The sequence below is a fragment of the Phyllobacterium chamaecytisi genome (assembly GCF_020164455.1).
Classification (GTDB): Bacteria; Pseudomonadota; Alphaproteobacteria; order Rhizobiales; family Rhizobiaceae; genus Phyllobacterium; species Phyllobacterium chamaecytisi.
The window spans coordinates 1-57,671 of record NZ_JAIQWW010000007.1 but is presented as its reverse complement, the minus strand read 5'-3'; the positions used below and the strand labels follow the sequence as shown (position 1 = coordinate 57,671).

Sequence of the window (57,671 nt, the reverse complement as noted above, 5' to 3'; positions counted from 1 at the left end):
ACCCGCATAATTTCGTTGGTGCCTTCCAGTATCTGGTGAACGCGCAGATCACGAACGAGCTTCTCGATGCCATAGTCGTGCAGATAACCGTAACCGCCATGGATCTGCAGCGCGTCATTGGCGACATCGAAGCCCACATCTGTAACGAAGCGCTTGGCCATGGCTGACCATTTCGAGGCGTCATGGGCCTTCCGGTCGAGCTTCGATGCAGCCGTGTAGAGCAGCATTCGTGCCGCAGAAAGATCGGTCTCCATATCAGCGAGCTTGAACTGCAACGCCTGGAACTGGTTAATCGCCCTGCCAAAGGCCTTACGCTCGGAGGCGTAGGTTACGGCTTTGTCCAGCGCCGACTGCGCACCGCCGAGAGAGCAGGCCGCAATATTGAGACGTCCGCCATCAAGACCACCCATGGCAATCTTGAAGCCGTCGCCTTCCTCGCTAAGACGGTTTGACACAGGAACCCGGCAATTGTCGAATATGACCTGCCTTGTCGATTGAGCGTTCCACCCCATCTTGAACTCATTTGCACCGAACGAAAGACCGGGGGCGTCTTTCGCAACTACAAGCGCTGAAATGCCTTTCGGCCCGTCCTCGCCGGTCCGTACCATTGTCACGTAAACGTCGGAGTCGCCAGCGCCTGAGATAAACTGCTTGGCACCGTTGAGCACATACTCATCGCCGTCACGCACCGCGCGCGTCTTCAGTGCTGCAGCATCGGAACCAGAATTGGGTTCGGTCAGGCAATAGCTGGCCAACCACTCCATAGACGTCAATTTCGGTACAAAACGCAGACGTTGCTCCTCGTTGCCAAAGAGATCAATCATCCATGTCCCCATATTGTGGATGGATATGAACGCCGAGAATGCAGGGCAAGCCGCCGATAGGGCTTCGAAAATCAAAACGGCATCGAGCCGCTTCAGCCCTGAACCGCCCACATCTTCGCGCACGTAGATACCGCCCATTCCAAGCGGACCGGTTTCACGAATCACATCTGCGGGAAAATGCTTGTCGCGATCCCAGGCGAGCGCATTGGGCGCCACACGATCAGCGGCAAACGCACGAGCCATGTCCTGGATTGCCAGTTGGTCCTCGTTCAGCTCGAACTGAGCGGTAGCCGAATCGACCAGCGTGTCCATTGTAACCTCCCTGTATTCTTGTTCCGTCCACTCTATCCCAAGCACCAAGTGGCGCAACGTCTTCGGTGGGGCTAGGAAGAGAAAGACATATCCGCTACTCAAAGCCCATGACGCACGCAATCATGTTGCAGGGAACTGGCTCTGATGTCGGGAAATCGGTCCTCGTGGCCGGACTTTGCCGGCTAGCGCGCAATCGCGGCTTGAAGGTGCGCCCCTTCAAGCCGCAGAACATGTCCAACAATGCAGCGGTCAGCGACGATGGCGGTGAGATCGGCCGGGCGCAATGGCTGCAGGCACTGGCTTGCGGTGTGCCTTCATCGGTGCATATGAACCCCGTGCTGCTGAAGCCACAATCGGAAACCGGCAGTCAGATCATCGTGCAAGGCAAGGTCTGGGGGCAGGCCAAAGGCCGCGACTATCAGAAATTCAAGTCACAGCTGCTCGATGCGGTCATGGCGTCGTGGGATGTCGTGCGGGACGGTGCGGATCTGGTTATAGTCGAGGGTGCGGGATCGCCTGCGGAAATCAATCTGCGAGCTGGCGATATCGCCAATATGGGCTTTGCCACCCGTGCCAAAGTGCCTGTCGTGCTCGTCGGCGATATTGACCGGGGTGGCGTGATCGCCTCGATTGTCGGGACCCATGCCATTCTGGAGCGGCAAGATCGTGACATGATCATTGGGTATATCATAAACAAGTTTCGCGGCGATATTTCGTTGTTCGATGATGGACTCAAATCCATAACGCAATTTACCGGCTGGCCGTCATTCGGCGTCGTGCCATGGTTGAAGGACGCTTCGCGGTTACCCGCCGAGGATTCAGTCGTGCTGGAACGATTGGTCAAAGGCGAGGGGCGTGCACTCAAAGTTGTCGTCCCTATCCTCGACCGGATTGCTAACTTTGATGATCTCGATCCGCTGATGGCAGAGCCGCTGGTGGACGTGGTCATGGTAAGAAGTGGCGAACGGCTGCCTGCGGATGCCGGACTTGTGATCATTCCCGGTTCCAAATCCACGATTGGCGATCTCTTGCGCTTCAAGGAAAATGGCTGGGACCGGGATCTCGATATGCACAGGCGGCGCGGCGGTCATATCATTGGCATCTGCGGCGGATATCAAATGCTCGGTCGCACTGTCCGCGATCCCGATGGAATTGAAGGAAATGTCACGGAAGTAGAAGGTCTCGGTCATCTCGATATCGATACGGTCATGGAACCGGAAAAGACGGTGCGCAACGTAGAGGCACATTCGCTGCAGTTCGATTTGCCATTGAAGGGCTACGAGATTCACCTTGGTAGAACAACGGGACCGGACTGCGAGCGGCCAACAGTGCGTATCAATGGCACAGCCGATGGTGCCACCTCCAGGGACGGCAAAGTTTTTGGCAGCTATTTGCACGGGCTATTCGTAGACGACGGTTTCAGGGCGGCATTCTTACAATCCATGGGTATTGCTGCGGACGCGCTCGATTATCATGCCGGGGTAGACCAGGCTCTCGATTCCATAGCCGGCCAACTGTCTGACGTGCTTGATATCGACCGGCTGCTCGCGCTCAAATCACAGCGATGACGCGGCAGCAGCGGTTGGTGTTGCAGTTTCGTTTGACATTCGTGGCGCTTGGTGAATAACGTCACGGCATGATTGGTTCCCGATATCGGCCAAAGGCCAAGGGATCAAAAGGGAATGTGACGGCCGTACCCATCAGGGCGACCTAACCGCAGCCGACCCCGCGACTGTAGAGCGGCGAGGGTCAATGTCATCGCCAAAAGCGAAAGCTGATGGCAGCCACTGGGAAACCGGGAAGGCGGCATTGATCTTACGACCCGCGAGCCAGGAGACCTGCCAGTCATAGGGCAATAGTGCCCAAAACCGAAGGGGATTGTCCCTTCTGGCCCTGCACGGAGGTTGTTATGGCTGCTACTCGTACTTCGACTACGATTTCTCTCCCGCTCGCATCGCGTCTGACCACGGCGGTGTTTTCGCTTATGCTCGGCGTGTTCATCATTTACGGTGTCGGTCTTTCGCATTCCGAAACGCTGCATGATACCGCGCACGACACCCGCCATTCATATGGATTTCCCTGCCATTGAGCCTTTCACTAGCTGAATAGACGGTTCAGCTATCTGCTCTTACGCATTGAAAAATTACAATTTGTTTGGTCCGGGGCCTTTTTCAGGTACCCGGCGTCTCGCTTTAGGGATGGGGAGTGAATTCCATGTTAGTTAAATATCTTCTGGCTACCATCGTAGCCGGTCTGTTTGCCGGTATTCTTTTGACACCGGCGATGTATGTGCGGAATGTTCCGCTTATTCTGCATGCCGAGGAATATGAAAACGCCGGCGGTCATGAACATAGCCATGACGCTGCAGCGGCGGCGACTGAGGCTGCACCCGCTGCCGTAGCCCCGCACGAACATGAAGAAGAGGCAAGCCCTGCGCTTCCATTCGGCCGCTTTGGCAATACGCTGCTGATCAATCTCGTTGCCGGTGCTGGCTTTGCCCTCATCACAGGGGCTGCCGCGCTTTTTCTGGGTCGCAGGATCACGCTGCAAAATGGTATTTATTGGGGTCTTGCAGGCTTCTTTATTTTCAATCTTGCGCCTGCATTCAGCCTCGCTCCCGAATTGCCGGCGATGCCGGCCGCCGACCTTGCCACGAGGCAGGCATGGTGGCTGATTACAGTTCTGCTGACAGCAGGCGGCGTTTATCTCATCGTGCTTCGCGACGAGATCTGGGCAAAGGTGCTGGGCATTGCGCTGATCGTGGCTCCGCACGTTTATGGTGCGCCTGAAGCCGATGATCTGACCTCAAGCGTACCGCCGACATTGGCTTCCGAATTTGCCGTGTCGACACTGGCAACCAACCTGTTCTTCTGGGTGGTGCTCGGAACCGCGCTTGGTTGGGCCATTCAACACTACGCGCAATCGGAGCTGGATGCCTGATGCAACTGGAACGCAGAGCAACCTTTGTTTTGGGCGGCGCGCGTTCCGGTAAATCCTCTTTTGCAGAGGGGTTGATCGAAGCGTCTGGTATGGATGCGGTCTATCTTGCTACTGGCAGAGCATGGGACGATGAAATGTCAGAGAGAATAGCGCAGCACAAGCAACGGCGCGGCGGCTCCTGGACAACCATTGAAGAACCACTTGATCTGGTCGGTGTGCTGCAAAGAGAGTGCACCGGCAACCGTGCTGTTCTTGTCGATTGTCTGACCTTGTGGCTCACCAACCTGATGATGTCTGAGAAAGATATCGAAACAGAGACAGCGCGGCTTGTTGCGGTGCTGCCCACATTCAAAGGTGCCGTGGTGCTCGTCTCCAATGAGGTCGGCCTCGGCATCGTGCCGGAAAACCGCATGGCGCGCGACTTTCGCGACCATGCAGGCCGGCTCCATCAAGCCGTGGCTGCTACTGCGGCTCAGGTCTATTTCGTGGCAGCAGGACTGCCGCTCAAAATGAAGGGATAACACCATGCAGGGTCAAAAGATTCCGGCAACCGTCATCACCGGCTTTCTCGGTTCTGGAAAAACGACGATGATCCGCAACCTCCTTGAAAATGCCAACGGCAAGCGCATTGCGTTGATCATCAACGAATTTGGCGATCTTGGCGTTGACGGCAACCTGCTCAAAGGTTGTGGGATCGAGGCGTGCCGCGACGAGGATATGATCGAACTGAACAATGGCTGCATCTGCTGCACCGTTGCCGATGATTTCATTCCGACCATGACCAAGCTTTTGGATCGGCCGGATCGCTTCGATCACATCGTCATCGAGACCTCGGGGTTGGCCCTGCCGCAGCCACTGGTTGCCGCGTTCAATTGGCCGGAGATCAAGACACAAGTGACTGTCGATGGTGTGGTGACTGTCATTGACGCAGCCGCGGTTTCGGAGGGACGTTTTGCCGACGATCATGACAAGGTCGACGCGCAACGCGAACAGGATGAATCGCTTGATCATGACAGTCCGCTGGAAGAGCTGTTCGAAGACCAGATCCGTGCTGCCGATCTAATCATCCTCAACAAGTCCGATCTTATCAGCGATGCCGAGCTGACGAGTGTTCGCAGCCATGTGCAGAGCCGCTCCTCGCGCTCGCTGAATATGGTTTCGGCAAGCTACGGCAAGCTTAGCAATGAATTGCTGCTCGGCCTTGGTGTCGGCACCGAGGAAGACATCGCCAATCGCCAGTCGCATCACGAGATGGAGCATGCGGCAGGCGAAGCGCACGATCATGATGAGTTCGAGAGCTTCGTCGTCGGACTTGGTCCAGTGGTGGAGCCGAAATCATTTGTCGAAAAGCTCAAAGCAGTGATTGCCGATCATGACGTCTTGCGGCTCAAAGGCTTCGTCGATGTTCCCGGCAAGCCGATGCGTCTGGTAATTCAGGCCGTCGGTTCACGTATCGAATATTACTTCGATCGCAGTTGGAACCCCGGCGAAGAGCGTCAGACGCGGCTCGTCGTGATTGGTTTGCACGATATCGATACGGCGGCCATCTCAACGGCAATGAACGCTGCCGCGGCCTGATAGGAAACTGAATGCATCTCCTGCTTGCCCAGAAAGGCACGATCGCTGAAGGCGCCGAGGCCATAGACCTTGGCCAGACGCCGGGAGATGTGTTGTTTCTTTCCGCTGCCGATACGGAACTGGCAAGCCTTAGCTCTGCCCGGCGACAAAACGACGTCGTATCGTTACGTCTTGCCAATATGATGGCCCTGGCGCATCCCATGTCCGTTGATGCTTATGTCGAGCGCACAGCGCGTCACGCAAAGCTTATTGTTGTGCGGATTATCGGCGGCGAAAGCTATTGGCCTTACGGGCTGGAAGCGTTGCATGCTTGCGCGATCAATCACAAGGTACAGCTTGCGGTGCTGCCAGGTGACGATAAGCCGGACCCGGGGCTGGACCGGTTTTCCACGATTTCACGACAGGATCGCGATGCGCTCTGGCACTATCTGCTGGAGGGTGGCGCGCAGAACGCCCTACGTTTCCTCGATTATTGTGGATCACTGATCGACGGCAAGGATAAGCCGCAGGAAGCAGCGCCGCTTTTGAAAGCCGGGTTGTGGTGGCCGGGCAGCGCCGCGCCATCGCTGGAAGAATTGCGTGGACAATGGCAGGATAATGCATCGGTCGTTGCCATCTGTTTTTACCGCGCACTGGTGCAGAGCGGGCAGACACAGCCGGTCGAAGCTTTGATCGATGCGCTGAAAGCCAAGGGGCTCAACCCTTTACCGGTGTTCGTTTCCAGCCTGAAAGATCCGGTGTCTGTGGCGACGCTAGAGAGCATTTTCGCCGAGGCGCCGCCTTCTGTCGTGCTCAATTCGACTGGCTTTGCCGTTTCCGCGCCGGGCAGCGCACGCAAAGCTACCGTGCTCGAACACGACGGCGCCGTGGTGCTGCAGGTCATCTTTTCCGGATCAAGCATCGAACAATGGCGCGGCTCCGATCAGGGATTGTCAGCCCGCGACCTAGCAATGAATGTGGCACTACCGGAGGTCGACGGACGTGTCCTTTCGCGCGCCGTGTCATTCAAATCCGCACGGCACTATGACGAGAGCACCCAAGCCAATATCGTAACGCACGAGCCATTGGCCAATCGCGTTGAGTTCGTTGTGGCGCTGGCAGCCAACTGGGCGCGGCTTCGTGCTGCGAAGACTGCTTCGCGCCGTGTTGCGCTGATCATGGCCAACTATCCTAATCGCGACGGCCGGCTTGGCAATGGTGTGGGTTTGGATACGCCTGCGGGTACCTGGCATATCCTGCATGCGATGCGCGAGCAGGGCTATCCGGTTGCCAGCGTACCAACCGACGGCGACGCGCTGATCAATCATATGATGGCGGGCCCGACCAACGCAGCCCTCGATGGACGGGAAATCCGCGAAACCATTTCCTTGAATCAATACAGAAGCTTCTTCGAAAAGCTTCCGCAATCGATTCAAGACGTTGTTACCTCGCGCTGGGGGCAGCCGGAGGCCGATCCGTACTTCATGGAGCATGCCGAGACGTTCGCCCTGCCGTTGGCGCGCTTCGGCAAAACGCTCGTCGGCATTCAGCCGGCGCGCGGCTATAACATCGATCCGAAAGAAACCTACCATTCGCCTGACCTTGTGCCGCCGCATGGCTATCTCGCGTTCTACGCCTATCTGCGCGAGGTCTATGGCGCACACGCCATTGTGCATGTCGGCAAGCACGGCAATCTCGAATGGCTGCCGGGTAAATCTCTAGCGCTGTCGGAAAACTGCTGCCCGGAAGCAGTGCTTGGCCCGATCCCGCATATTTATCCCTTCATCGTCAATGATCCGGGTGAGGGGACCCAGGCCAAGCGCCGCTCTTCGGCCGTCATCATCGATCATCTGACGCCGCCGCTCACCCGCGCCGAGAGCTATGGTCCGCTCAAAGACCTCGAAGCGCTGGTGGACGAATATTACGAGGCATCCGGCGTCGATCCGCGCCGTCTTGTGCGTCTTAAGGCGCAAATCCTCGATCTGGTGCGCGATATCGGGCTCGATAGCGATGCCGGCATTCACGATCATGACCCGGACGATCTCGCTCTGCAGAAACTCGATGCGTATCTTTGCGATTTGAAGGAAATGCAAATCCGCGATGGCCTGCATGTTTTTGGACGATCGCCGGAAGGGCGTCTGCTGACCGATCTCGTGGTTGCGCTGGCGCGCGTGCCACGCGGAGCCAGCCATGGCGCCGATCAGAGCCTGCAGCGGGCGATTGCGCTCGATCTTGGGCTGGAGGGCTTCGACCCGCTGGATTGTGAGATGGCCAAGCCATGGGACGGGCCTCGCCCCGATATCTTGCAAGCTATTTCGGATGAGCCTTGGCGCATCGCCGGCGATACCGTCGAACGTGTCGAGCTGCTGGCCGCCAAATTGGTGGCCGGAGAGGTGGACTGCCCTCCGGATTGGGTAGCGACAATTGCCGTACTTGACGGCATCCGCACCAACTTGCGTTCTGCTGTTACCGCTTGCGGCGATGCCGAGATGAATGCGTTGCTGGCGGCGCTGAACGGACGTTTCGTTGCGCCGGGGCCGTCGGGAGCACCAACTCGCGGGCGCCCGGATGTCTTGCCGACAGGGCGAAACTTCTTTTCTGTCGATACCCGCGCCGTACCAACGCCTGCCGCATGGGAACTCGGACAAAAATCCGCCGAGCTTCTGATCCGACGCTACACGCAGGATCATGGCGAATGGCCGACCTCATTCGGCCTTACGGCCTGGGGCACGTCGAATATGCGCACCGGCGGCGACGATATTGCGCAAGCGCTGGCACTGATCGGTGTCAAGCCGGTGTGGGATATGGCCTCGCGCCGGGTTACCGGTTACGAAATCATCCCGACCGCCATGCTTGGTCGCCCACGCGTCGATGTAACCTTGAGAATTTCGGGGTTCTTCCGTGATGCATTTCCAGACCAGATAGCGCTGTTCGACACGGCAGTGCGGGCAGTGGGCGCTTTGGATGAAGATGCCGAGGATAATCCTATCGCCGCACGCATGCGCAGCGAGCAGGCGCGGCTCATTGGAGAAGGCACAGAAGAAAAGCTGGCCAGACAACGCGCCGGTTTTCGCGTATTCGGCTCCAAGCCGGGTGCCTATGGTGCTGGCCTGCAAGCACTCATGGACGAAAACGACTGGACAAAGCGCGACGATCTGGCCGAAGCTTGGCTCGTCTGGGGCGGCTATGCCTATGGTGCGGGCGTCGAGGGCAATGCTGAGCGGGGCTTGCTCGAAGAACGGCTGCGGGACGTCAACGCCGTCGTGCAAAATCAGGACAACCGCGAGCACGATCTGCTCGATTCCGACGATTACTACCAGTTCGAAGGCGGTATGTCGGCGGCGGTGGAACTTGTCTCGGGCGAGCGCCCTGCCATCTACCACAATGACCATTCACGTCCGGAAAAACCCGTTATCCGCACGCTTGAAGAAGAAATCGCCCGTACGGTTCGTGGCCGCGTGACCAACCCGAAATGGATTACTGGCGTGATGCGCCATGGCTATAAGGGCGCATTCGAGATGGCGGCGACCGTGGATTATCTTTTTGCCTTCGCGGCTACCACCGGCGCTGTCGGCAACCACCATTTTGAAGCCGTCTATCAGGCATTTCTGGTAGACGAAGACGTGCGGAATTTTCTGGCCGAGAAGAACCCGCATGCCTTGCGTGATATTGCGGAAAAGTTGGAACAGGCGGTCACGCGCGACTTCTGGAGGCCGCGTTCCAACTCGGCGCGCTACGATTTAAGCAAACTTGCCGCTTGATAATTTGATTCGGAAGGGAAAGCCAAATGGCTGAAAAGTCACAAAAATTGCAGAATTTGACCGAAGCGGAAATCAATGAGCGGCACGCCGACAAGATGCGCAAGAAGAAAGCGGTGCGCGACAAAATTCTGGCAACAAAGACCGACGAAAAAGGTCTGGTGATCGTCAATACGGGTAAAGGAAAAGGCAAATCCACGGCCGGCTTCGGCGTTGTGTTCCGGGCGCTCGGCCATGGCATGAAGATCGGCGTCGTCCAGTTCGTCAAGGGATCATGGGATACGGGCGAACGTTGGGTTCTGGAGAAATTCCCCGAGCAGGTGACGATTTCCGCCATGGGCGAGGGATTTACGTGGGAAACGCAGGATCGTGCCCGCGATATCGCCATGGCGCGCGATGCGTGGGAACAGGCCAAGATGATGATCCTCGACGACGAAACCGAGTTGGTGCTCTGCGACGAACTGAACATTGCCCTGCGTTATGACTATCTACCGGTCGATGAAATCATCGAAGTTCTGAAGCAGAAGCCGCATATGAAACATGTGATCATCACTGGCCGTAACGCCAAGGATGAGCTCATCGAGTTTGCGGATCTTGTCACCGAGATGGAAATGATCAAGCATCCGTTCCGATCGGGCATCAAGGCTCAAAAGGGCATCGAATTTTAATTTTGTAGATGCTGGCCTGAGGCGTTTTCGCTACTTGAATTCGGCTGTCTGTACTGCAATCAATCAGTAGAGACAATTTGGGGGTAAAATGAGCGAAAGCATTTTTGATCGGATTGCGACATTTCTGGGTACGAAAAGTGCGGTGCAGAAGGTTGCCGATGACCCGGTGTTGACAGCAGAACTTTTGCTGCTGCTGCACATAGCATTGGCGGATGGAAAGACTGATAAAGCCGAATATGGCGCGATTCTGCGTGTCGCTTCGAATGATTTCGGAATTTCGCCTGAGGAGTTCGGAGAAGTCGCTGAATACCTCAAGGACTTCGGTTACGAGACCACAAGTACCCAAGCCGCGCTGGCCTTTGCGGACGTGTCGTTTGAACGTAAGGTTCAGTTGCTGCGCCATCTTTTGGCGATTGCGAATGCCGACGATGAATTGGATGCCAAGGAAGCCAATCTGATCCGCAAGACGGCCGATCTTTTGGGCGTGACACCGGAAGAATTGCACAAGAAGCACGTATGATTTCGTCAATCTATGCGCTGGGGGTGGGGTGCGAACGGGGATGTGCGCCCGACGAGCTCTTCGACCTCGTCAACAAGGTCTTGCAAAACGCGGCCATTGAGCCATCGAATCTAAGCGGCATACATTCGATAGACTTGCGACGTGGCGAGCCAGCAATTGTAGATGTGGCGTGGAAATTCAACCGCCCCGTTGGCTACTTCAGTGCTTCCATTCTGGAAGAACAGACACCGAGTTTGCTGAACCCGTCCGATCGCGTTTTTGCACTGATGGGATGTCACGGCGTGGCTGAAGCCGCCGCGCTTGCAGGTGTTGGACCGACAGGCGTATTGGTCGTTGGAAAAACAAAATCGGCTCATGCCACAGCAGCATTGGCTGTAACAAAGAGATAAAAAATGACGGTCCATTTTATTGGAGCAGGCCCCGGGGCCCCCGACCTTATTACTGTCCGCGGATTAAAACTGATTCAATCGTGTCCAGTCTGTTTGTATGCAGGATCATTGGTTCCAGTGGAGATGGTCGCGGAAGTGCCCGAAAACGCGCGCGTGGTCGATACATCGTCGCTCACGCTCGATGAGATCATTGCGGAGTTCGAGAAGGCCCACGCGGAAGGCAAGGATGTGGCGCGGGTTCATTCCGGCGATCCGTCGATATACGGTGCGGTGGCAGAGCAGATGCGGCGCCTCGATGCATTGGGTATCCACTATGATGTGACGCCCGGCGTCCCGGCATTTGCAGCGGCTGCTGCCGCCCTGAAGAAAGAGCTTACCGTTCCGGAAGTATGCCAGACGATCATCCTGACGCGTACTTCGATAAAATCATCCTCTATGCCGGAAGGCGAAGATCTGGCAACTCTTGGGAAATCGGGTGCGACGCTGGTTATCCACCTTTCGATCCGCAATCTGGCTCGTATCGAAACGGAACTTACCCCGCTTTATGGCGTTGATTGTCCTGTCATTGTTGCCTATCGCGTGGGCTGGCCGGACGAACAATTTATTCACGGAACCCTTGCCGATATTGCCGGCAAGGTAAAGATGTCAGGCTTGACTCGTTCAGCGATGGTTTTTGTTGGGCGCGGTCTAGCGGCAGATACTTTTCGGGATTCGGCTCTTTATCACAAGGGCCACACGCACTCGCTGCGTAGGCGTTCAGACTGAGCCAAAAAGTTTATCAACAAATAGAATGACGCTTTCGATATCGGCCACACTATGGGTGCTGGGGCGATGGGGACGATCAATCATGATCACAGGAATGCCGAGATCGCGCGCCGCTTTGATCTTGGTGTAGGACGCGGTCCCGCCGGAATTGCGGCAAACGATATGCGTGAGGCGTTTCGTCGTCAGGAAAGCAGTCTCGTCATCAACTTTGCCAGGCTTCGACAATTCCAGTTCGAAATCCACGAGATCAAGCGGCGCTTCAGGTGGATCTATCATTCGCACGACAAAATGCACGTCGCCGCGACGGGAAAATGGTGCGATGTGTTGTCGTCCAAGCGCGAGCAGCACACGTGCCTTTGCGGGGATGAGAGAAACCGCGTCTTCAAGTGAAGCCACAATCGACCAGCTATCGCCAGGTTTGGTGTGCCAAGCGGGGCGCTCCAGCCGAACGAAAGGCGTTTTCGTTGAAGCTGCTGCAAGGATGGCATTGTCGGAGATCTGCGTTGCGAAAGGGTGTGTTGCGTCGATGAGCAGAGATATTTCCTGTTTCACGATATACGCAATCAGGCCTCTTGCACCACCAAAACCGCCGATACGAACTTCGCCCTTGAGTGTTGCCGGATTAAGCGTACGTCCCGCCAAAGATGAAATCACGCGGTGACCCTGCGCGGCGAGACGAGACGCGAGTTTTGATGCCTCGGCAGTGCCACCCAGAATGAGAATTGGACCATTAGACACGGGAGAGAACTGTACCCTTGCGATCGGTAACGATGACCTCTACTTCGACCGGGGCGCCCTTGAGTGTGGCAAGAGCTGTTTGCCGGGCCCGTGTGGCAATAAGACTGGCGAGATCAATTCCCATAGATTGTGTCAATTCAAGCACTTCCTGCGCAGTGTTGGCATTCAGAATCCGCTCCCTCACACTTGGATCGAGCCCCAGCTTTTCAGCTTCATCAGCAAGAAAAGTCATGCTGACCTGGCTGCGACCAGAGTGAAGATCGAGCGCGCCCTGTGCCAGTTTTGTCAGCTTTGCAAAGCCGCCGGCGATTGTCAGCCGATCGATTGGATGAACGCGCAGGTATTTCAGCAAACCGCCGGCGAAATCGCCCATGTCAAGAAGCGCAATCTCCGGCAGATGATAAATGGCTTGCGCCGCATCCTCGGAGGTGGATCCGGTTGCGGCGAGAACATGCTTGAGACCTGCTGCACGTGATACATCAATGCCGCGGTGGATCGAGTGTATCCAAGCCGCGCAAGAGAAGGGGTGAACGATGCCAGTGGTTCCCAGTATCGAAATACCGCCGACAATGCCGAGGCGCGGGTTCCAGGTTTTCTTGGCCAACTCTTCGCCCTCAGGCACAGAGATTGTGATGACGATATCTGCTGGAAGATCATACTGCGCACAGATTTCCTCACAAATCCGGCTCATCATTTCGCGAGGAACGGGATTGATTGCCGCTTCTCCGGGAGGAATCGGCAAGCCTGGCAGGGTGACCGTGCCAACGCCTTCGCCTGCGACAAACTGTATGCCGCTTCCGGGCGGTGCGGGAAACACCGTCGAGATTATCGTGGCACCATGCGTGACATCGGGATCATCGCCGGCATCTTTGACGATGCCTGCCATTGCATAACCATCGCCGATCGATTCGATCGCCAGCTGGAAGTGTGGAACTTCGCCCTTAGGCAGAATGATCGCTACGGGATCGGGAAATTCGCCTGTGATCAACGCGATCAATGCCGCCTTGGTCGCAGCGGTTGCACAAGCACCTGTAGTCCAGCCGCGGCGCAAGGGCCGTTCGCTCGTCTCGTCGGGTTTCCGCTGTCCTGCATCGGATTCGTCGCTCATGCGGGTCTTATAGACCAGCTTCTGCACCCGTTGCATGATTTTTCCGATAAGTTCATGCTTACGGCCAGAAAAATTGTGCTATGCGCAAAAGATCGGAACGAGCGATGAGCGCGATGAATTCGAAACTGCCAGTTTTTGAAACCGGACACGTATGGCTGGTAGGAGCAGGGCCCGGTGATGCTGGCCTGTTGACTCTACACGCTGTCAACGGGCTCGAACAAGCCGACGTCATCGTCTACGACGCTTTGGTTAATGAAGATTGCCTGTCTTACGCTGGTCCCGGAGCAGTGTTGGAGTATGCCGGCAAACGGGGCGGGAAACCATCTCCGCAACAACGCGATATATCGCTTCGACTGGTCGAACTCGCGAAGTCCGGCAAGCGAGTGCTGCGCTTGAAAGGCGGTGACCCTTTCGTTTTCGGAAGAGGCGGTGAGGAAGCGTTGACCTTGGTTGAACATCAAGTGCCATTCCGGATTATCCCCGGCATTACGGCCGGGATCGGTGGTCTTGCCTACGCGGGTATCCCCGTCACTCACCGCGAAACCAACCAAAGTGTTACCTTCCTGACCGGACATGATGCTACCGGCCTCGTTCCCGATTCGATGGACTGGAATAGTATCGCCAAGGGTTCTTCGGTCATCGTCATGTATATGGCAATGAAGCATATCGGACTGATTGCTTCGCGCCTGATTGCTGCTGGTCGCTCCAAGGACGAACCAATCGCTTTCGTCTGCAATGCCACCACGGGCCATCAGAAAGTGCTTGAGACAACGCTCGAGAGAGCGGAGGCTGATGTTCAACAGTCCGGCCTCCGCCCTCCCGCCATCGTGGTGGTGGGACAGGTTGTCCGCTTGCGTGCGGCACTCGACTGGCTCGGCGCGGCAGAAGGTCGTGTGCTTACGCAGGATCCGCTTGGAACCCGCCGGGAAAAGGATGCGGGATGAAAGGCATGATTGTTGCCGCTCCGTCGTCTGGCAGCGGCAAGACGACCGTCACGCTTGGATTGTTGCGCGCTCTTCGAAATCTCGGTGTGGAGATTGCGCCGGCAAAAGCCGGGCCCGATTACATCGACCCGGCTTATCACGCGGTGGCGAGCGGTAGTCCTTGCGTCAATCTCGATCCTTGGGCGATGCGGCCGGATTTGATCAGTGCATTGGCTGCGCGTCATACCGAAGGCAACAAGATGCTCGTGGTCGAAGGTATGATGGGCCTTTTCGATGGTGCCAGCGATGGGCGGGGGTCTGCCGCCGATCTTGCGACACATCTGTCGCTTCCGGTCATTTTTGTTGTCGACTGTGCGCGGCAATCGCATTCGATTGCCGCACTCGTTAGCGGTTTTCGAGATTTTCGCCGTGACGTGATGATTGCGGGCCTAATCCTCAATCGGGTCGGTAGTGTGCGCCATGAGACCATGCTTCGTTCGGCACTGGAGCCCGTTGGCATACCGGTTCTCGGCTGCTTGCCGCGTGACGAGGGGTTGCAATTGCCGGAACGGCATCTCGGGCTCGTACAGGCGGGTGAACATCTCGAACTTGAGGCTTTCATCACGAACGCAGGTAATATCATTGGCGACAGGATCGATCTCGATCAGATCCAGCAAATGGCCAATCGCTATGGTCCCACAGGATCGATGGCAAATGTATCCCGCATTCCGCCTCTCGGACAAAGGATAGCCGTTGCGCGTGACAACGCATTCGCATTTTCCTACTGGCATCTGCTGGACGGCTGGAGGCGGCGCGGCGCTGAGATAAGCTATTTTTCACCGCTTGCGGATGAAGCGCCGGCCGGAGACAGCGATGCAATCTATCTGCCCGGAGGTTATCCAGAACTTCACGCTGGGCGCCTTGCCCAGTCAGAGAACTTTGCCTCGGGTATGAAATCGGCTGCTGCCGACAAAATTGCGATATACGGCGAGTGTGGAGGATACATGGTGCTGGGCAGGAGCATCGAGGATGCTGCGGGCAAAGTGCATCCGATGCTCGGGCTCCTGCCTGTCGAAACAAGTTTTGCAAACCGGAGGATGCATCTCGGTTATCGCCGCCTCAAACCACTTGTGGCGGCTCCATTTCAGACAGAGCTTACGGGACACGAATTTCACTATGCCAGTATTGTCCGCGAGGGCGCCGCCGAACGGCTCTTCCGCGTTCGGGACGCACTGGGTGAAGATTTGGGCGAAGCCGGGCTGCGCGCCGGATCGGTGAGCGGCTCATACATGCACATAATTGATTTGGCGGAATAATGCAGATTGAACATGGAGGTGCGCTCGATCGCGCTGTGGAACGTTTCGGTGGCGCGCCATCCGACTGGATTGATCTTTCAACCGGTATCAATCCAGAAGTATTACCGCTGCCGCCGATTGGTCTTGAAATCTGGAATCGCTTGCCGGACGAAAAACTGCTCACGTCAACCCTTAACGCCGCCCGAAAATATTATGGCGCGGCGGCTGAGGCGGGAATCGTTGCAGCGCCAGGCACACAATCGCTTATTCAAATACTGCCTGTTATTGTGGCTGCAAAAGGCGAAGTCGCGATCGTCGGTCCGACCTATCAGGAGCACAGTGCATCATTTCTCAATGCAGGCTGGCGGATTTCGAATTGCGCGAGCATCGACGAGATTTTGCCAACTTCGAAGGTTGCGGTTGTGGCCAATCCGAACAATCCGGATGGACGAATTGTCTCAAGGGCATCTTTGCTTGAACTTGCTGGGCGAATGGAGAGCAGAGGTGGCGTCCTGATTGTCGATGAAGCTTTTGCCGATGCCCATCCAGAAGCAAGCATTGCAGACCACACAGGAATAAGTGGGCTGATTATCCTGAAATCTTTTGGCAAATTCTTCGGCTTGGGAGGGCTGCGATTGGGTTTTGCGTTGACGACGCACGATATTGCGCAGGCCCTCAAGCTTCGGCTGGGTCCGTGGGCGGTATCGGGTCCCGCCCTAACCATCGCATCCCATGCGTTTTCCGATGAAATCCTCCTTGCAGGTTTTGCGAAGCGGTTGAGGGCCCGTCGTGAGCTGCTTGGACGCGTCCTGGCAGAAGCGGGTCTTTTCCAAGTTGGTGGCACAATGCTGTTTTCGCTGGTGGAGTTTAAGCACGCTCGGCAGCTTCACGAAGCTCTATGCGAGCAACATGTGTTGACAAGAAAATTTGACTACGCGCCACAATGGTTGCGTTTTGGTCTGCCATTGGATGAGAATGTAGCTGAACGATTGCAGCAACGTCTTCGTATTGCGTTAAGTGCAATACCCAGCTGATTTTTGATTCAACAGGATCGAATTATTCATGGAAATCAATCTATTGATTCTGTTTCTTGCCTTGCTTGCCGATCGAACTTTCGGCGATCCTGATGGGTTGTGGCGGAAAATCCCCCATCCTGTCGCTCTATTTGGCAAAGCGATCGAGCTGGCCGACAAACAGCTCAACAAGGCTAGCGATTCGGACGATGAAAGACGGCGTGATGGTTTCCTCGCGATGCTGGGTTTGTTGGTGCTGGCAGCGTTCATTGGTTTTCTCATGCATCTCGCGCTGCAGACGATTCAGCCCTTTGGCGGTTTGATCGAAGCGCTGATTGTTGCGATATTTCTGGCGCAGAAGAGCCTCGGCGAACATGTCGAGCGTGTCGCGATAGCCTTGCGCGAGGAAGGTATCGTTGGTGCCCGCCGCGCCGTCTCGATGATTGTCGGACGTGACCCCGAAGTACTCGATGATGCTGCGGTAAGCCGCGCCGCCATCGAAAGTCTTGCTGAAAATACTTCCGATGGCATTATCGCGCCGGCATTTTGGTATGCACTGCTGGGGCTTCCCGGGCTTTTTGCCTACAAGATGTTAAATACGGCAGATTCGATGATCGGGCATTTGAATGATCGTTACCGTGATTTTGGGCGGTTCGCGGCCAAATTCGATGACGTTGCCAACTGGATACCCGCAAGACTAACAGGTCTTCTGATCGCGGCAGCAGCCTGGGTCGTGCATGGCTATGATGCAGCGCTTCGCTCGTTCAATGTGATGATGCGCGATGCGCGGCTGCACCGCTCGCCCAACGCAGGGTGGCCCGAGGCGGCGATGGCGGGGGCGATCGAAGTGGCACTTGCGGGCCCTCGCGTCTATGGCGGCGTGATGGCGAACGAACCGATGCTGAACGGTGCAGGGCGCCGCGATGCCGGAGCCGAGAACATCGAGGACGCGCTTAACATTTTCAGCGTGACAACCGGAATTTTTACAGCCGCAATCCTGGCTCTGTTTCTGCTCGGGTTGCTCTTGTAACGGCTATCACTGAAATCTTGGGTCAAGCACATCGCGCAAACCATCGCCGAGCAAATTAAGCCCGAGAACTGTGATGACAATCGCGAGACCGGGAAACAGCGCCATGTGCGGTGCCAAGCCAATCATAGTCTGGGCTTCGAACAGCATTCTACCCCAGCTCGGCATCGGAGGTTGTGAACCCAGTCCAACATAAGAAAGACCTGCTTCTGCGAGGATGCCGAGCGAAAACTGGATGGTTGCTTGCACGATTAAAAGAGACGCGAGATTTGGCAATATGTGGTCACGCGTAATGCGGGCCGGGCTTTTACCAATAGCGCCCGCCGCTATCACAAACTCGCGCGACCACAGGGAGAGGGCAGCGGCACGGGCGACGCGCGCAAAAACCGGAATATTGAAAATGCCGATCGCGATAATTGCGTTGATCGCGCCCGGGCCGAAGACTGCCGTGATCATGACAGCCGAGAGCAATGCCGGAAAGGCGAAGACAAGATCGTTGAAGCGCATCAGAACCTCATCGACAAAACCACCGGTTGCAGCACCCCACAGGCCAAGCGGCACGCCAATGCCAGCGCCAATTGCCACGGAAACAGACGCTACGGCGATGGAATTACGGCTTCCAACCATGATCATCGACAGAATGTCACGACCAAAATGATCTGTGCCGAGCCAATGCGCTGCGGATGGCGGCTTTAGCTTGCCCGCGATATCGAAGGCTCCCACCGGATAGGGCGTCCAGACGAATGATAGCAATGCCACTAGCGCGATCAGGCTCGTGACGATGAGGCCGACGCAAAAGGATCTGTTCGCCAGTACCTTGCCGATGCTCATGAACGGCCCCGCAAACGGGGATCTACTATGGCGTAGGAAAGATCGACCAGCAGATTGACAAGGACGAGGGTAGCAATGAGCAGCATGACGACGCCCTCCACCACGATCAGATCCCGCTGGGTGATTGCCTGGAATACCAAACGACCAAGGCCCGGCAGATAGAATACGTTTTCAATGATGATCGTACCGGCAAGCAGGAATGCGAATTGCAACCCAAGAATGGTTAGGACGGGGATAAGAGCATTGCGCAACGCGTGACGGTATAAAACCTGCCGCCTGCTCAAACCCTTGGCGCGAGCCGTGCGAATATAATCCTCACCGAGTACTTCCAGCAGAGCAGAGCGGGTGATGCGGGCAAGGATCGCGGCTTGAGGGAGAGCAAGTGCAATAGACGGCAGTATCAGTGATTTAAGGCTCACACCGAAGCCTGCGCCCCAGCCCGGGAAGCCGCCGGCCGGAACGAGCCTCAACGTCACTGCGAATAGATAGACCAGGAGGAGGGCGAACCAAAAATTTGGTATCGCTACACCCACCTGCGCAACTCCCATGGCTAGCGTATCGGAGAACTTGCCGCGTTTTGACGCGGCAAAAATGCCGACAGGAAGTGCGATCAACGTGGATAATGCCAACGAGATCACAGCGAGCGGCAATGAAACAGCAACCCGCTCCTTGATGAGGTCAAACACGGGAACCGAATACGTATAGGATTTGCCAAGGTCTCCGGTCAGCAGCCCGCCGAGCCAGCTGAAATATCGTATAGCGAGCGGTTGATTGAGACCCATCTGCTCTTGCAGATTGTGGACGGCATCTTCGGTGGCATTCATCCCCAGCATCAGTCGAGCGGGGTCACCCGGTACGATTTCAAGCATCGCAAAAACAACAAGCGACGCGGCGAGAAGCGTGAGGATGGCGATCAACGCTCGCTTCGTGGCATAGCTCAACATCGAATGGGCGCACCAGACCGCATTAGTCCAGCCACTTCACAGAGGTTAAATCATTGGCCTGAATCGGTCCATTTTCCCATAGCCCCTCAATCTTTGCGTCCCAGATGCCGGTTTTGGGCAGCTGAAACAGGAACGCCGCAGGTACGTCTTTTGCAAGCAATTTTTGCGCCTGCTGGTAAAGTCCGGTGCGTTCGGCGCCATCGGATGTGGCGTCTATTTGTTTGATCAGATCCTTGAAGGCCGGACTGTCATAATTGAAATAATAGTCGTCGCGGGAAAAAATATTCAGGTCGTTCGGCTCGGTATGAGAGACGATCGTCATGTCATAGTCTTTATTCTTGAAGACCTGATCCAGCCATTGCGCCCATTCCACCGGAATAATTTCCGCCTCGATGCCGATTTCACGCAGTTCGGCTGCGATAATTTCACCGCCGCGCCGGGCGTAGGTGGGTGGCGGAAGTTTCAGCGTTGTCTTGAAGCCGTCAGGATGACCGGCCTCCGCCATTAGCTTCTTCGCAAGTTCCGGATCGTAAGCAGTTTCCGCTGTCAGATCGATGTAGGCGGGGTGATGGGGCGGAAAGAATGATCCGATGGGCGTGCCAAACCCGAACATCGCGCCATCGATCAACGACTTCCGATCAATGGCGTGGGTGATGGCCTGACGGACCTTTGGATTGTCAAAGGGCGGCTTCTTGTTATTCATGCCGAGAACCGTCTCTCCTTCGGTCGTGCCGATGACAACCTTAAAACGGGGATCAGCCTGGAACTGCGAGATGGTTTCATAACTCGGAAAAACGGGAAAAGCCTGGACGTCACCCGCCAAGAGCGCCGCCGTTGCGGCAGCCGGATCTGGGATGACCCGGAATGTGGCTTTGTCGAGCAATGCTGGTTTTCCCCAATAATCGGCATTTTTCGTAATGACAATCTGGGAGCCCTTAGCCCAGCTGTCGAATTTGAATGGGCCGGTTCCAACAGGCTTGTCCTTGTTAGTCCCGGCGCTTTCAGGCGCCACGATGACCGCATCGCCCCAGCCCATATTGTAGAGGAAGTCACCGCTCGGCTGTTTCAGAGCCACCTTGACTGTTAGTGGATCAACAACGTTGACAGTATCGATGGCTGAAAACAGACCCTTTTGTGCGTTGGTGGATTTGTCGCCACGAGCACGATCGAGCGAAAATTTGACATCATCGGCGTCGAACGCTGTGCCATCGTGAAATTTGACGTCCTTGTGCAACTTGAACGTATAGACCTTGCCGTCGTCCGATTGTGTCCAGCTTTCGGCGAGGGCGGGGAGGACGTTCCCCTTTGGACCAATGCGTGTCAGCCCCTCGAAGATATTCGCATAGACGATCTCGTCGATGGCTGCCGCGGCGCCCGCGGTCGGATCGAGGTGCGGAGGTTCCAAAACGATGCCGAGGACAAGGTCGGTCTTCGCGGCATAGGATGCTGAGGACATCACCAAGCTTATTGCCACACAGGCGACGGCTAACTTCCACGATTTCATCCAGTAACTCTCCAGCTTTTTGGCAATCAGGCCGATCCCGACAGTAGCACCTTCAAACCGAGCGCCATGACGTTGGCGGATTCGATCATGTCTTCGATGCCGACATATTCATCCGGCCGATGTGCGAGGTCCAGTATGCCCGGGCCGTAGGCTATGCAGTCGTGCAGTAGCCCGATGCGTGCAATGTGTTTTTGATCGTAAGTACCGGGTGAGATCACGTACTGCGGTTCCCGGCCAAAAACTGACCGGATTCCCTCGGCAACTGCGGTGACGACAGGCGCATCGCGCTTGGTCATCAACGGTTGCACTTCCATGATGTCGCGAATGCTGTAGTGAAATTTGGGGCGCTCCCACTGCAGCCTGTCAAGGATCGAAACGACCTCGCGTTTAACCTCAGTGATGTCTTCCTCGAGCAGGAAACGGCGATCGATGGTCAGGCGGCAGCTATCGGACACGTTGGGCGAGGGCAATCCAGAATAGTCGTCAGTCTGTCCGCCATGGATGGAGTTGATATTCATGGTGGATCGCCGCGCACCATCGGGAACCACTGGCATCGAGGTTTGCTTGTTGTCCAGGGCGGGGAAAAGTTCCTTTTCGAACGCTTCAAGGACCGCTCCCATATGGCGAATGGCGCAATCGCCAAGAAATGGCATCGACCCGTGGGCGATTTCTCCCTTGGTTTCGATTTCTGCCCACCAGACGCCGCGATGACCGAGACAGATGCGGTCCTTGTTGAGTGGTTCCGGAATGATGACGTGATCGACGCGGGGCTTCGAGAAGAAGCCTTTGCTGGCGAGATAGGCAACACCGCCGAAGCCACCGGATTCCTCATCTACCGTGCCGGATATTTCTATGGCGCCAGCGAAGTCCGGATAGACCTCGATAAATGCTTCCGCTGCAATGATTGAAGCGGCGAGTCCACCCTTCATGTCGCACGCGCCGCGGCCATAAATCTTGCTGTCCTTGATGACGCCTTCGAACGGATCAACGGTCCAGCCTTCACCCGTTTCCACGACGTCGATATGGGAATTGAAGTGCACGGTCTGGCCATGGGTGCGACCATCAAAGCGGGCGACGACATTGGTGCGCGGGTAGCGGTCCGTGTCGCCAGGCGTCCCTTCACCGCGGATCAACTGGGTCTCGAAGCCGATCAGCTGCAACCGCTTCGCGAGAAATTCTGCGCAGGGCGTATAGGCCTCGCCGGGCGGGTTGATCGTGGGGAAACGGATGAGATCGCGCGTCAGCGCTATCAGGTCATCACGCCGTTTCTCAATGGCACGGGAGAGCTTGTCATCCATGCCTTATCAAATCAGCACCACTCCCGATTTGGCAAGTAGCAACTTGTTGTCTGACGACAGTTGAACGCTCCAACCTTTGAGAAACTTGGCCAAGGGCAAATTTGGGGCTCTGGTTGTAACTTTACAAATGAAATACTGGTGACGATACAAGCGCAACTATAACACTGAAAGCACCGGGCTATTTGAAAGTAAATTGCGCCCTTATGCAGGTTTGTCGCACCCGCTTGAACTACATTTTGGTGAGGGCCATCTTTTAGTCGCCGCAATATAGCGGTTCCAATTCATCGACAGGACCACGAAATGCTCCGCGAAAAAAGAGTAGCAGAGAAAGAATTTGTATTCATCGACCAGGATAATGCTGGACTCTCCGCCAAGCGGAGCGGGACATGCATTCCGGGTGTTCTCTGCGTGATTGGCCTCATCCTGGCAATTGCACTGCTCACACCAGAGCGGGCTACGGAGCATTCGCAACCGCCCGCATTGGAGCAGATACAATGACGCGGGCTGCGGCCCGTGGGATCGGCACAGCCGTTCACTAGCTCTAGCCCAGCGATCAGCCCACTAGTTTTACCAGTCCGGTTGGGACTGGTGCCGTTTTCCTGACAACGCAATCCCCTAGACCCGCTAAGATGTTAGTGAGTCGGACGCGCATGCTCTTTGCAAAACCCGCAGATTTCTTGCAAGACTGCCGCTAAAGGATCGAGACAGATGGTTGGCTGAAGCAGGTCACGCGCCATTTTGTCTTGGTGAACAAGGGGGCGCATCGGGTATGAATTCAGAACCAGTCCTTGCTTTATCGGAGCCGGTTGGTGATGAGATTCGGAAAACCACCTGCTATATGTGCGCCTGCCGTTGCGGCATCGATGTCCATCTGAAAGACGGCAAAATCCGCTACATCGAGGGTAACCGCGACCACCCGATCAACAAGGGGGTCTTGTGTGCCAAAGGATCAGCCGGAATTATGCAGCACTATTCGCCGGCGCGATTGCGAGCGCCGCTGTTACGAACAGGACCACGCGGTTCAGGCGAATTCAAAGAAATCAGCTGGGAAGAAGCGTTGGCGTTGGCTGTCGATTGGCTGCAGCTGTTGCGGGAAACCGCGCCGCAGAAGCTCGCTTTCTTTACGGGCCGCGATCAAAGCCAGGCTCTGACCAGCTTCTGGGCGCAAAATTTCGGCACACCGAACTACGCGGCACATGGCGGTTTTTGTTCGGTCAACATGGCGGCCGCAGGGATTTATACGATTGGTGGTGCGTTCTGGGAATTTGGCGCGCCCGATTGGGACAAAACCAAGCTATTTGTTTTGTTCGGTGTGGCGGAGGATCATGATTCCAACCCGATCAAGATCGGTATTTCCAAACTCAAGAAGCGTGGGGCGCGTTTTGTTTCGGTCAATCCGGTGCGCACGGGCTATTCCGCTATCGCTGATAACTGGATCGGCATCCGTCCTGGTACCGATGGACTGCTCATTCTTGCCGTCATCCATGAACTTTTTCGCACCGGCAAGATCGATCTTGATTATCTCCAGCGCTATACCAATGCGCCTTGGCTGGTGATCGATGACGAGGGTAGGGAAGACCACGGGCTTTTCCTGCGCGACGATCTCGGCAAGGCCTTGGTGCGTGACCGCAAATCCGGTGCGCTTGTGCGATTTGACGAACCGGGTCATGTCGCTGATCTCAATGCTGAATTCGTCACAGAAGATAGTCGGAAGGTGCGCAGCGTCCTACGGCTAATGGCAGAGAAATATCTCGATCCGAAATATGCACCCGATGCAGTCGCGGCAGAGACTGGGGTTGCGGCGAGTACGATCCGTGGGCTGGCTTCGGAAATCGCGCGAGTAGCTTTTGAGGAAGAGATCGTTCTCAAACAACCGTGGACCGACATGAAAGGCGAGCAGCACGAGGTAATGATCGGACGGCCGGTGAGCTTTCATGCCATGCGCGGCATCTCCGCTCATTCGAATGGATTTCAGTCGGCGCGTGCATTGCACGTTTTACAGACGATCATCGGCTCCATCGACTGCCCGGGCGGCTATCGGTACAAGCCGCCTTATCCCAAACCGGTGACGGCCCACCCAAGACCGCATGGCAGAGCGGAACATGTGCAGCCCGGCCAACCGCTTGCGGGGCCGCATCTTGGATATCCGCTTGGACCCGAAGACCTTCTCGTCGATAGTGAGGGCAAGCCGCAGCGGATCGACAAAGCTTTTTCCTGGGAAGCGCCGCTTTCCGCACACGGCATGATGCATATGGTCATCGCCAATGCCTGCGCTGGCGATCCTTATCCCGTCGACGTGCTGTTCCTGTACATGGCCAATATGGCGTGGAACTCCTCGATGAATACGCGTGGCACGATCAAGATGCTGGAAGAGCGCGACGAGACAACCGGCGAATATAAAATCCCGAAGATCATCTATTCGGACGCGTATTCATCGGAAATGGTTGCCTATGCCGATCTTGTCTTGCCAGATACGACCTATCTGGAGCGTCACGACTGTATCTCGCTGCTCGACCGGCCCATCTCCGAACCTGACGCCGCCTGCGATGCAATTCGCTGGCCAGTGCTGGAGCCGGACAGGGATGTGCGCGGGTTTCAGTCCGTGCTGATCGATCTCGGAGCCCGCTTGAAATTGCCGGGTTTCGTCGATGATAGAGGTGTGGCGCTGTACACAGATTATGCGGACTATATCGTCAATCACCAGCGCAAGCCCGGTATCGGCCCACTCTCGGGGTGGCGCGGTGCGGATACCAAAGGCGAGGGCAGGGGCACGCCTAATGAAGATCAGCTGAAAAACTATATTGATCACGGTGCGTTCTGGATGAAGCACATTCCCGATGAGGCACTCTATTTCAAGCACCACAATGCCGCTTATCAACAGTTCGCCATTGATATGGGTTTCTTTGATGCACCGCAGCCGGTCACCCTTCAGCTCTATGTCGAGACGCTGCAGAAGTTCCGGCTATCGGCGATGGGTGTTCGGCAACCGTTCGCGCCCGAACAATACCGCGAACGCCTGCTCGATTGTTTCGATCCGCTACCGGACTGGTACCGGCCCTTCGAAGAACAGGGCGTCGACGCCACAGAATTTCCCTATCATGCGATCACTCAGCGGCCGATGGCGATGTATCATTCCTGGGGCTCGCAGAATGCATGGCTGCGACAGATACACACGAAAAATCCATTGTATGTCCCGGGTACGATTTGCGACGAGCTGGGGTTGAAGGATGGCGATTGGGCCTGGGTCATTTCGCATCACGGCCGGATCAAATGCGAAATTGCGCGGACCGATGCGGTGAATGGCAAAACCATGTGGACATGGAATGCGATCGGCAAGCGTAAGGGCGCTTGGGCGCTTGATCCGCACGCGCCCGAAGCAACCAAGGGATTCCTCCTCAACCATCTCATTCACGAACTTTTGCCACCAAAAGCCGATGGGATGCGCTGGTCGAACTCCGATCCTATTACGGGGCAGGCCGCCTGGTATGACTTGCGCGTGCGCATTGAAAAGGCCCAGGCTGGGGTGGAGATCAGCGAACCGTATTTCGCTGCAATCAAACCTCCTGGCAGCCAATCGCAACCAGTCGATGAACTGCGTTACGGGCAGGAATGGTCGTCAAAATGACCAGTCTTCCGCAAAATCGTACCGCAAAAAAACTCGGGCTGGTGATCGATCTTGATGTATGTGTCGGCTGCCATGCCTGTGTAATCAGTTGCAAGGAATGGAATACCGGCGGCTATGGCAGTGCGCTGTCGGACCAGCATCCCTATGGCGAGGATGTTTCAGGTACGTTTCTCAACCGCATCCACAGTTTTGAAGTCGCGCCCGAAGGCGGACAAATTATCGGTGAAGCTGGCGACGCCCGCGTTGTGCACTTTCCAAAGTCCTGCTTGCATTGCGAAGACGCGCCGTGTGTCACGGTTTGCCCGACTGGAGCGTCTTACAAGCGTACCGAGGACGGCATCGTGCTGGTGGATGAGGACAAGTGCATCGGCTGTGGACTTTGCGCCTGGGCCTGTGCCTATGGGGCTCGGGAGATGGATCTTGCTGCCGGCGTGATGAAGAAGTGCACACTGTGCGTCGACCGCGTCTACAATGAGACACTGAAGCAAGAAGACCGCGTTCCGTCCTGTGTCAGGACTTGTCCGGTCAATGCCCGGCATTTTGGCGACCTTGGCGATCCGAATTCCGATGTGGCCATCATGGTGGTCGAACGCGGTGGTTTCGATCTTATGCCGGAGCAGGAAACACGGCCCACCAACAAGTACCTACCACCTCGTCCACGGAAGTCGTTGAGCGAAAGCATGCCAATAATACCTCTTGCAGAGAACACCGAAGGCGCGCGCGGATTTTTCGCTTGGCTCGACAAGACGCTGGACCGGATCTAGGCGATGCATCCAGCGTATTCGATTATTGTTTTCACGACGCTGTCAGGTCTGGGCTACGGACTTGCGGTCGTGCTTGGGCTCGGTTTTCTGGATCCGTCGCTGCTAATGACCAAGCTTGCCTATTTGACTTCGCTGGCACTGATCAGCATTGGACTGGCAGCTTCGCTCTTGCATCTTGGCAACCCGCAACGTGCATGGCGGGCCCTGAGCCAATGGCGCTCCAGCTGGTTGTCACGCGAGGGTGTGATGGCAATCGCGACGTTTGTCCCCCTGACGTTGAGTGCTGCGCTGGCAATCTTCGCCGATAGGCATGATGTGATTTTGGGGTTTATCACTGTGCTTGGTGCTTTGGTGACAGTCTATTGCACGTCGATGATCTACGCGTCGCTCAAGACTGTGGACTCGTGGCATACGAAACTGACTCCGTTGTGTTTTCTGTTGTTTTCGCTAGCCGGTGGTTTCTTGTTCGCAAGCGCCTTCGTGGGCGGAAATGCGTTGGTCGAGGAGTTGCTGGCGCTTCTGTTCGTCCTCCTGGCGTTAGTCGCCAAACTGGTTTGGCGCAACCGCGCCACGACACTCTTACCCATTTCGACGCCGGAAACGGCAACCGGTCTTGGTTTCATCGGCAAGGTGCGGCTGTTTGAGCGTCCGCATGCGCTGGACAACTATCTGACGCGGGAGATGGGCTTTCGCGTTGCCCGTAAACACACCGCAAAGCTGTGGGTGATCGCTTTCGTTTTCGGTGTGGCTCTGCCTATCCTGGCGCTTTTGTTGGCGATGACCATTGGCGAAGGGCTGACCGCGCAGATTGCGCTTGTTTTCAGCGTCATCGCATATGTGTTGGGGATTCTTGTTGAGCGCTGGCTGTTCTTCGCCGAAGCCAAACATGCGGTGATGAACTACTACTAATTGCTGTTCCAGCGCTTGTGGAACCACATCCACTGGCCGGGGTATTCGCGCACCCAGGACTCGACCTTGTCGTTCAGAGCCTGGACAGTTGCGGCGAGGTCCACGGCTCCTTTGTCATCGCGCGGTATCTCCATCTTCTCTTCAAGTTCCAGCCGAAACCGGCCACCGGGCAGGCGCACACAGCGCGCCGGATATACATTGCACTCATATTGACGCACGAGTTTCGCGAGAAGTGGATTGGTTTTGCATGGGCGGTTGAAAAAAGTAGAAGGGATGCCGCGTTTGAATTTTTGATCGACCAGCATGCCGACGTTGCCATTGTTGTTGAGGACGGTGGCGAGCGACCAAGCTGCACCGGCCTTCGACGGAACGAGATGCCCCATGTTGGTGCGGCGTGCCCCGAGGATTTTCTTGGCAACATAGGGGTTGTTCGGTGGGCGAAACAGCGCAGTGACGTTCAGATCGAATGTCGCCGCGCAGATCGGCAGCAGCTCGAAATTCCCCGTATGACCTGTGAAGAATATATGCGGGCGGTCCTTCTCGTCCCGTATGCGTTCGAAGATTTCGCGACCCTGAACCTCGACTAGTCCGGGCGTGTCGCTGTGCGGATCGAAATCGAAGATCGCATCCAGAAACACATACTCGGCCGTCAGGCGCGCCATGTTACCCCACATGTCGCGCGCAATCTTCTGCAGTTCCTCTTCGGGTTTCTCCGGATAGGCTTTACGCAGGTTGGTCATCGCAATGCGATGGCGGCCCATTAATGGGCCAATTTTACGCGCTGCGGCATCGGTAAAATCCATAGCCGCCTTCGCTGGCAGCATACGAAGCAATTTGAGGACACCGAAAATGACAAATGCCGACAGCCAGTAGTTGAATTTCTTCAACCGCTGGCTCCAACGGAATAGTGCCAACTTTGTATTGAGCTTCATTCTCGATCAGTTTACGCGCAGGATGATCTTGCCGAAGACGTCCCGGCCTTCCATCCGCTTCAATGCCGTATCGATATCATCGAAGCCGACTTCGGTGTCGATGACTGGATGGACAAGGCCACGCGCCATCTTCTGCATGGCATCAGCCATGTTTTCCATGCGGCACCCGAACGAGCCGAGAAGTTTCAACTGCTGCTGGAACAGCATCATAAGGTTCATGCTGGTTGAAACACCCGACGTCGAGCCGCAGGTGACCAGCCGCCCGCCGCGGCGCAGCGACAACATGGACCCCGCCCATGTATCGGCGCCGACATGTTCGAAGACAACATCAACACCCTTCTTCTTTGTCAGCTTGCGCACGACTCCCTCGAAGCGATCCTCGCGGTAATTGATGACGTGATCCGCCCCCAGCGCCTTGGCCTTCTCGATCTTGTTGTCCGAACCGACAGTTGTGATGACGGTACAGCCCATCTTCTTGGCGAGCTGGATTGCCGCCGAGCCAATACCGGAACCACCGGCGTGAACGAGAATCGTTTCTCCGGGTTCGAGCCTGGCATTATCAAACAGCATGTGCTCGACCGTTCCGAAGGTAACGGGTGCGACGGCAGCACCGATTTCATCGACGCCAGGAGGAGCCGGGACAAGTAAACGGGCTTTGAGGTTGACTTTCTCCTGGGCGAAACCATCGAGATGGAAACCGTGCACACCGGAGACATGTTCGCAAAGATTGTCGCGACCTTCACGGCAGGGACGGCACAATCCGCAGGTCTGTGCACCATAGATCGAGACGAGCTGGCCTGGCAGTAGATTGCCGACGCCCGCGCCGATCGCATCGACAACGCCCGAAGCTTCCGCGCCGATCGTCAATGGCATCTTGCGCTTGGCAAAGGCCATGCCCCGCCAGCCCCAGACATCGATGTGATTGAGCGCAACTGCTTTGATGTTGACGGTAACCTCACCGGGACCGGGCGCGGGCGGGGGCGCAACATCGACGATCTCGAGCTTGCGGTCTTCAATCAGTTGTAATGCACGCATATCCGTTTCCTTATTCAGGCCACGGATTAGTTCGGTTCTGCCGTCATGACAAGACACGTATTTTGTCCGCCGAAGCCGAATGAACTGGAAAGCACTGATGAGACACTTGCTTCGCGCTTAACGTTGGGGACGACATCCATGACAATTGCCGGATCAGGATTGTCATAGTTGATCGTTGGCGGGATGGTACCGGTCTGAATAGTCAATACAGAGAATACGGCTTCGATCGCACCGGCAGCGGTCAATGTATGGCCGATCATCGACTTGTTTGATGACACCGGCAATGATGAAATGCGATCGCCAAAGACGGTCGACAACGCCAGATATTCCATCTTGTCGTTTTCTGGCGTCGACGTTCCGTGAGCATTGATATAGTCGATTGCGTCTTCCTCAATCCCTGCATCTTCAAGGGACGCGCGAACCGCACCAATGGCCGGCGAACCGTCCGGCTTGGAACGGGTACGATGGAAGTCATCGGCCTTCTCGCCGCAACCACGCATGATGCCAAGAATATTTGCACCTCGTGCGACGGCCGATTCGAGCGATTCCATCACCATAGCGCCAGAGCCTTCTGCCATGACAAACCCATCCCGATCTTTCGAGAAGGGCTTTGCGGCCTTGTGGGCTGGCTCGTTATGGGTGGATAGCGCAGAGAGCAGCGAAAATCGGACCAGCGCTTCGGCGGAAACCGAGCCATCGGTACCGATCGACAGGACCCTGTCGCTTTCGCCGCGACGGATGGCTTCCACGCCCAGCTGAATGGCAGTCGCGCCAGAAGCACAGGCTGTAGACAAAGTGATCGGTAGACCGCGCGTGCCGAACTTATCGGCCAGAACCTCAGCGATATAGCCAAATTCCGCCGTGTTGAACATGTCGACCTGCGGGCCTCGACGGCATGCGGCGAGCAGCAGGTCGTATCCGGGCTCGCCTTCAGACTTGACCAATGCGTCCAAGGCAAAGCGATTGCGCCATTCGAGTTCGACCGGTGGAGCAGCCAGGAAAAGCGGGCCGCCGAAGTCATCGACTGGAAAACCGGCCTGCGCTACAGCTTCCTCCGCTGCAAGCGACGCCAGCTTTTGCGACAATGTCGAAGCGCCCTTGGTGCTTTCTTCAAGAAAATCGACAGTCCCGGCGATCTGCGTTCGCAGATTGTCTAGGGCGAACCGTGTAATCGTGTGGATGCCGGACGTGCCGGAAGTCAGCGCAGCCCAGTTCTCTTCCTTACCTTGCCCGAGGGATGAGACAACGCCTAGGCCGGTTATGGCGACAAGGGGGCGGCCGAGATGATCAGTATATTTGGACATGGAAATATCCCTTAAACTTTGACCAGGCGGGCAACGCCTTCGCTGCGAGTTCCGCCAATGGACGTCGCCAGCGCGGTATTGACGTCGGACGGTCCGGCTCTCTCATTCTTCGCGTCGACAGGCGGGAACGCAGATCCATTGAAAACGCTTAGCGCAGCCAGAGCAACAACCAGTGGGAATTGTGCTTCGCGCAGATGGCCGAGTTTGCCCGCGACGCCGCGCACCGCCGAACTCGAGAATGTATCGAGCGCCGCTTTCTCTACCGCGGTTACGTGTTTAGCCCCGCTGGCGCCTGAAATGATCAGGTCTGCAGCTTTGTCTGAACTGGCCGCGCCGATCAGCTTGGCTACGGTTTGCGTTAAGTCATCGCGGCGGCGGCGAATCTGCGCGCTGTAGACGCCATCGATGGCGGCATATACGCGTGCACCGCGTTTTTTGGCGTGATCAGCACTTTCCAGAACCAGGAATGCTCCACCAGAGCCGGTAACGATCCCGCCCCCCGCGCTGTCTTCTCTTTGCCAAAGCGGCGCCCAACCATCGCGCTTGAGCATCCCGTTCAATTCGTATCCCAACAACATGTCTGGATGCTGGGAATTGTACGCACCACCAACAAGCGCATGTGTACTCTGTCCGGAGCGAATACGAGCTACAGCTGTATCGATCGCCGAGATACCCGAGCCTTCCTCACCCATGAATGTACGTGAAGAACCGGTGACTTTGTGGACGATGGAGATATTTCCAGCAAGCAGGTTCGAAAGCTGTGCCAGAAACAAGGTTGGGCGCAGCTCGGTCGTGAGCTTCTCGTTTAGCATCGTTCCGATATCATTGCGCACACGCGCTTCGGCAAGGATTTGCGTGTCTACCGAGACGTCGCGTTCCCCACCGCCTGCCGCCACTACCATATCCATGCTGGCGCAGAGCGATTCGTCGTCTTTTATGCCTGCATCCTGCAGCGCGAGGCCAGCTGTGTAGGTCCCTATACGCTGCCACGTCTCCATCTGCCGCTGGTCACCGCGCTTCGGTATCTGGTTGTTCCAGTCGACTTCGACGAGCGGATGAACAGTATAAGGCTTGAACGTTTCGCTATCGATGCGGGGTTCGAGCCCGTCATTGAATGCCTTCCAATGGGCATCGACGCCTTCGCCAAGTGATGAAATCAGTCCGATACCAGTAATGACGACGGTGTTGTTCTGCATTGTCTCGCAACACCGTTTGTACGGTGTACCCGGTTAGCTGGGAAATCAGGCCTTCTTGGCAGCGACGAGTTCGTCGATCTTGGCACACAGGTTTTTCAACACGAAGTATTCTTCGGTCGGAACCTTGCCGTCATTGACTTCCTGCGTCCACTGTTCGAGCGGGATCTTGATACCGAAGGCCTTGTCGATCGCAAAAACGATGTCCAGGAAATCAAGGCTATCGATCCCCAGATCGTCAATTGTGTGACTCTCCGGCGTAATGGAGTCGCGATCGATCTCGCTGGTTTCGGCAATGATGTCGGCGACCTTGTCGAATGTATCGGACAATTGATTTTCCTTTGCTTATCGTGCCTCAGGCAAGGGCACTGATGTAGAATGAAGCCGGTATCTAGCGTTTTTCATGCCTCAGGGAAAGACCAAAGCTGCGCTGTGATTAGTCGAATATGATTCTTCCTGCGATATGGATGGTTTCACCTTCCTCGGCTTTGGAAACAACGACCGCTTCTGTCGGACGTGGCGTAACGCCGGTGAGAGCGATGATATTGGCGCGATCAGTCATCATTACCAGGTTGCCAAGGCCCTTGAATGCGACGACCGCCGCACGAATTTGGTCGATCTGGATTTGTTTGGCAGCTTCGTTCGCAGGCAGTGGATCGAGTGGCTTAAAGATTTCAGCGGAGCTTGAATCGAATGACAGCCGTGCGGTTTCCCGTGCATTGCAGGTAGAACTTGTAAGAACTTTGTCGATTCGCACTCCGCGTGCGGCAAAACGGGCTCCAAGTTTTTGCGCCAGCTGGCGCCCGCGGTCGGAGAGCGTTTGCGTGACCGAACAATCGGCCGAGCTGTCAATGGTTGGACTCAAGGTTCCGGAAGCATCGGCGCCTTGAATGAGAATTGTGTATCCGCCGCGCTGTACTCTCGCCCATGCAGCATCTGTCGCATATGCGTGCGATACGACAAAAACCAGGCTGAACAGCGCATACATAGAAATTGCCCAAGGGCGGAATTGCTTCAACATCATTCTCCTTAGCAGTCGAGATGGGGATTTGTTGAAGAAAAATAAAGCCATGCAACCAGAACGTCTTGCACCGCCGGATTTGCCGGCCTATTGCGGAACGCGATGGGTCTCATTCAAACAATCATCGTCGTTTTTGGTGTGATTGCCATCGCCTATGCAGCAGCGCATTTCAAGTTGCTGGATGAGCGAGTGGGTGACGGTCTATCCGATTTTGTCTTCGTAATCGCCGCACCTTTGCTGCTGTTCAGGACAATGGTGACTGCTGATTTCCATGGCACAGCTCCTTGGTCGCTGTGGACCGCCTATTTTATCGGTGTGATAGTCGCGTGGGCGGCATCGGATCTGGCGATCAAACTGTTCTTTGGACGAGACAACCGCGCCGGCGTTGTGGCCGGCGTCTCTGGAGCATTTTCCAATCTCGTTTTTCTTGGCATGCCGCTCATGCTCGGGGTCTTCGGCCAGAATGGCTTTGCGATCCTGTCTTTGATCGTCGCCGTCCATATGCCTGTCATGATGGCCGCCTCGATTACGCTGCACGAGTTGGCCATGAGGAGGGACGGCGTGTTCAAGGGCGAGAGTCATTGGGTCGCAGTGATCGGATCGTTCTTCAATAGCCTACTGCGCAACCCGTTTGTGCTGGGCATCCTCGCCGGCTGGCTATGGCGCTTGCTGGGTTTGCGAATGCCGGACGCAGCCGACGCGTTGATCGAGACCTTGAGTGGAGTGGCAGGACCCGTCGCGCTGTTCGCCATGGGCATGGGTCTGAAGAAGTTCGGCATTTCTGGAAATATAGCAGCAGCGGTGCTCATGTCTGCTATCAAACTTGTCCTTATGCCTGCCGTGGTGCTTGGCGCCGCGTGGTTGATTGGTCTGCCACCATTCACCGCGAAAATCGCCGTGGTTGCTGCCGCGCTCCCGGCTGGCGTCAATTCTTATTTGATTGCCACGCGCTTTGGCACGGGCCAGGCCCTCGCCTCCAATTCCATGGTGATGGCGACTGCTCTTTCAGCGCTGACACTGACGTTTTGGGTTTCCGTCGCCACGCGGATATTTGGTTGACGGAACCCCGTTGCAGCTTTTGCCAAAAAGGAGCAGGGTAGTTATATCGCCTTGACCAAGGCAGACATTGCCATGTGCAGTGCAGGGTTTATTTTTCACGGAACTCACGAACAACAATAACCCTTCGAACACAGGGAGAGACATGATGTTGCAGAAATCCAGCCAGTTCATGAAGCAGGCAAACCTCATTGACGGTGAGTGGGTGGCGGCAGATTCGGGCAAGACAATCGATGTCATCAACCCTGCTACCGGCCTGAAGATCGGTACCGTCCCAAATTCGGGCAAAGCTGAGACACAACGTGCCATCAACGCCGCAGCAAGGGCCTTCAAGACATGGCGCAAGACATCCGTTCTCGAACGCTCGAAACTGATGCGCAAGCTGCACGATGCCATTTTGGATAATCAAGATGCCCTCGCTGAGTTGCTGACACTGGAACAGGGTAAATCCCTTGCGGAATCCAAAGGTGAGATCGGCATGTCCGCCGCCTACATTCTCTGGTATGCAGAGGAAGCTCGCCGTACATATGGCGATGTTGTCCCTTCCCCTTGGGCCGATCGCAGAATTCTGGTCACTAAAGAGCCCGTGGGGGTCATTGCTGCAATAACGCCCTGGAATTTCCCTTCCTCCATGCTCGCGCGCAAGATCGGCCCGGCGCTGGCGTCCGGTTGTACGGCGGTGGTCAAACCTGCGACGCAGACGCCTTATTCAGGGCTGGTCTGGGGCTCTCTTTGTGAACAGGTTGGCATTCCAAAGGGTGTCGTCAACATTTTGACGGGGTCGGCGACGGAAATTGGCGGAGAAATTACGAGCAATGAGCTTGTTCGCAAGATCACCTTCACAGGATCGACGGAAATCGGCAAGATGCTGATCAAACAAGCTGCGGACACGGTCAAGAAAGTCTCCATGGAGCTTGGCGGCAACGCGCCGTTCATCGTTTTCGATGACGCTGATGTCGATCGGGCTGTAGACGGAGCGATCATCGCGAAGTTCCGCAATTCGGGTCAGACTTGCGTCTGCACCAACCGTTTTTTGGTACAGGCCGGCATCTATGACACATTCGTCGAGAAGTTTGCCGCCGCTACCCAGAAGCTCAAGATCGGAAATGGTCTGGAAGAGGGGACGCAGCAGGGGCCTTTGATCGATGACAAGGCTGTCGCCAAGGTCGAGGAATTTATAGCAGATGCCACGCAGAAGGGCGGCAAGATCATCACAGGCGGAAAACGTCATGCGCTTGGTGGCAGTTTCTTCGAGCCCACTGTGATCGCGGACGCTACGCCGGAAATGCTCTTCACCAAGGAGGAAATCTTTGGACCGGTAGCGCCGATCTACAAGTTTCAAACCGAGCAGGAAGCAGTCGACCTCGCGAACGATACGCAATTTGGTCTCGCCAGTTACTTCTACACACAGGATCTTGGGCGGGTGTTCCGCGTGTCGGAAGGGCTGAAATACGGTCTGATTGGCGTCAACGAGGGCATGATTACCACGGTGGAAGCCCCATTCGGCGGTTTGAAGGAATCCGGCCTCGGCAAGGAAGGCGGACACCAGGGTATCGAAGATTATCTCGACACGAAATATGTCTGCGTTGGCGGCTTGGGGTTGTAGAAAAAATGAATACGGAAGTTTTCGGCCACACGCCGGACGGCGAGGCAGTTCACCGCATTACAATTTCGGGTGGTGGATTAACCGCCGATGTATTGACGTGGGGTGCAGTTATCCAAGACTTGCGCCTCAAGGGGCATGAGCATCCGCTTGTCCTTGGGTATCGCGACTTTGCCGATTATCCCGCATACTCTCCCTACCTCGGTGCAACGATTGGCCGTTGTATCAACCGTATTCGTGACGGTGAGCTTGTGATCGACGGGAAGACTTACGAGCTCGAAAAAAACTTTCATGGCAGGCATAATATCCATGGCGGGAGCCGCGGTGCTGGCAAACGCAGCTGGGATGTTGTCGCTATTGGTCCGGATTACGTCACATTGACGGTCCAGCTTGGTGACGGCGAGATGGGTTTTCCTGGAAATCTGACAATCACGTGTACTTATATGCTGGAGCCCAAGGGAACTCTTGTGATCCGAATGGATGCGGTCACGGACAAGCCGACGATCTGCAATCTTGCGCATCACAGCTATTTCAATCTTGATGACGGAGGCGCAACCGAGGCGCTCGATCATCAGGTCAGGATCGATGCGCAAGCCTACCTGCCGACGGACAGTGATCTCCTGCCCGACGGCCGCGTCATACCCGTGGCCAGGACGACGCACGATTTCCGAGAATATCGGGTCGTCCGGCGCGAAGTGGACGGCAAGCAGGTCGTTTATGACAATAATTTCTGCCTTGCCAGCGAGCGCCGCCCATTGTGCCTTGTCGCTTCGGTAAAAGGTGCCGATTCCGGCGTCGAGATGAATGTTTCCACAACCGAGCCTGGCGTGCAATTCTACGCGGCCAACACACTAGGCGGAAAACCGCCCATCGGGCTGACCGGCAAGACTTACGACAACTATGCAGGCCTTTGCTTCGAAGCGCAGACCTGGCCCGACTCCACTCACTTTCCGTATTTTCCTCAAGCGATTTTGCGGCCTGACGAAGTCTACAGCCAGATGACCAAATACAGCTTCAAGAAAACGAAGTCCTAGGCCTCGAACGCCTTGCGTGCTTCTTCCATAGGGGCCAGCGCACCATGGAATTCGACTACGCGTGCGGCCACCTTGTGCGCGTTGACCGCGGCGACAAGTGGATCGAGACCCGCGAGGCGCGAAGCAATGTATCCGCCGTTGAAGCTGTCGCCAGCGCCCGTCGTGTCGACAGCGTTGGCGCGAACAGCCGGCACTTCAGTAGTTGTTCCGCCGGCAATGACCAACGCCGGCTCCGTGCCATCTTTGACGACGATCTCGCGCACACCATAACCAGTGATGCGTATAGCGGTATCGGCAGGCGTTGTATCACCGAACAGGGCGTTCTCATCCGGAAATGTTGGTAACGCGATATCGGTGACGTGAAATGCGTTGCTCAAAACCTGCCGCGCGGTGTCGGCATTTTCCCACAGGCGAGGGCGGTAATTGGCATCGAAGACGACAAGCGAACCTTGACGGCGAGCATTGCTGACGGCGTTGAGGACATTCTGGCGACTTTTGGGGCTCAGAATACCCATCGTGATACCGGAAAAGTAGATGACTTGTCGACCATCCAGGCTTTTCGCCAAGGCGTCAGGATCATCGGCCAGATGGCGCGCTGCGGCATCGTTGCGCCAATAGGTAAATGAGCGCTCGCTACCGGTTAGCGTGATGGCATAGATTCCGGGGCGAGCGCCAACGATGGTCGGGCTATGGGCGGTATTGATAGCATTATCGCGGAGGAATTTGCGCTGTTTCACCGAGAAAGGATCGTCGCCGAAGGCGGTGACATAATCGACAGCAAAATCTGTGTCGGTGAGGGCTCGAACATACCAGGTAGTGTTGAGGGTGTCTCCCGCAAAACCCATGCGCCACTGATCGCCATTGGCGCCGGACAATTCGATCATGCACTCGCCAATGGCTGCAAATCCGCTCATAAAATCCTCCGCTGCTCCGGTCGCAGCGACTGATATACAAGTGCATTGCCGTTGTCATTTCATAAAAAAGCGAACTGTCATAATCAGTTCGTCATGCCGTGTTAGTCGGCGAACACGTCTTGAAGGAGAATTCAATGTCGCGGATCACGACAATCGAACAGCTCGAAGCCATCTACGGCGGCGGCATAACTGAAGCATCCACAGCCAAAGTTGCCGCTCGGATTACGCCGGAATACCGCAAGTTGATCGAGGGTTCGCCCTTTGTGGCGCTCGCAACAAGCGGTCCTGAAGGTCTCGATTGTTCACCACGCGGTGATCTCGCGGGTTTTGTGAGGATTCACGACGAATCGACGTTGATGATGCCAGATCGCCGCGGCAACAACCGCGTTGACTCGCTCCGAAATATAGTTCGAGATCCGCGCGTGGCTCTGCTCTTCCTCATTCCCGGACTGACGACAACGTTTCGCGTCAACGGGCGTGCATTTATCGATACGGATCAAGCACTGCTTGATTGTTTCGTCGTTGATGGCAAAGCGCCGCGTTCCGTCACCGTCGTGGAGGTGGAAGAGGCCTATTTTCAGTGCGCTCGTGCACTAATTCGCTCCGAATTGTGGAATCCGGCAAGGTACCGCTCGGCAAAAGATTTCCCCACTCCCGGGCAGATACTGGCGGCGCTGAGCGAAGATCGGGTAGGGGGAGAAACCTATGATCGCGAATGGCCGGAGCGCGCCGCAAAAACGATGTGGTAGGTCATCCGGCGCTGTTGTTATCGATCGCAATTTCCAAGCGGTCTGCGGCAAAGCGGGTTTTCGAATATTGAATTGGATGGCCTTTGGTATCTACGTTGATGGCCGTTGCAACGAGAACAATAGCTCCGGGGGAGAGTTTCAAATGGCGCAACTCCTCCGCTTCGGCATGACGCGCGGCAATAAGTGTCGACTTGCGCAAATAGTCGTCTATTCCCGCGGCTTTAAGAGCAAATGTTATTGAACCGGATGAGCGATAGTCTTCTGCCACATTGGGTACGCGCGCCGCATCGAACCATGCCGTGGCGCACGAAACCGGATTGCCGTCTGCGGTGTGCATCGTGTCAATCCTGATCACATGCCCTGACGGCATATCCAGCGCCTCGGCAACGTCGGCGGGTGCCTCTTCAAGGCGGTGGGCAAGCAATATGCCCTTGGTTTCGCGCACCTGTGTGGAAAGGATCTGCGAAAAGCGCGTGCGCTCGCCGATGCGGTAAGTGAGCTTCTTGTTGTTGGCGACAAAGGTGCCGCGTCCTTGTTCGGCTCGCAAGACGCCCTCCTTGGTGAGCGCGGCTATAGCACTGCGGATCGTGTGGCGATTGACCGCAAAACGCGTTGCCATTTCGATCTCAGGCGGCATGCGCGCGCCATTTGCCAGTTTTCCCGCCGAGATATCACCCCTGATCTGATCTGCGATCTGGCGCCAGATTGCGACGCCACTGTTGCGTGTGATGAATCGTGCCGATGTCACGTTCTGTCATGCTCCTGTCATTGACCTGATCTATAAACACAGTTATTGTCTAGTTGTATAGATGATTAGACAAATTTTAGCGAGGTGTCAATGGGCAACGAAAATTCAAGCGCCACTCCGACTTCTGGCGAAGCTGATTTCGGGCGCAAGGCGGCCATGGCCTTGCTGGCACAGGCAACTGTGCAGGAGATGAAGGATTTCTGGATGCATTGGGCGAACAAGCCGCAGGTCGAGACCTTGCGTGGGCCCGAAACCGGCCTCGTCATGATGCGGGGACGCATCGGTGGTGGCGGTGCTCCCTTTAATCTGGGCGAAGCAACAGTCACACGTGCAACAGTGCGGCTCGGCAATGGTGCTGTGGGTCACGCTTACGCCCTTGGACGATCGAGCGAGAAAGTCCGACTCGCGGCGATCTTCGATGCGCTGTGGCAGGAACCTGCCTATCGCCAGACGGTTGAGGACACGATCCTCGCCCCCATTGCGCAGCGCCTCAACGACAATCTCGAAGACAGACGTGCCGAAACGGCTGCGACAAAGGTCGACTTCTTCACAATGGTGCGAGGTGATAATTGATGCGCGCAGTTACACAGGTTTACGAAGGCGGTTTCAGCGATACTGTTTTCAATTCGCAAGAGGTCTTCCGGGCACTGATGGACGCTATGGCTAGCCCGGGCCTCGTAATTGAGATCGGCAATCTGGCGGCTGCACCGTCGCCAATTTCCTCGGTGGCAGCGTCAGTTGCGGCTACTTTGTTTGATCATGACGCAACGGTCTGGTGCGACAAGTCGATTACCAGCTCAGCGGCGGCAATTGGCTGGCTGAAGTTTCATACCGGACTTGAACTGACGTCAAATCCATCGGGCGCACAATTTGCGTTGATCGGCGACCTTGAGACGATGCCATCATTAGAATCCTTTGCCAAAGGCACCTCGGAATATCCGGATCGCTCGACAACAATTATTCTCCAGATCGATGGTTTTAACGGGCCAGAAGAACTGACGCTAAGCGGCCCAGGCATCAAGGACACGCAAGGCTTTGCGCCAAGCCAGTTGCCAAAAATGTTCGTTGATCAATGGGCCGCCAATCGCGGCGCCTTTCCGCGCGGTATCGACCTTGTCTTCGCTGGTAAAGGCGCACTCGCTGCATTGCCGCGCACGACGCGCATTTCAAAAAAGGAGGCGTGAGTTATGTATGTTGCTGTCAAAGGCGGTGAAGCCGCCATTCGCAATGCGCATAAACTGCTTGGCGACCGCCGCCGAGGCGATCGTTCGCTGCCGGCGATCGGCCTTGACCAGATCGTCGAACAGCTTGCATTGGCAGTCGACCGAGTCATGGCTGAAGGGTCGCTCTACGACACCGAGCTCGCGGCACTGGCAGTAAAGCAGGCGCGGGGCGATATGATCGAAGCGATCTTTCTGGTTCGCGCTTATCGCACCACATTGCCGCGCTTTGGCTATACCAGGCCGGTGGAGACCTCGCAGATGGCGATCGAACGACGCATATCTGCAACTTTCAAGGATTTGCCAGGCGGACAGTTACTCGGTCCGACATTCGACTATACGCATCGTCTGCTCGATCCCGAACTCGCCGAAGATGGGATCGTCGAAACGCCCGAACGTCGTGTTGAAGTGCGCGAGCATACGCCGCGTGTCACCGATATTCTCGGCCATGACGGTATGATTGAAGCCGATGGCGATATGCCCGAGGGCGTCGAGACAGGGGATCTCACACGTGAGCCGTTGTCGTTTCCACTGGAGCGCGATTTGCGTCTACAGGCGCTGGCTCGGGGTGATGAAGGGTTCCTTCTCGGTCTCGCCTATTCGACACAACGAGGCTACGGGCGCAGCCACCCTTTTGCTGGCGAAATCCGTATCGGCGAAGTCGAAATCGAACTGGAAGTTGCCGAGCTTGATTTTCCTCTGACGCTGGGCCGCATTCGCGTCACCGAGTGCCAGATGATCAATCAATTCAAGGGCTCATCCAAACAGCCCCCGCAGTTTACCCGCGGCTATGGCCTCGTATTCGGCCAGAGTGAGCGCAAATCCATGTCGATGGCGCTGTGTGACCGCGCATTGCGGGCGAGGGAACTCGGCGAGGACATCACGGCTGCAGCGCAGGACGAAGAGTTCGTCATTTCCCACAGTGACAATGTGCAGTCCACCGGCTTCGTCGAGCATCTGAAACTGCCGCACTATGTCGACTTCCAGGCAGAGCTTGACCTCGTGCGCCGCATGCGCGGAGAGCATGAACGCCGCGAGAGCGAAAACAGCGAAACCAAAGAGGCAGCAGAATGACGAGAGTGAGGTTCGACCATATTGCACCAGTTCTGTTTCACGGATGGCGAGACAATCCACTAGGAAGGTGGCGAGGCCGATGCCTTTCCATCGGACGAAGCTGCCTGACAACGTGGTTGGCCGCCAGCCGGAAACCGATAAGGCCGGGTGAATTTTGCTCAAATCCTTCGGGCTTCGGCATCGTCCGATGGGAAGGCATCGGCCTCGCCAAATCCCTCGACCTTGAACCAAATTCCCTCCGGCAGAACGGTGCAATATGATCGAATCTCACTCTCAGCTTGCGACATATAATTTCGCCTATCTCGACGAACAGACGAAACGGATGATCCGCCGCGCTATCCTGAAGGCAATTGCCATTCCCGGTTATCAGGTGCCGTTCGCGTCGCGCGAAATGCCGATGCCCTATGGTTGGGGCACGGGCGGCGTTCAGGTGACGGCTGCGGTGATTGGCCCGAATGACACGTTGAAAGTGATCGACCAAGGCGCCGACGATACGACCAATGCCGTGTCGATTCGCGCCTTCTTCCAAAAGGTTTCCAATGTTCGGGTGACTACAAAAACGACGGAGGCGACGATCATCCAGACGCGCCACCGCATTCCCGAAACTGCGCTGCAAGCTGGGCAAACGCTCGTCTATCAGGTGCCGATCCCGGAACCGCTGCGTTTTCTTGAGCCGCGCGAGACCGAGACACGAAAGATGCATGCGCTTGAAGAATATGGACTGATGCATGTGAAACTCTATGAGGACATCGCGCGTCACGGCCGCATTGCCACGACCTATGCCTATCCGGTGAAGGTCGAAGGTCGTTATGTGATGGACCCATCGCCCACACCAAAATTCGACAACCCAAAGATGCATCAATCTCCAGCACTGCAACTATTTGGCGCCGGGCGTGAAAAGCGTATCTATGCCATTCCACCCTATACGGAAGTTGTCAGCCTGGATTTTGAGGATCATCCATTCGAGATTCAGACATTCTCTGAGCCATGCGCGCTGTGCGGCGCCAAAGGCAGTTATCTCGACGAAGTCATTCTCGATGACAAAGGCGGCAGCATGTTTGTTTGCTCGGATACCGATTTTTGTGAGGATCGGCAGGCGGAGGGCCATCGTGGCCATCTCTCGGCCAATCCTGCGGAGGCAGCAGAATGAGCGATATACCACTCCTGAAAGTCAAAGCGCTTTCGAAATTCTACGGAAGCCGGATCGGCTGCCAAAACGTGGCCTTCGAGTTGTGGCCAGGCGAAGTTCTCGCAGTCGTTGGCGAATCAGGTTCAGGCAAGACGACGCTGCTGGACTGTCTGGCAACGCGCCTTGCACCCTCCACGGGTTCGGTCGAGTATCGGATGCGTGACGGCCAGTTCCGCGATCTCTACCGCATGAGTGAGGCGGAGCGGCGCTTTCTGATGCGTACGGATTGGGGCTTCGTCCATCAGAATCCAGCGGATGGATTGCGAATGACCGTATCTGCCGGCGCCAATGTCGGCGAACGGCTGATGGCTGTTGGCGACCGGCACTATGGCAAGATCCGCGCGACCGCTACCGATTGGCTCGGCCGTGTCGAGATTGCCACTGACCGTATCGATGATCAACCGCGCGCTTTTTCCGGCGGTATGCGCCAGCGCCTTCAGATCGCGCGAAATCTGGTCACCAATCCGCGGCTCGTCTTCATGGATGAGCCAACAGGCGGTCTTGATGTATCGGTCCAGGCAAGACTTCTCGATCTGCTCCGTGGTCTCGTTAGCGATCTCGGTCTGGCGGCGATTGTGGTCACACATGATCTTGCTGTGGCGCGTTTGCTCTCGCACCGGATGATGGTGATGAAGGATGGTCACATTGTCGAGACGGGTCTCACGGATCGCGTTCTCGATGATCCGCAGGCGCCTTACACCCAGCTTCTCGTTTCCTCCATCCTGCAAGTCTAGGAGACAATCATGCCAACACCTCTCGTTGTTTCCGACGTCGCCAAGAGCTTCACCATGCATTTGCGCGATGGTATCCGTCTGCCAGTGGTGGCAAACGTCTCCTTCTCCATCAAGGCGGGCGAGTGCGCAGTCCTCGGCGGGCCTTCCGGAGCAGGCAAGAGCTCGATCCTGAAAATGGTCTACGGCAATTATGCCGTGGATCGCGGTCAGATCATTGTTCCTTACCGCGATCGGCTTGTTGACGTTGCGGCCGCCGATCCGCGCACGATGCTGGGCATCCGTCGCGACATGATCGGTTATGTCAGCCAATTCCTGCGCACGGTACCGCGGGTTTCGGCGTTGGACGTTGTCGCGGAACCGCTGATTGCACGCGGTGTTGATCGTACAGACGCACGCGACAAGGCCGGATCATTGCTGGCCGGACTCAATTTGCCTGAACGGCTGTGGTCACTGCCACCAGCGACATTTTCGGGCGGCGAACAGCAGCGCGTCAATATTGCCCGCGGCTTCATCACGGATCATCCGATCCTGCTTCTCGACGAACCAACGGCGTCGCTTGATGCCAAGAACCGCGATGTGGTGGTCTCTATGATCCAGCAGAAGAAGGACACGGGCGTGGCGATGCTTGGTATCTTCCACGACCAGGATGTGCGGGAAGCTGTAGCCGACAGGATCATCGATGTCACGGCGTTTTGTGTACCGAATGGCGTAGCGGCATAATTCCACCTTTGGGCTTTATTCGATTTTAAATCATCGGTTTTTCGGGAGCGGATCACGCAAATTTGTGTGCCGCTCCCGTTCTCTTTTGCACCGTCCAGGTGGGTTTTCCGTGGATAACACCTAGCCTGAGAAAGCAATCCGAAGTTGTCACGCAACTGAAATGAAACTGCCATCGCAGGTTCACACAATCCCTCTAGGACGAAGCAGCGGCCAAAAGGGATTGACGAATGCTGAAGATTGAAAACGTGACGCGGCGCTTTGGCAGCAATATCGCCATCGACAACGTCAATGTTGAAATTCCGCAGGGCCAGATGGTCGGCATTATTGGCCGATCGGGCGCAGGCAAGTCGACGTTGCTGCGTATGATCAATCGGCTTATCGATCCTTCCGAAGGCTCGATACTGTTTGAGGGAACCGATGTCGCCAAGCTGCGCGGTTCGCACCTGCGCAATTGGCAGCGTGATTGCGCGATGATCTTCCAGCAGTTCAACCTTGTGCCGCGTCTCGATGTCCTTACCAATGTGCTTCTTGGTCGCCTGAACCATCGTTCGACGATCAAAAGTCTCCTCGGCATCTTCTCCAACGATGAGCGCGCCATGGCGGTCGCTGCTCTCGATCGGCTCGATATCGCCAAGACCGCCCTGCAACGCGCAGGCACACTCTCCGGAGGGCAGCAGCAGCGTGTCGCCATAGCTCGCGCGTTGATGCAGAATCCGAAAGTCATTCTTGCTGATGAGCCCATCGCTTCGCTCGACCCGCGCAATGCGCAGGTCGTCATGGAGTCGTTACGCGATATCAATGAGAAGGAAGGCCTGACTGTTATCACCAATCTGCACACACTTGATACCGCCCGGCATTTTTGCAGCCGGATCATAGGCATGCAGGGCGGCAAGATTGTTTTCGACGGCGGTCCGGATGATCTGACTGAACTGGCCGCCCGCCGCATTTACGGTGCGGATGGCCTCAAGGATGCGTTTTCAGAAGCAATTACATCGACGAGTATCGTACGCGGTCCACAGAAGCCAATCCCGGAGTTGGAGGCCATTCTGGCCGCGCGTTGAGCGTAAAAAGATCGTCTTGCCCACGTTACGGGCCCATACGAAACCGATCACAAACTCATTGGACGTTTGACAGGAGAGAACCATGTCGTTCAAAAAAGCCCTTCTAGGCGCAATCGCGCTCAGCGCGATGCTTACCGGCACAATGGCCCGCGCTGAAGACCTCAAGGAATTCCGCATCGGCATCCTCGGCGGCGAGAATGAAACCGACCGCCTGCGGAACTTCGGTTGCCTTGCCGACCACCTCAAAGAGACTTTTGGCTTTGAAAAGGTTTCGCTGTTTCCCGCTGCTGACTACGACGGCGTGATCCAGGGTCTGCTCGGCGGCACACTTGATTTCGCCGAACTTGGCGCTTCCGGCTATGCCGCAGTCTATATCAAGGATCCCAAGGCAGTTACGCCGATCCTCACTACACAGCAGACAGACGGTTCGACCGGTTATTATTCCATCGGTCTCGCCCGTAAGGATTCTGGTATCAAGACGATTGCCGACGCCAAGGGCAAGACCCTCGGTTACGCCGATCCGGATTCAACTTCCGGCTATCTCGTTCCGTTGACCCAGATCCCCAAGACCACTGGCATGCCGAACGACAAGTTCTTCGCAAAGACCCAGTTCAATGGCGGTCACGAGAACAATCTTCTTGCTGCTTATGACGGCAAGGTCGACGTTGCGGTGGATGATTCTTCCGGTCTCGGCGATTTCAAGGATGGCTACACCTCCGGCACGTTCCGCAAGGAAGTCGACAAGGGCGCCGTTGATCCTAGCTTGCTGGTCGAAGTATGGCGTTCGCCTCTGATCCCGAACGGCCCGCTGGTTGTTCGCAACGGTATTGGTGATGAATGGCACGCCAAGCTTGCCGATTTCTTCATGAAATTGCCAACAACCGACAAGAAGTGCTTCGAAGCTGTAGAAGGCGGTGACTTCAAGGGCTACCAGCCGGTGAAACCCGAATTCTACAACGCGGTCATCGACATCCGTAAAAACGCGATCGGCGGCTAACGCTTGCGATCAATCACGGGGTGGCTGGTAACGGCCACCCTTTTTCTTGTGCGCTCCATGCGGATCAACTCATGACGTTTGCCGACTCTCAACCGCAACTGCAAAGTTCGCACGACATAGCCGAGTCGTGGCGCAAGGTCGTCGCACGTCGCCGGATGTATACGGGCCTCGGCTTGCTCGTGTTGTTCATCGGGTTCGTAGGCTCCGTTCGTTTTGCCGACGAAAGCAATGCGGGCCATTTTTTCGATCGTCTCCCCCACCTCTTTGATTTTCTCAGCTGGCTCGTGCCCAAGGACTGGAGCGATGTGTGGCGGGCACTGTTCGATATCGCAAGCCCTAACGACAAGGGTGGCCAGGAGTTTAATTTTGATCTCGGCCGGGTCTATATCTGGGGCGATTTCTATATTCCCGAATATTTCGAGTTGATGATTATCACATTCAATGTGGCACTGGTCTCCACCATTATCGGGTTTATTTTTGCGGTCCCACTCAGCTTCATGGCTGCGCGCAATCTTACTCCGTCCAATCCACTGCGCATCGCAGTCAAACGATTCATGGAATTTCTCCGGGCTTTTCCGGAGATTGTCATCGCAGGGTTGTTTTCGGCTATTCTTTCAATCGGACCGATCGCGGCGATAATCGCGATTAGCCTGCATTGCATCGGTGCGCTTGGAAAGCTTTTCTACGAGGTTATCGAGAACGTCGATATGCGCTCGGATGAGGGCATGCGATCTGTAGGCGCCAGCTGGTTGGAACGGGTCCGGTTTGCTGCCTTGCCGCAAGTACTGCCAAACTTCATGTCCTATGCACTGCTGCGGCTCGAAATCAATGTTCGTGCCTCGACCATCATTGGCGCCGTCGGCGGAGGCGGCATAGGTGAAGAATTGAAGCTTTCAATCTCACGCGGCTTCGGTGCCAAAACTTTGGCGCTGGTGTTGCTGCTGTTCGTCACCATCTTTGCCGTCGATCAGTTTTCCGCTTGGCTGCGACGCCGGCTGGTTGGCGAAAACGCCTTCCTTCTGAAGCATTGAGGATGCCATGACCATTATCGATGCACGCCAGGCAGAATCAATCCAGGAGCGCTATCCTGAGGTCTTTCAGCGCTCCTTTTTCAAGCGCTTCGCGCCTTTGCTGATGGTTATCAGCCTATTCCTCTACGGTATCTACGCAGTCTGGTTCTTCGAGATACCCAAGGCCATATCGGAAGGCCATTGGGAGCGCGTGGGGATTTATCTGAGCCAATGGGTCAGCTATGACGTCCAGGCTGAATTTCGGCTCGAAGGCGACACGATCACCCCGAAATATCCGCGATTTTCACCATTGGGTAATGACCCAAACCCTGATTGGGTGAAGCAAAACAGCGATCGAACCGTGACCGTTGAAATTCGTGGACCGAGCCGGGCAGTGACTTTTAGCGACACCGAAGCAACGCTGACGGCACATGGCGAATCCGTGCGAGTGGAACTATCGGGCGGAAAGCCTACCGTCTCAGGAAACATACCACCCTGGGTCAGCGTCTATGATGAAGATGTCGTCGCGGATATGGGCTTTGCAGGAGAAGTCCGTGTCGAGGCTGACCGCGTCAAGATCCGCAAACGTTTCCTTGGCTGGGCCAATTTCATCTTCGATCCGCAATCACCCTTTTTTGGAAAATCGATCGGCGAGGTGATGAGCCTCGTCACGACCGGCCCCCAGATCGAGCCTGGAAGATCAAACCTGTCGCTGGCCATCGATAACTTCCTTAACAATGGCGAATGGCAGCACGGGGATGTCTGGGTCAAACTCCTGCAGACCATCATCATGGCGTTCCTTGGAACAATTTTGGGTGCAGTAGTCAGCTTTCCCTTGGCATTTCTTGCCGCCCGCAACATCACATCAAGCCGCCTTGTGAATCAATCGTTCAAGCGTTTCTTTGATTTTCTGCGCTCGGTCGACATGCTGATCTGGGCCTTGTTCTTTACCCGTGCATTTGGACCGGGTCCGCTTGCGGGTAGTGCTGCGATCTTCCTGACGGAGACCGGGACACTCGGCAAGATATACTCCGAGGGACTTGAAAACATCGACGACAAGCCGCGCGAAGGTGTGCAATCGACCGGTGCAAACCATGTCCTGGTCCAGCGCTACGGTGTCATGCCGCAAGTGGTGCCGGTCATGATCAGCCAGACGCTTTATCAATGGGAATCAAACATTCGCGGCGCGACTATCATCGGTGCGGTCGGGGCTGGCGGTATCGGTCTCAAGCTCTGGGAAGCGATGCGCACCAACAAGAATTGGGAAAATGTCGCCTATATGGTCCTCTTGATCCTGTTGGTTGTGTTTATCTTTGACAGCATCTCCAATGCGCTGCGATCGCGGCTGATCGGCAAGCCACAGCATTAGAGGCAGGGACTATTAATATGACAGCATTCAAAGGCTTGTCATAATCGGAGCGTAACGCGAGAGTGTTCCGGAGGAATCAATATGCGCTATGCGATCTATTTCACGCCGCCATCAAGTGACCCGCTTCTGAAAGTCGCGGCGAACTGGCTTGGCCGAAATGCCTTTACCGGTCAGCCCGTGAGGCCGCCGCAGATCCGCGACCTGGCGCATGAGGATTTCACGCTCTTGACGTCATCGGCACGTCGCTATGGCTTCCATGGTACTTTAAAAGCTCCGTTCCGTCTTGCCGAGGGCTTTGAGGAAAAAGAGCTTTTGTCGGCTCTCATGCATTTTTCTTCATCCATGGATCCAGTAGAGATTCCGAAACTACAGATCGCCAACCTTGACGGATTTTTTGCATTGGTTCCGGAAGAGCCGGTGGCGCGCCTCAACCAACTGGCGAACGACGTTGTTGTCGCGCTCGACCGCTTCCGTGCTCCTCCAACTGATGAGGAAATCAAACGGCGTAATCCAGACAGAATGACAGTGTCGCAGCGGCGAAATCTCGAACAATGGGGTTATCCGTATGTTTTTGAGGATTTTCGCTTCCACATGACGCTTACCGATATTGTACCGGAGCGCGACCGCCCCAAAATCGAACGGATTTTGAGCGAGTTCCTTGAACCGGTTCTGGAAGAGCCTGTTGAGATCAACAATCTCGCGCTTTTTACCGAAGCCGAACCCGGTTTCCCCTTTGAAATACACTCGCTGCATCCGCTTGCAGGAACCAACCGAAGAAAGACCGCCTAGAGCTCTTTCTGACCATATTGACCTATTCTGACGGAGGCCTGTTGTGACAAGATCAAGCAAAGACACGAAGACCCGCACTCTGGGTGCGGGCGAGGGGCTTGGCGTAGATATTGGCGCAACAGGCCCCGTCCCTTCGGGTTTCCGACTGACGGACACCCGCTTTGTCAGGCGGCTTCGTCCGATGTCCCGCATCGGCCCCGCCACCTTCCGCGCGGATCGTCTCGTCAGTCGAGAAACAGAATACGGCCAATATGGCCAGAAAGAGCTCTAATGTCTGCCGAATTGATCTTGAGCAACGCAAAAATCGTCCTTGAGGATGACGTCATCTCCGGGACGGTTGTGATCAGAGATGGCAAGATCGCCGACATCTCGGAAGGTTCGGTTTCTCAGGGTGAGGATTTTGGAGGTGACTACCTTATTCCCGGACTGATCGAACTGCATACGGATCACCTCGAGGGGCACTATATGCCGCGTCCGCGGGTGCGCTGGAATCCCATCGCGGCAGTGCTCGCGCATGATGCGCAAATCGCTGCATCGGGTATTACCACGGTTTTCGATGCCCTGCGGGTCGGGCTTGATGAGGATGCGGACATGTCGGCAGATGAAAGCCGCAAGCTTGCCGATGCAATTGAAGATAGTGTGGAGCAGGGCCGGTTGCGAGCCGATCATTACATCCATTTGCGCTGTGAGGTATCGGCGTCTGATTGCCTTGAAGGCTTCGCCCACTTCGACAATGACAGCCGTGTCCGCCTGGCGTCCCTGATGGATCATGCGCCGGGTCAGCGGCAGTTCGTCAGTCTTGAAACCTATGCCTATTATTACCAGCGTAAGCTCAAGCTTTCGGACAAGGAATTCAACGCGTTCTGCGAGAAACGTATGGCGGAATCAGCGAAGAATTCCGGGCCGCAGCGCAAGGCCATCGCCGATCTTTGCCGCGAGCGCGGAATTGTTCTTGCCAGCCACGATGATGCGACGCGTGCCCACGTGGATGAAGCGGTCGAGCAGGGCATTCATGTGGCGGAGTTTCCAACGACGCTCGAAGCTGCCGCTGCATCAAAGCAGGCCGGACTTTCAGTGCTGATGGGCGCGCCGAATGTGGTGCGCGGCGGTTCGCATTCAGGAAATGTATCGGCACGCGAACTGGTCGAACACGGCCACCTTGATATTCTATCGTCCGACTACATTCCGTTCAGTCTGATCCAATCGACCTTTTTTCTTGGGGAAACTGTCGACGGAATCACGCTTCCGGATGCCGTGCGTCTCGTGACGAAAAACCCGGCAGAGGCTGTCGGATTCGAGGATCGCGGTGTGATCCAAATCGGCAGGCGCGCCGATCTCGTGCGGGTGCGTGTCGACGAACACATCCCAGTGGTGCGTACGGTCTGGCGGGAAGGCCGCCGGGTCGTATGATGGCGGGAATGATCGAGCGCGCGCTCAATCCCGCATCTGCACCGCTGCGCAATGGTGTCTTCGTTGCCGTTGTCGGGCCGAGCGGGGCAGGGAAAGACACGATCATTGATTTCGCTCGCGCCGAGCTTAACGAACAGCCGGGCTACCATTTCGTTCGCCGTGTCGTGACCCGTCCGTCGTCGATAGATGCGGAAGATCATGACACTCTCAGCGAAGAACAATTCCTGGAGGCAAAGCGGGCAGGACAGTTTTCACATTTCTGGGAGGCGCACGGCCTACATTACGGCTTGCCGAAATCTGTTGACGACGAGATCGAGCGCGGGGCAGTAGCGATCGCCAATGTCTCGCGCGGTGTATTGCCCGCACTACGTGCGGCCTACGCCAATTTTATCGTGGTGCATATCACCGCATCGCATGAGGTTCTGGCAAAAAGGTTAGCTTCACGCGGACGCGAAGATGCAACTGAAATCCAGCGCCGTCTGATGCGGGCTGCTCCCAATCCGTGCGATCCGGCAGGTGCGATTATGATCGACAATTCTGGAGCGGTTTCGGTCGCTGGCAACGAGTTCGTTGCAGTCCTGAAAAAATCTGCAGCGTTTGCTGCTGTCTCGGAACAGATTTAACTCAGTTTTAGCAGAAATCCGGAGGCACCCCCTCCGGATTTCAAGCTATTCAACTTCTAGAAATTGCGCTGGAAGCGGATGATGCCGCCGAACGCGTCATCGCTGCCGCCTTCAAGAAGGGCCTCATCCTTACGGGCACCGTCGAACTTGGTATAGTTGATTTCAGGCGTGATCGTGAAACCTGGAACAAGTTCGTAAGCCACGTTGAGGGCGAGAGCATACGTGCCTTCGGATTCATAAGCCGCCTGACCGTTGATCGTCGCCTTGTCAGAAACCTGGGCGGCGAACCCGCCCCAGGCTGCCCAGTCGCCTTCCCACAGGCCGTACCAGTTTTTGTTGGTATTGGTCACGAATGAATCCGGGTCGTAATCGGATTGATAAGCGCCCATTACCCAGGCTGAGATCGTATCCGTGAATTTCACGTCCAGACGCGCCTTGACGCCAATGGCCTCTTGCACCGAGTCGTAGCCGATAATGCCGGAGATCGTTCCCCAGCCCTGTTCGAATTTCGCGCCTGCGAGAACGTGGGGCATGTAGTCGTCGATAGTGTAATCGTATCCCCCTTCCGTAGAGCCCTGTTCAGCGGCAATGATGGCTGAGAAACCATTGCCAGCCTTGTAGGTGTAGCTGATCTCGTTGCTGGAGAAACTATCGCTGCCATACTGGATCACGTCATCATTGACGATATCACCAGCATAGCCGACCCATGAACCGAAGATAGCGTCATTGACACCGATCTGGAAGCCGCCGAGCTCAATGTAGGCCTGATGAAGAGTAGCACCATCGTCCTCGCCATCGGTATACTGGAAGCGACCGTCAATGTAGGAGCGCAATGTGCCGAGTTCGGTTTCGGAGCGCGCGTCAAATCGAAGCTCGGCACGAGTGCTTTTACTCCAGGTGTCGTGCTCGCCGCCTACAGGACCACCGGTATAGACATTGTCACCAGCGGCTGCGTCGTAACGCAAATAGCCGCCGATCTTCAGGCAGGTTTCAGTTCCTGGGATGTAGAAGAAGCCAGCGCCATAGGCGTCACATACCCTCACGTATTCAACAGGCTCGGGCTCTGCCACGACCACCGCGTCTGCAGCGTGCGCGCTCGATGCCGCTATGAGGGCAGCAGCCGAGCCGAGGAGGAAGCTTTTGATGTTCATTTCCGATCTCCGGTAAAAAAGATAAGTCACAAGCTCATGTCCCCAACCGATGCATATTCCCGTTCGCTGACACGCGCAAAATCTAACCACTATCGAACTGCGGGTTCTGAAATCGTTGTTGCGAATTTACAACATTCAGTATTTTGGGATGCACATTCCCGCACATTTCTCGACATACAGGACACATCTAGACCATTGATTTTATTGCATCTTTGCACATTTGATGCACATCGCTGCACACTGGTAAACGCTTCCTTGTTTTAGGGACAACCATAATCCTATTATGAAAGCGCAGCATTCATAAGGACATCCAATTACATGGCGCGTACACTTAACAGATTGACAGATACGTGGCTCAAGAAGGCGACGATTAAGACAGGCATTTATGGCGACGGCGGATCGCTGTACCTTCGGGTTCAGGGGTCGAGCAGGAGCTGGTTATTCATTTATCAGAATGGCGGCAAACGTCGCGAGATGGGGCTGGGCGCGTATCCCGATACGTCGCTCGCCAGCGCACGCGAGAAAGCGAAGGCCGCACGTGATCTACGCTTGAATGGCATAGACCCTCTAGCCGACAAGCACAAGATTGCGGATGTTGTGCCGACCTTCGAAGAGGTAGCGGAGCTATGGGTCAAGGCTAACGAGGCACATTGGTCAGCTGGTGTCGCGGCGCGGTATCGCTCGTACCTGACAGGTCATCTCGCAACCCTGTCACCCATCGCAATCGATATCGTGTCAACGAATGACGTTGTGACTGCCCTACGCCCTACATGGGGTACCCCCACGTCGCAGTTTGCGCGGTCAATGATCGAACGCGTCATCGACTACGCCACCGTATCAGGGCATCGCGCATCGACCCCGAACATCGCACGCTATCGCGGACACATTCAACACCTGCTACCGCAAGGACGCGCGAGTATACGACACCATCCAGCAATGGATTATGCTGACGTTCCGGCATTCTACCAAGCGCTGCCAAACACGCTCGCAGGTCGCATGCTGAAACTCACGATCTTAACCGCTTGTCGCTCGCGTGAGATACGAGAACTGAAAGGTCATGAAGTGCAGGCTGATCGGATCGTTATTGGCGCAGAGCGATACAAGACGCGCAAGCAGCACAGCATCCCGATTGATGAGACATGCCACGCTCTTATCGCACCCTGTGGCAACGATGATTATGTCTTCCCGGGTAAGATCGAAGGTCGTCCCATCAGTGAGCACGCATTTGACGATCTGATACCGGACGGTGCAACGTGTCATGGGTTCCGCACATCGTTCGCTGTGTGGGGCGTCGAGCAGGGCGGTTTTACGGATGAGCTCATGCAACGCTGCCTCGGTCACGTTGTCGGCAGCGCAACATCGAGAGCGTACCAGCGTTCTGACTTCTTCGAGCAAAGACGTGCTGTTCATGAGGCGTGGCATTTATTTGTAACAACGAGACCGACGTTGACCAGTTGAAACTCATTCCAGTGGCATCATGTGTAGTGCCTCAAGTCGCCCCGGCAACGGGGTAATCTCGGTCGTAGGTTACCGTAAGATACTCCCCGCAGGAGCGGCACTGCAATAGGCTTCACTGCACTAAGGATTGTAGGTGCGGGAAAGGGTGGCGGCAGCACAGAAGAGCAGTTTAACAGTTACGTACTTCTTTATCGCCACTGCCTGATGGATGATGCGCCGCCAACGAGGAGAGAGTAATGATACGCATGACGAGACTGCTTTGCGCGACCGCCGCGATGGTGCTGATGGGCTTGGGCACCGCTTCCGCCGAGACGGCGCCGAAGATGAAAATGACGACACCTTTCGCACCGGGCGTCGCCGTGCCAGACAAAATCGAGTCCTCGATAGGGACGCTGAATCTGAACTATGGCTATCCCTCTGAAGATACCGTTGACAAAATCTACGACAACCTGGACCGTTCGCGCGCGCTACAGGCTTATCTGCTAGCGATTCCGATCGTAAATCAGGCCGGCATGCGCGACTCGATACGCAAGTTCGGGCCCGATAACCAGACCGACGTGATCTGGGAAAATCTGGTCGATCCGAGGACCGTAGAGCTGACGGCCAACGACAACACGATCTACAACTACGTTTGGGTTGACACGAGCAAGGGACCGTTGGTGGCCGAGATTCCGCCCAAGGTGCTGGGGATGGTCGATGACTTCTGGTACAAGTGGGTGGCCGACATCGGGTTCACCGGGGCCGACAAGGGCGAGGGCGGCAAGTACCTCCTGTTGCCGCCTGGATTCAAGGGCGACATCCCATCGGGGTATCACGTCGTGCGGCCGAGCACCTTCGGCAGCTACCTCGTTTTTCGTGCTTTCCTTGTAGACGGCTCCACCCAACCTGGGGTTGACTCCGTCAAGAAGAACCTGCGGATCTATTCCTTGGCCGAAGCCGCCAACCCGCCGCCGATGAAATTCGTCAATGCCTCCGGGATTCCATCAAACTTCGTCGCACCGGGGGACTACTCGTTCTGGAGCCTGTTGAACCAGGTCATCCAGGAAGAGCCGGCGGACGGTTCCGATCCCACCACCTTGGGTCTGTTCGCCTCGATCGGCATCGTCAAGGGCCAGCCCTTCAATCCCGATGAACGGATGAAGAAGATCCTCACCGACGCCGCCAACATCGGCGCCGTCACGGCACGGACAATCGCCTTCAAGGTTCGCGCGAAGGATGCGTATTTCTATCCGGACAGTACGTGGCGCCTGCCGTTTTTCGGCGGCTACAAGTTCGAGGCGGCGCCCGGTGTCAGCAACCTGGATGGTGCTGTCTTCTACTATTACTTTGCCATCGGCGTCACACCGGCGATGGAGGAGAAGATGGTGGGCCAGGGTTCGCAATATCCCTGGTCGGTTCAGGATGCGGAGGGCAATCCTTTTGATGGCGGCAAGACTTACAAGATGCGCCTGCCGCCAAATATCCCGGTCAAAGATTTCTGGTCGGTCATCGTCTACGACAACCAGACCCGCTCGATGGTTCAAACCGACCAGCAAGCCCCCAGTGTCAGTAGCCAGAACAAGGGGGTCAAGGTCAATGCGGATGGTTCGGTGGATGTCTACTTTGGACCCAAGGCCCCGGCCGGTATGGAGAACAACTGGGTGCAAACGATTCCCAGCAAGGGCTGGTTCATGATCCTTCGCCTCTACGGTCCGCTGGAGTCATGGTTCAACAAGACCTGGAAGCCGGGCGAGATCGAATTGATCAGGTAAGGGGAGGATAACGATCCCATTATATTACTATATCCGAGAGCAAGCCCCATGCCCGGGCTTGTTCTTATGCCATTGGTTTAGCCTAGCTTCCGGTTCATCGACGTAGTCGCGGTCTGCTTGACTGCTCTGATTTAAAGGCGACCACACCTGCGGCAGGAGTTTCTTGTAATGGAGGAACAAGATCAGTGACCTTGTCGATGTAATTCAAGGTTCTGGTGGCAAATGACGCGCGGGGTTTTGTTCATCACGAACAACGAAGCGCAATAAAGATCAATCCATTACGTACCGACCCATAACATGTGACCATAACGCACGAGGTCAAGGTACCTTTGCCACAGGGTTGGCATGATGCGCAATCGATCACTCACCAATCGTCACGAGCACCCTTGCATACCCTACAATCTTGAGATGAATATTCGCGCCGCAAGTAAAAAATTTTATTCCGAGGGAGTTCTGCGTCCGCTGCCACGCCTTGCCCTTTTGCCACCGCGTCGGCTTGCCGGCAACCGGTTCGTTCTCTACAGGCGGAATGTCATGTGGTTAAGATTCAGTGAGGCCCGACGCGGGGTTCACTGGGCGGTGGTTCGCCGGGCCTCGTGCCGGAGCTCGTGAGCTCTCCGACTAGGGTCCAACGTGTTTGATGAAAGATCGCTCCGGTACTAATTCTAATGAGCTAGGTGAGGCCCGACGCCCCTCCTTGGGCTCGGATGACAGACGCCGGAGCCTCTGCCGTCCCTCGCGAGACGACCTGGCTACAACAGCGATTTCGGCAATTGTGTTCCAAGAACCTGAAGCCCTGAAAAAATAAAGCCCAATCTATCGGAAACGCAAAACCGATAGATCAGGGCTCAAATTTGCTGACGCGTGAAAAAGAAGCAGTCTGCTTTCTTCGTCAGCGCTTTATCGCCAATTAGGGGCTCTAAGCGTGGAACCGCCTCACGAATGTTCTCTTCGATTGCGGGAATGCCACGGCCTTACTCCTATCAACTGTTGGAAGATCGGAGTGAGGTCCTCCCGCCTAGGTTCCGCACCGGAAGCTAGAGACGCCCCCGATTCGGGTAAATAAACATATCGATCTAATTTCGCTCACCATCGCGTGAACGCGCTTTAATCATGGCATCCGGCGCCGCACTATAAAAAATACGCAAACGGCCACGACGACGGCAATGGCCGTTAATGGAAACATAATGAAAGCGGTTGAAAGCAGATCAGCTGGAATGGGCGTCATACTTTCTGTTCCTGTTCATTGGACTCATAAAAAGTGAGGCCCGTCGCCGGGTGTCCCAAGGGGGGATTGCGACGAGCCTCTGTCAGGAGAGGCCTACATCTCCGACGAAGCCTAAAACCGTCTCGCGGCTCCGTAATTCCGTATTGTACGATATGGCACGAAGTTCTGTTGTGGAAGAGGTGAGGCTCAGCGCCCACAGCAACAGTCTCCCGAACCTCTCGGAACTCAGTTAGGTGAGGCTCGGAAGCCTATGAAACATCCGAGCCTCTGTTGCCAGGTGCGTGTGATGTCTGCCGGACAACGCTGGTCCAACTCTCATCAAAGTCATTAGTTCCGGTCAATCCTGTAGATTTCAGCGCTATCAGCAACTTCCCTTAGCCCCTTAAAGGATGTGTGACGCAGTTTTCGATCATGCGTCCACCCGCTGAATACGACTTCAGCTACGAGAGTTGGTTCCGTAAACACCAGTGTCTTACCCCTGACCGACGCCGCTGGCTTGTCGATGCGCATAGTATCGAGCTTTTGTTTCAGGTCGCGAGCCAGTTTGGACGAAAAGCCTGTACCGACATTGCCGACATAAACGAGC

Annotated in this window: 54 protein-coding genes and 1 riboswitch (1 of these 55 running past the window's edge); of the genes, 37 read left to right on the top strand and 17 right to left on the bottom strand. The window is 55.9% G+C overall.

All coding sequences use genetic code 11. The features are described from left to right. Positions 1-1,136: the 5' portion of an isobutyryl-CoA dehydrogenase gene (locus LB462_RS12610; protein ID WP_224508358.1), read on the bottom strand. Its footprint begins 31 nt before the window's first position; the window shows 1,136 of its 1,167 coding nt (coding positions 1-1,136); the start codon lies at positions 1,134-1,136; its stop codon lies off the left edge, out of view. A 107-nt stretch (positions 1,137-1,243) separates the two neighbouring features. Here LB462_RS12610 and LB462_RS12605 point away from each other — a divergent pair, with 107 nt between their 5' ends. From LB462_RS12605 to cobM, 10 genes are all read left to right on the top strand, one after another. Beyond that, positions 1,244-2,704 (top strand): cobyric acid synthase, encoded by a 1,461-nt coding sequence (locus LB462_RS12605; RefSeq protein WP_224508356.1) that lies wholly within the window; start codon positions 1,244-1,246, stop codon positions 2,702-2,704. 56 nt (positions 2,705-2,760) lie between these two features. Further along, positions 2,761-2,996, top strand: a riboswitch (cobalamin riboswitch). 49 nt (positions 2,997-3,045) lie between these two features. Beyond that, complete coding sequence (locus LB462_RS12600) at positions 3,046-3,225, top strand: CbtB domain-containing protein (RefSeq protein WP_112528662.1); 180 nt, start codon at positions 3,046-3,048, stop codon at positions 3,223-3,225. 125 nt (positions 3,226-3,350) lie between these two features. Next, the gene (locus LB462_RS12595; protein ID WP_112528660.1) at positions 3,351-4,076 is read left to right on the top strand and encodes a CbtA family protein; all 726 of its coding nucleotides are present in this window, start codon (positions 3,351-3,353) and stop codon (positions 4,074-4,076) included. Further along, the gene (cobU, locus tag LB462_RS12590; RefSeq protein ID WP_224508354.1) at positions 4,076-4,597 is read left to right on the top strand and encodes a bifunctional adenosylcobinamide kinase/adenosylcobinamide-phosphate guanylyltransferase; all 522 of its coding nucleotides are present in this window, start codon (positions 4,076-4,078) and stop codon (positions 4,595-4,597) included. The genes LB462_RS12595 and cobU overlap by 1 nt, the downstream gene beginning before the upstream one ends. 4 nt (positions 4,598-4,601) lie before the next feature. Beyond that, positions 4,602-5,654: a cobalamin biosynthesis protein CobW gene (gene cobW, locus LB462_RS12585; RefSeq protein ID WP_224508352.1), complete on the top strand. Its 1,053-nt coding sequence runs from the start codon at positions 4,602-4,604 to the stop codon at positions 5,652-5,654. Positions 5,655-5,665: 11 nt separating this feature from the next. After that, positions 5,666-9,394, top strand: a complete 3,729-nt coding sequence (gene cobN / locus LB462_RS12580; RefSeq protein ID WP_224508349.1) for a cobaltochelatase subunit CobN — start codon at positions 5,666-5,668, stop codon at positions 9,392-9,394. Between the two features lie 26 nt (positions 9,395-9,420). Then, positions 9,421-10,059, top strand: a complete 639-nt coding sequence (gene cobO, locus LB462_RS12575; protein ID WP_114428738.1) for a cob(I)yrinic acid a,c-diamide adenosyltransferase — start codon at positions 9,421-9,423, stop codon at positions 10,057-10,059. An 88-nt stretch (positions 10,060-10,147) separates the two neighbouring features. Then, a complete protein-coding gene (locus tag LB462_RS12570) occupies positions 10,148-10,579 on the top strand; it encodes a tellurite resistance TerB family protein (protein WP_112528650.1) in 432 nt (143 codons plus the stop codon). Continuing rightward, on the top strand, positions 10,576-10,968 hold the full coding sequence (locus LB462_RS12565) for a cobalamin biosynthesis protein (RefSeq protein ID WP_224508347.1): 393 nt from the start codon (positions 10,576-10,578) through the stop codon (positions 10,966-10,968). The genes LB462_RS12570 and LB462_RS12565 overlap by 4 nt, the downstream gene beginning before the upstream one ends. Positions 10,969-10,971: 3 nt before the next feature. Next, on the top strand, positions 10,972-11,733 hold the full coding sequence (gene cobM / locus LB462_RS12560; RefSeq protein ID WP_224508345.1) for a precorrin-4 C(11)-methyltransferase: 762 nt from the start codon (positions 10,972-10,974) through the stop codon (positions 11,731-11,733). Here the strand turns inward: cobM and LB462_RS12555 are convergent. Together LB462_RS12555 and LB462_RS12550 are read right to left on the bottom strand one after the other, a co-directional pair. Continuing rightward, entirely contained in the window at positions 11,725-12,471 is a 747-nt protein-coding gene (locus LB462_RS12555) for a cobalt-precorrin-6A reductase (RefSeq protein WP_112528644.1), read from the bottom strand. The genes cobM and LB462_RS12555 overlap by 9 nt on opposite strands. After that, a complete protein-coding gene (locus LB462_RS12550) occupies positions 12,464-13,579 on the bottom strand; it encodes a cobalt-precorrin-5B (C(1))-methyltransferase (protein ID WP_224508736.1) in 1,116 nt (371 codons plus the stop codon). The genes LB462_RS12555 and LB462_RS12550 overlap by 8 nt, the downstream gene beginning before the upstream one ends. 104 nt (positions 13,580-13,683) lie before the next feature. On the opposite strand from LB462_RS12550, the gene cobA reads away from it, so the two are divergent. The 4 genes from cobA to cbiB are packed head-to-tail and all read left to right on the top strand — an operon-like array spanning position 13,684 to position 17,840. Beyond that, on the top strand, positions 13,684-14,523 hold the full coding sequence (gene cobA / locus LB462_RS12545; protein WP_224508343.1) for a uroporphyrinogen-III C-methyltransferase: 840 nt from the start codon (positions 13,684-13,686) through the stop codon (positions 14,521-14,523). After that, complete coding sequence (locus LB462_RS12540; RefSeq protein ID WP_224508341.1) at positions 14,520-15,818, top strand: cobyrinic acid a,c-diamide synthase CobB; 1,299 nt, start codon at positions 14,520-14,522, stop codon at positions 15,816-15,818. The genes cobA and LB462_RS12540 overlap by 4 nt, the downstream gene beginning before the upstream one ends. Then, positions 15,818-16,831: a threonine-phosphate decarboxylase CobD gene (gene cobD, locus LB462_RS12535; RefSeq protein ID WP_224508339.1), complete on the top strand. Its 1,014-nt coding sequence runs from the start codon at positions 15,818-15,820 to the stop codon at positions 16,829-16,831. The genes LB462_RS12540 and cobD overlap by 1 nt, the downstream gene beginning before the upstream one ends. A 28-nt stretch (positions 16,832-16,859) precedes the next feature. Next, positions 16,860-17,840 carry an adenosylcobinamide-phosphate synthase CbiB gene (gene cbiB, locus LB462_RS12530; protein ID WP_224508337.1) on the top strand — a complete coding sequence of 327 codons (981 nt, stop codon included), beginning with the start codon at positions 16,860-16,862 and terminating at the stop codon, positions 17,838-17,840. 6 nt (positions 17,841-17,846) lie between these two features. On the opposite strand, the gene LB462_RS12525 is transcribed toward cbiB, so the two are convergent. Genes LB462_RS12525 through LB462_RS12510 form a run of 4 tightly spaced genes read right to left on the bottom strand, consistent with a single transcriptional unit; the run spans position 17,847 to position 22,414 of the window. After that, positions 17,847-18,668 (bottom strand): ABC transporter permease, encoded by an 822-nt coding sequence (locus tag LB462_RS12525; RefSeq protein ID WP_224508335.1) that lies wholly within the window; start codon positions 18,666-18,668, stop codon positions 17,847-17,849. After that, entirely contained in the window at positions 18,665-19,612 is a 948-nt protein-coding gene (locus LB462_RS12520) for an ABC transporter permease (RefSeq protein WP_224508333.1), read from the bottom strand. Before LB462_RS12520 ends, LB462_RS12525 begins: the two co-directional genes overlap by 4 nt. Positions 19,613-19,634: 22 nt before the next feature. Continuing rightward, on the bottom strand, positions 19,635-21,116 hold the full coding sequence (locus LB462_RS12515) for an ABC transporter substrate-binding protein (protein WP_224508332.1): 1,482 nt from the start codon (positions 21,114-21,116) through the stop codon (positions 19,635-19,637). 26 nt (positions 21,117-21,142) lie between these two features. After that, entirely contained in the window at positions 21,143-22,414 is a 1,272-nt protein-coding gene (locus tag LB462_RS12510; protein WP_224508330.1) for an acetylornithine deacetylase/succinyl-diaminopimelate desuccinylase family protein, read from the bottom strand. A gap of 769 nt (positions 22,415-23,183) precedes the next feature. Here LB462_RS12510 and LB462_RS12505 point away from each other — a divergent pair. From LB462_RS12505 to LB462_RS12495, 3 genes are read left to right on the top strand one after another with little or no spacing between them, the layout of a single operon-like run. Continuing rightward, positions 23,184-26,039 carry a molybdopterin oxidoreductase family protein gene (locus LB462_RS12505; RefSeq protein ID WP_224508328.1) on the top strand — a complete coding sequence of 952 codons (2,856 nt, stop codon included), beginning with the start codon at positions 23,184-23,186 and terminating at the stop codon, positions 26,037-26,039. After that, positions 26,036-26,803 (top strand): 4Fe-4S dicluster domain-containing protein, encoded by a 768-nt coding sequence (locus tag LB462_RS12500; RefSeq protein WP_224508326.1) that lies wholly within the window; start codon positions 26,036-26,038, stop codon positions 26,801-26,803. The genes LB462_RS12505 and LB462_RS12500 overlap by 4 nt, the downstream gene beginning before the upstream one ends. Before the next feature lie 3 nt (positions 26,804-26,806). After that, positions 26,807-27,712, top strand: coding sequence for a dimethyl sulfoxide reductase anchor subunit family protein (locus LB462_RS12495; protein ID WP_224508324.1), 906 nt, complete (start codon positions 26,807-26,809; stop codon positions 27,710-27,712). On the opposite strand, the gene LB462_RS12490 is transcribed toward LB462_RS12495, so the two are convergent. From LB462_RS12490 to LB462_RS12465, 6 genes are all read right to left on the bottom strand, one after another. Continuing rightward, positions 27,709-28,644, bottom strand: a complete 936-nt coding sequence (locus LB462_RS12490; RefSeq protein ID WP_224508322.1) for a lipid A biosynthesis lauroyl acyltransferase — start codon at positions 28,642-28,644, stop codon at positions 27,709-27,711. The two genes, LB462_RS12495 and LB462_RS12490, sit on opposite strands and share 4 nt — an antisense overlap. A gap of 6 nt (positions 28,645-28,650) precedes the next feature. Beyond that, positions 28,651-29,679, bottom strand: coding sequence for a zinc-binding dehydrogenase (locus tag LB462_RS12485; protein ID WP_224508320.1), 1,029 nt, complete (start codon positions 29,677-29,679; stop codon positions 28,651-28,653). 26 nt (positions 29,680-29,705) lie between these two features. Then, positions 29,706-30,983 (bottom strand): beta-ketoacyl-ACP synthase, encoded by a 1,278-nt coding sequence (locus LB462_RS12480; protein ID WP_224508319.1) that lies wholly within the window; start codon positions 30,981-30,983, stop codon positions 29,706-29,708. A gap of 11 nt (positions 30,984-30,994) precedes the next feature. Continuing rightward, complete coding sequence (locus LB462_RS12475; protein ID WP_224508317.1) at positions 30,995-32,179, bottom strand: beta-ketoacyl-ACP synthase; 1,185 nt, start codon at positions 32,177-32,179, stop codon at positions 30,995-30,997. A 45-nt stretch (positions 32,180-32,224) separates the two neighbouring features. Then, positions 32,225-32,506, bottom strand: a complete 282-nt coding sequence (locus LB462_RS12470; RefSeq protein WP_008123430.1) for an acyl carrier protein — start codon at positions 32,504-32,506, stop codon at positions 32,225-32,227. 106 nt (positions 32,507-32,612) lie between these two features. After that, positions 32,613-33,200 (bottom strand): histidine phosphatase family protein, encoded by a 588-nt coding sequence (locus LB462_RS12465; protein ID WP_224508316.1) that lies wholly within the window; start codon positions 33,198-33,200, stop codon positions 32,613-32,615. A gap of 99 nt (positions 33,201-33,299) precedes the next feature. Between LB462_RS12465 and LB462_RS12460 the strand changes: the two genes are divergently transcribed. From LB462_RS12460 to LB462_RS12450, 3 genes are all read left to right on the top strand, one after another. After that, complete coding sequence (locus LB462_RS12460) at positions 33,300-34,256, top strand: AEC family transporter (protein WP_224508314.1); 957 nt, start codon at positions 33,300-33,302, stop codon at positions 34,254-34,256. A gap of 145 nt (positions 34,257-34,401) precedes the next feature. Then, a complete protein-coding gene (locus LB462_RS12455) occupies positions 34,402-35,859 on the top strand; it encodes an NAD-dependent succinate-semialdehyde dehydrogenase (protein WP_224508735.1) in 1,458 nt (485 codons plus the stop codon). A 5-nt stretch (positions 35,860-35,864) separates the two neighbouring features. Continuing rightward, positions 35,865-36,890, top strand: a complete 1,026-nt coding sequence (locus LB462_RS12450; protein ID WP_224508312.1) for an aldose epimerase family protein — start codon at positions 35,865-35,867, stop codon at positions 36,888-36,890. Here LB462_RS12450 and LB462_RS12445 read toward each other — a convergent pair. Beyond that, entirely contained in the window at positions 36,887-37,804 is a 918-nt protein-coding gene (locus tag LB462_RS12445) for a sugar kinase (protein WP_224508310.1), read from the bottom strand. The genes LB462_RS12450 and LB462_RS12445 overlap by 4 nt on opposite strands. A 134-nt stretch (positions 37,805-37,938) precedes the next feature. On the opposite strand from LB462_RS12445, the gene LB462_RS12440 reads away from it, so the two are divergent. Beyond that, positions 37,939-38,553 carry a pyridoxamine 5'-phosphate oxidase family protein gene (locus LB462_RS12440; protein ID WP_224508308.1) on the top strand — a complete coding sequence of 205 codons (615 nt, stop codon included), beginning with the start codon at positions 37,939-37,941 and terminating at the stop codon, positions 38,551-38,553. Between the two features lies 1 nt (position 38,554). Here LB462_RS12440 and phnF read toward each other — a convergent pair whose 3' ends face one another. Continuing rightward, entirely contained in the window at positions 38,555-39,301 is a 747-nt protein-coding gene (gene phnF, locus LB462_RS12435; RefSeq protein ID WP_224508306.1) for a phosphonate metabolism transcriptional regulator PhnF, read from the bottom strand. A 90-nt stretch (positions 39,302-39,391) separates the two neighbouring features. On the opposite strand from phnF, the gene phnG reads away from it, so the two are divergent. The 14 genes from phnG to phnN all read left to right on the top strand — a co-directional run bounded on the left by phnG (position 39,392) and on the right by phnN (position 51,497). Then, positions 39,392-39,874 (top strand): phosphonate C-P lyase system protein PhnG, encoded by a 483-nt coding sequence (gene phnG / locus LB462_RS12430; protein ID WP_224508304.1) that lies wholly within the window; start codon positions 39,392-39,394, stop codon positions 39,872-39,874. After that, positions 39,874-40,485 (top strand): phosphonate C-P lyase system protein PhnH, encoded by a 612-nt coding sequence (phnH, locus tag LB462_RS12425; protein ID WP_224508302.1) that lies wholly within the window; start codon positions 39,874-39,876, stop codon positions 40,483-40,485. The genes phnG and phnH overlap by 1 nt, the downstream gene beginning before the upstream one ends. Positions 40,486-40,488: 3 nt before the next feature. Then, positions 40,489-41,595, top strand: coding sequence for a carbon-phosphorus lyase complex subunit (locus LB462_RS12420; protein ID WP_112528593.1), 1,107 nt, complete (start codon positions 40,489-40,491; stop codon positions 41,593-41,595). Between the two features lie 256 nt (positions 41,596-41,851). Continuing rightward, a complete protein-coding gene (locus tag LB462_RS12415) occupies positions 41,852-42,745 on the top strand; it encodes an alpha-D-ribose 1-methylphosphonate 5-phosphate C-P-lyase PhnJ (protein WP_224508300.1) in 894 nt (297 codons plus the stop codon). Continuing rightward, positions 42,742-43,518: a phosphonate C-P lyase system protein PhnK gene (phnK, locus tag LB462_RS12410; protein WP_224508298.1), complete on the top strand. Its 777-nt coding sequence runs from the start codon at positions 42,742-42,744 to the stop codon at positions 43,516-43,518. The genes LB462_RS12415 and phnK overlap by 4 nt, the downstream gene beginning before the upstream one ends. Positions 43,519-43,527: 9 nt before the next feature. Continuing rightward, positions 43,528-44,238: a phosphonate C-P lyase system protein PhnL gene (gene phnL, locus LB462_RS12405; protein WP_224508296.1), complete on the top strand. Its 711-nt coding sequence runs from the start codon at positions 43,528-43,530 to the stop codon at positions 44,236-44,238. A 227-nt stretch (positions 44,239-44,465) separates the two neighbouring features. After that, positions 44,466-45,299 carry a phosphonate ABC transporter ATP-binding protein gene (phnC, locus tag LB462_RS12400; protein ID WP_224508294.1) on the top strand — a complete coding sequence of 278 codons (834 nt, stop codon included), beginning with the start codon at positions 44,466-44,468 and terminating at the stop codon, positions 45,297-45,299. A gap of 82 nt (positions 45,300-45,381) precedes the next feature. Next, a complete protein-coding gene (gene phnD / locus LB462_RS12395) occupies positions 45,382-46,296 on the top strand; it encodes a phosphonate ABC transporter substrate-binding protein (protein ID WP_224508292.1) in 915 nt (304 codons plus the stop codon). A 71-nt stretch (positions 46,297-46,367) separates the two neighbouring features. Next, a complete protein-coding gene (gene phnE, locus LB462_RS12390) occupies positions 46,368-47,327 on the top strand; it encodes a phosphonate ABC transporter, permease protein PhnE (protein WP_224508290.1) in 960 nt (319 codons plus the stop codon). A 7-nt stretch (positions 47,328-47,334) separates the two neighbouring features. Then, entirely contained in the window at positions 47,335-48,675 is a 1,341-nt protein-coding gene (gene phnE / locus LB462_RS12385) for a phosphonate ABC transporter, permease protein PhnE (protein WP_224508289.1), read from the top strand. An 81-nt stretch (positions 48,676-48,756) separates the two neighbouring features. Beyond that, positions 48,757-49,464 carry a DUF1045 domain-containing protein gene (locus LB462_RS12380; protein WP_224508287.1) on the top strand — a complete coding sequence of 236 codons (708 nt, stop codon included), beginning with the start codon at positions 48,757-48,759 and terminating at the stop codon, positions 49,462-49,464. 43 nt (positions 49,465-49,507) lie between these two features. Continuing rightward, positions 49,508-49,735, top strand: a complete 228-nt coding sequence (locus tag LB462_RS12375; protein WP_224508284.1) for a hypothetical protein — start codon at positions 49,508-49,510, stop codon at positions 49,733-49,735. Continuing rightward, complete coding sequence (locus LB462_RS12370; RefSeq protein ID WP_224508281.1) at positions 49,735-50,874, top strand: alpha-D-ribose 1-methylphosphonate 5-triphosphate diphosphatase; 1,140 nt, start codon at positions 49,735-49,737, stop codon at positions 50,872-50,874. The genes LB462_RS12375 and LB462_RS12370 overlap by 1 nt, the downstream gene beginning before the upstream one ends. 8 nt (positions 50,875-50,882) lie before the next feature. Then, positions 50,883-51,497 carry a phosphonate metabolism protein/1,5-bisphosphokinase (PRPP-forming) PhnN gene (gene phnN, locus LB462_RS12365; RefSeq protein ID WP_224508279.1) on the top strand — a complete coding sequence of 205 codons (615 nt, stop codon included), beginning with the start codon at positions 50,883-50,885 and terminating at the stop codon, positions 51,495-51,497. A 56-nt stretch (positions 51,498-51,553) separates the two neighbouring features. On the opposite strand, the gene LB462_RS12360 is transcribed toward phnN, so the two are convergent. Further along, positions 51,554-52,648, bottom strand: coding sequence for a porin (locus LB462_RS12360; protein WP_224508277.1), 1,095 nt, complete (start codon positions 52,646-52,648; stop codon positions 51,554-51,556). A 318-nt stretch (positions 52,649-52,966) separates the two neighbouring features. Between LB462_RS12360 and LB462_RS12355 the strand changes: the two genes are divergently transcribed. Together LB462_RS12355 and LB462_RS12350 are read left to right on the top strand one after the other, a co-directional pair. After that, positions 52,967-54,106 carry a tyrosine-type recombinase/integrase gene (locus LB462_RS12355; RefSeq protein WP_224508275.1) on the top strand — a complete coding sequence of 380 codons (1,140 nt, stop codon included), beginning with the start codon at positions 52,967-52,969 and terminating at the stop codon, positions 54,104-54,106. A 236-nt stretch (positions 54,107-54,342) separates the two neighbouring features. After that, positions 54,343-55,857: a DUF1254 domain-containing protein gene (locus LB462_RS12350; RefSeq protein ID WP_224508273.1), complete on the top strand. Its 1,515-nt coding sequence runs from the start codon at positions 54,343-54,345 to the stop codon at positions 55,855-55,857. Between the two features lie 1,555 nt (positions 55,858-57,412). Here the strand turns inward: LB462_RS12350 and LB462_RS12345 are convergent. Beyond that, a partial coding sequence (locus LB462_RS12345; RefSeq protein ID WP_444358588.1) for an ATP dependent DNA ligase occupies positions 57,413-57,671 on the bottom strand: 259 nt, incomplete at its 5' end.

Bases quoted from the DNA above. Each gene is read 5' to 3' on its own strand.
- phnL (WP_224508296.1), top strand. From the start codon at position 43,528: ATGCCAACACCTCTCGTTGTTTCCGACGTCGCCAAGAGCTTCACCATG.
- LB462_RS12495 (WP_224508324.1), top strand. From the start codon at position 26,807: ATGCATCCAGCGTATTCGATTATTGTTTTCACGACGCTGTCAGGTCTG.
- phnG (WP_224508304.1), top strand. From the start codon at position 39,392: ATGGGCAACGAAAATTCAAGCGCCACTCCGACTTCTGGCGAAGCTGAT.
- LB462_RS12440 (WP_224508308.1), top strand. From the start codon at position 37,939: ATGTCGCGGATCACGACAATCGAACAGCTCGAAGCCATCTACGGCGGC.
- LB462_RS12540 (WP_224508341.1), top strand. From the start codon at position 14,520: ATGAAAGGCATGATTGTTGCCGCTCCGTCGTCTGGCAGCGGCAAGACG.
- phnE (WP_224508290.1), top strand. From the start codon at position 46,368: ATGACGTTTGCCGACTCTCAACCGCAACTGCAAAGTTCGCACGACATA.
- LB462_RS12445 (WP_224508310.1), bottom strand. From the start codon at position 37,804: ATGAGCGGATTTGCAGCCATTGGCGAGTGCATGATCGAATTGTCCGGC.
- LB462_RS12570 (WP_112528650.1), top strand. From the start codon at position 10,148: ATGAGCGAAAGCATTTTTGATCGGATTGCGACATTTCTGGGTACGAAA.
- LB462_RS12450 (WP_224508312.1), top strand. From the start codon at position 35,865: ATGAATACGGAAGTTTTCGGCCACACGCCGGACGGCGAGGCAGTTCAC.
- phnE (WP_224508289.1), top strand. From the start codon at position 47,335: ATGACCATTATCGATGCACGCCAGGCAGAATCAATCCAGGAGCGCTAT.
- LB462_RS12460 (WP_224508314.1), top strand. From the start codon at position 33,300: ATGGGTCTCATTCAAACAATCATCGTCGTTTTTGGTGTGATTGCCATC.
- cobM (WP_224508345.1), top strand. From the start codon at position 10,972: ATGACGGTCCATTTTATTGGAGCAGGCCCCGGGGCCCCCGACCTTATT.
- cobW (WP_224508352.1), top strand. From the start codon at position 4,602: ATGCAGGGTCAAAAGATTCCGGCAACCGTCATCACCGGCTTTCTCGGT.
- LB462_RS12475 (WP_224508317.1), bottom strand. From the start codon at position 32,179: ATGCAGAACAACACCGTCGTCATTACTGGTATCGGACTGATTTCATCA.
- LB462_RS12420 (WP_112528593.1), top strand. From the start codon at position 40,489: ATGTATGTTGCTGTCAAAGGCGGTGAAGCCGCCATTCGCAATGCGCAT.
- LB462_RS12455 (WP_224508735.1), top strand. From the start codon at position 34,402: ATGTTGCAGAAATCCAGCCAGTTCATGAAGCAGGCAAACCTCATTGAC.
- LB462_RS12525 (WP_224508335.1), bottom strand. From the start codon at position 18,668: ATGAGCATCGGCAAGGTACTGGCGAACAGATCCTTTTGCGTCGGCCTC.
- cbiB (WP_224508337.1), top strand. From the start codon at position 16,860: ATGGAAATCAATCTATTGATTCTGTTTCTTGCCTTGCTTGCCGATCGA.
- LB462_RS12490 (WP_224508322.1), bottom strand. From the start codon at position 28,644: ATGAAGCTCAATACAAAGTTGGCACTATTCCGTTGGAGCCAGCGGTTG.
- cobU (WP_224508354.1), top strand. From the start codon at position 4,076: ATGCAACTGGAACGCAGAGCAACCTTTGTTTTGGGCGGCGCGCGTTCC.
- LB462_RS12600 (WP_112528662.1), top strand. From the start codon at position 3,046: ATGGCTGCTACTCGTACTTCGACTACGATTTCTCTCCCGCTCGCATCG.
- phnC (WP_224508294.1), top strand. From the start codon at position 44,466: ATGCTGAAGATTGAAAACGTGACGCGGCGCTTTGGCAGCAATATCGCC.
- phnH (WP_224508302.1), top strand. From the start codon at position 39,874: ATGCGCGCAGTTACACAGGTTTACGAAGGCGGTTTCAGCGATACTGTT.
- LB462_RS12595 (WP_112528660.1), top strand. From the start codon at position 3,351: ATGTTAGTTAAATATCTTCTGGCTACCATCGTAGCCGGTCTGTTTGCC.
- LB462_RS12565 (WP_224508347.1), top strand. From the start codon at position 10,576: ATGATTTCGTCAATCTATGCGCTGGGGGTGGGGTGCGAACGGGGATGT.
- LB462_RS12510 (WP_224508330.1), bottom strand. From the start codon at position 22,414: ATGGATGACAAGCTCTCCCGTGCCATTGAGAAACGGCGTGATGACCTG.
- cobD (WP_224508339.1), top strand. From the start codon at position 15,818: ATGCAGATTGAACATGGAGGTGCGCTCGATCGCGCTGTGGAACGTTTC.
- LB462_RS12355 (WP_224508275.1), top strand. From the start codon at position 52,967: ATGGCGCGTACACTTAACAGATTGACAGATACGTGGCTCAAGAAGGCG.
- LB462_RS12485 (WP_224508320.1), bottom strand. From the start codon at position 29,679: ATGCGTGCATTACAACTGATTGAAGACCGCAAGCTCGAGATCGTCGAT.
- cobN (WP_224508349.1), top strand. From the start codon at position 5,666: ATGCATCTCCTGCTTGCCCAGAAAGGCACGATCGCTGAAGGCGCCGAG.
- LB462_RS12550 (WP_224508736.1), bottom strand. From the start codon at position 13,579: ATGAGCGACGAATCCGATGCAGGACAGCGGAAACCCGACGAGACGAGC.
- phnD (WP_224508292.1), top strand. From the start codon at position 45,382: ATGTCGTTCAAAAAAGCCCTTCTAGGCGCAATCGCGCTCAGCGCGATG.
- LB462_RS12480 (WP_224508319.1), bottom strand. From the start codon at position 30,983: ATGTCCAAATATACTGATCATCTCGGCCGCCCCCTTGTCGCCATAACC.
- LB462_RS12465 (WP_224508316.1), bottom strand. From the start codon at position 33,200: ATGATGTTGAAGCAATTCCGCCCTTGGGCAATTTCTATGTATGCGCTG.
- LB462_RS12360 (WP_224508277.1), bottom strand. From the start codon at position 52,648: ATGAACATCAAAAGCTTCCTCCTCGGCTCGGCTGCTGCCCTCATAGCG.
- LB462_RS12505 (WP_224508328.1), top strand. From the start codon at position 23,184: ATGAATTCAGAACCAGTCCTTGCTTTATCGGAGCCGGTTGGTGATGAG.
- cobO (WP_114428738.1), top strand. From the start codon at position 9,421: ATGGCTGAAAAGTCACAAAAATTGCAGAATTTGACCGAAGCGGAAATC.
- phnK (WP_224508298.1), top strand. From the start codon at position 42,742: ATGAGCGATATACCACTCCTGAAAGTCAAAGCGCTTTCGAAATTCTAC.
- LB462_RS12380 (WP_224508287.1), top strand. From the start codon at position 48,757: ATGCGCTATGCGATCTATTTCACGCCGCCATCAAGTGACCCGCTTCTG.
- LB462_RS12370 (WP_224508281.1), top strand. From the start codon at position 49,735: ATGTCTGCCGAATTGATCTTGAGCAACGCAAAAATCGTCCTTGAGGAT.
- LB462_RS12515 (WP_224508332.1), bottom strand. From the start codon at position 21,116: ATGAAATCGTGGAAGTTAGCCGTCGCCTGTGTGGCAATAAGCTTGGTG.
- LB462_RS12520 (WP_224508333.1), bottom strand. From the start codon at position 19,612: ATGTTGAGCTATGCCACGAAGCGAGCGTTGATCGCCATCCTCACGCTT.
- phnN (WP_224508279.1), top strand. From the start codon at position 50,883: ATGATCGAGCGCGCGCTCAATCCCGCATCTGCACCGCTGCGCAATGGT.
- LB462_RS12350 (WP_224508273.1), top strand. From the start codon at position 54,343: ATGATACGCATGACGAGACTGCTTTGCGCGACCGCCGCGATGGTGCTG.
- cobA (WP_224508343.1), top strand. From the start codon at position 13,684: ATGAGCGCGATGAATTCGAAACTGCCAGTTTTTGAAACCGGACACGTA.
- LB462_RS12415 (WP_224508300.1), top strand. From the start codon at position 41,852: ATGATCGAATCTCACTCTCAGCTTGCGACATATAATTTCGCCTATCTC.
- LB462_RS12605 (WP_224508356.1), top strand. From the start codon at position 1,244: ATGACGCACGCAATCATGTTGCAGGGAACTGGCTCTGATGTCGGGAAA.
- LB462_RS12500 (WP_224508326.1), top strand. From the start codon at position 26,036: ATGACCAGTCTTCCGCAAAATCGTACCGCAAAAAAACTCGGGCTGGTG.